This is a genomic window from Phaeovulum sp. (assembly GCF_047638075.1).
In the GTDB taxonomy this organism is placed as follows: Bacteria; Pseudomonadota; Alphaproteobacteria; order Rhodobacterales; family Rhodobacteraceae; genus UBA6197.
In genome coordinates this window covers 1-41,046 of the sequence record NZ_JBLJBV010000056.1, presented here as the reverse complement: position 1 = coordinate 41,046, position 41,046 = coordinate 1, and the positions used below count along the sequence as shown (strand labels likewise).

Genomic DNA, 41,046 nt, shown 5'->3' with positions numbered 1-41,046 from the left:
GCGGGCAGTGGCTCCTTCATACTGTAGGAGCCGGGTTCAGCATAAGACAAGCTATATCGGGGACGATAGCGACGGGTCATAAGCCGCAACATGAAATGCCCGAGCCCGGCGAAATCCGGGCTCGGGCTTTTCGGAACGATGCATTCGATCACCGCTGCGAAATTTCTTGCGACATAGGTGAACATAGCCGGGTTGGCGACTGTTCTGATTGCAAAGAGGGCTGGGACGATGCTCGACAAAGTGACCGAAATGGTCGCGCATATGATCGGTATCTTTCAAATCACGGTCGAAGAAGGCCGGATGCGCGATGAGTATCTGAAGTTTCTGGCGCTTAAACAGGCCGAGCCAGACATCACTCCGCTAGAAGGGGGCGCGCTGATGCTACGCGCCGCTTTTACGCCCGATGAATTCATTCCGGGGGTGCAGTATAGTGATCTAGCGGTAACATCGGTCGCACCGCCGCAAGGCTTTTTTGCGGGGTGGTTCGGGTTTCCGCAGCCCTATTGGCATCCGATCGAGGGTGCCGGGCCGGTCGGCGCACAGTATCTGCTTTATCATGACACCGCGCAGGGGCAGCCGCTTCTGGTGCTGGAGCCGCCGGGAAGCGTCGTCACGATCACCTATCAATATGGGATGATGGAGGATAACGACCTGTTGCTGACCGCAGACAGCAACATCGAGTTCACAGACCCCGGCCATTTTCGCGCCGAGTTGCAAGATTATTTCACCGTGGCAAAGGCGCTTGGCGCAGCCAGCGGCACCGATTTTCCCGTCTTGGGCGAAAGCGTCCATGACTATGGCGTCGCGCTTTATCAGGCCATGGGGGAGGTCAGCGATATTGGCCTGAGCGGATCAACCGTTGTCGTCCAGCACGGGGCCGCCGCCTTTGGGATATACGAGAACGGCGCAAGCGTTGAGACCGTGACAAGTCTTGATGATGTGATGCCCGCGTATCTTCAAAAGAAGAACGGCGACGACGAAGCCCAAGACACTGACAGCGATGATGCCGAAGCGCCCGCCGATGCTGCATATACGCGCGACCCCTATGAGGGGCTGGATGACCCTTCGGATGCGGGCGATCAGTTCAAACTGGCCCCCGGTCATGAGGTTGTGTCGGGCGCAAATACGCTTGTCAACGATGCCAGTATCTTTGTTTCCTGGCTGGACGCGCCGGTGATTTCGGTGATGGGCGACGTGATCAATCTGAATATGATCAGCCAGACCAATCTGTTGGTGGAACATACCAGTTTTTCGGGCGCCACAGGCGCCATCGGTTCAGCCAGCTACAACAGCGCGACCCTGTCGCGCACCTCGTCGGCGCCGCCGGTTGATGACAGTGCCGAACAGTCGGCCAGTGACCCCAGCCTGCCCGCAAACTGGGCAGTGACGCGGATTGACGGCGATGTGCTGGCCGTCAACTGGGTGCAGCAGTTCAGCTTCATGACGGATAACGACCGCGCCGATATCGCGTTTTCCAGCACCAATACCTATATCGGGCTGGGCGAAAATACGATCGCCAATGGCGTCAATCTGGCAGAGATCGGCTATGGTTACGATCTGATCCTGATCGGGGGCAACCTGATTTCGATCAACCAGGTCAGCCAGATCAACGTGCTGATCGACAATGACACGGTGTCTTATTCAGGTATGCAGCCAATCGCGTTCAGCTTTGGCGATAACCTGCTGTTCAACGGGGTCTCGATCAATTCCGTGGGGATCGACGCTTATGGCGCGATGCAGGACAATTTCGCGAAAGCCTCAGAGAAACTGGCAGACGGCGGCCTGACGCTTGACCAAAGCGTGGCCCATGACAGCGTCTTTGAGGGCGTCGACATTTTGCGCGTGCTCTACATCAGCGGCGATATGACGACGATCAACCGGATTGATCAGACCAATGTGCTGGGCGATTCCGATCAGGTGCATCTGGCGTTGGACAATTTTCAGATGGCAAGCGGCGGGCCCGTGACGGTCACGACCGGGTCCAATGCGACAATCAATATGGCGTCGATCGAACAATACGGCGTGGATTCCAAGGTGATGGTCGGCGGCGATGTCTATGACGACGCGCTGCTGTATCAGGCCGGGCTGATTGATACCGATGCCCATCCGCTGGGCGTCGGCCTGACGGCACTGACAAGCGAAGCGGTGGTGTTTCTGGCCGATGACATGCTGGGGCCAGACGTGTCTGACGGTGCCGTCATCACGCCGCCCATGACTGACTACGCACAGACACCAGACATAATGCAAACAATGCTCGCCTGACAGGGACAGAACTTATGACGTTGAATGAACGCTCCGCCTTTGGTGACGTGACGCAGCCTGTGACGTCCGAAAACCCCGGCAACGACCAGCCGCGCCGGCCTGCCGCCAAACGCCAAGAAACCCTGCGCCTGACGCCCGATCTACGGGCGGAGCCGATGTTCAAAAGCCGAAGGGACGCACAAGTGCTGGAAGGCATGCAGATCGAGGGCTCAACCGGCCCGATCCTGAAACCCGATACGGGCGGTGCCCCTCCTAAAACCACCGGAGGAAGTGGGGGTGATGGTGGCGGCGGTGCGCCCACACCGAAATTTCATCGCCGCTCCAACCCTGATCAGTTTGTCACAGCGCTGCGCAAGGGCAAGCAGGCGGTGGCGCGCAACATCGGGTTCGTGATGGTTCTGACCTGCGCCACCAATCTTCTGGTGCTGGCCATTCCGGTTTACCTGTTTCAGATTTCGGACCGGGTACTGACCAGCCGGTCGCTGGAAACGCTGATCATGCTGACGGTGGTTATCGCTGGTGCGGTGATCTTGCAGGCGATCTTTGATGCGGTGCGGCGGTTCATTCTGATGCGAACGGCCGTGGAAATTGCGGTTCGTCTTGGCGCCCCGGTTCTAAGCGCGGCGGCGCGTTCATCGCTACATGATAACGGGCGCGAATATCAGACGCTGGGCGATCTGCAACAACTGCGTGGTTTTCTGGTCTCTGGCACGCTGATCTCATTTCTGGACGTGCCGTTCGCACCGGTTTTTGTTGTCGTGATTTTTCTGGTGCACCCGCATCTGGGGCTGATCGTGGTTGGAACCGCGCTTTTGCTGATGGTAATTGCCCTGATCAACCAAAAGGCCACGTCAAAACCCTTTGCCGAGGCGAACATGGCCCAAAGCCGGGCGAACATGCATCTTGATTCAATGTCGCGCAACAGCCAGATCATCAACGCCCTTGCCATGGTGCCCGAGGCCGTGGCCCTTTGGGGCCGCGACACCGCGAATTCGTTGCGGTTTCAGGTTATCGCGCAGGATCGTAACATCATCTGGGCGGCTTTTTCGCGCGGGGTGCGGTTGCTGACGCAGATCGGCATGCTGGGTTGGGGCGCCTATCTGGCAATCGAGGGGCAGATCACCGGCGGCATGGTGATTGCGGCATCCATCATCGCGGGCCGGGCGCTAGCCCCGATTGAGGGCTCTATCGAGGGTTGGAACGGCTTTATCCTGTCGCGCGCCGCCTATGGCAGAGTGACCCGCCTGATGGAAAATTCGGTGCAGCGGTTTGAAAAGCTGCGCCTGCCGCGCCCCGAAGGGCGGTTGAATGTGGAGCGGCTGCTATATGTTCCGGCGGGGACGAAACAGGTTATCCTGAATGGTCTCAGCTTTAGCCTCAGCCCTGGCGAGTCGCTGGCGATCATCGGCAATTCGGGGGCGGGCAAGACGACGCTGGGCAAGATGCTGGTTGGGTCGATCCTGCCTACCTCGGGCAATGTGCGGATAGATCTGATGGATCTGCGCAACTGGGATGACCGTCAGCTGGGCGAATCCATCGGCTACCTGCCGCAGGATGTGCAGCTGTTTCCCGGCACGATCAAGGCCAACATCGCCCGGATGCGCGCCGACGCCCGCGACGAATACATTCACCGCGCCGCTGTATTGGCCGATGTGCATGAAATGATTGCGCTGCTGCCGCATGGATATGAAACCATGGTTTCTGCCGATGGCTCGCCGCTGTCGGGCGGGCAAAAGCAGCGCATCGCGCTTGCCCGTGCGTTCTTTGGCAATCCGCGGTTTGTGGTGCTGGATGAGCCCAATTCGAACCTGGATACCGCGGGTGACAGGGCGTTGGCCACGGCCATCAAACAGGCGGGCGAAAGCGGCATCACCGTGGCGGTAATCACGCAAAAGCCGTCATTGCTGAGCGTGGTCGACAAGATCATGTTGCTGGCTGACGGCAATATCGCGCTGTTCGGCAAACGGCAGGAGGTGCTTTTGCAACTTGCCAACCGTAGCAGGAAAGGCACCCAAACCGTTCAGGGCCAGACCGGAGGGCCGCCAAATGTCTGATGTCACCGTCTATACCGAGCCCCCCGAATGGTATGCCGAAGTTCCCAGATCGGTGTCGAAATTCGTGACTTTCGGGTTTGTGTTGCTGGCAGCCACGTTCGGGGGGTTCGGATTTTGGGCGTTTCGTGCGCCACTGGCCGCCGCTGTCATCTCACAAGGCAGCTTCGTGGCGACCGGCAGCAACAAGATCGTCCAGCATCTTGAAGGGGGGATCATCAAACAGATCCTTGTGGCAGAGGGCGATCATGTCGACGCTGGCCAGCCGATTTTGCTGCTGGATGAAACCGCAGCCGTCGCTACCGAACGCGAACTGTTCTTGCGCAAGGTCCGGCTGGAGGCCATGGAGGCGCGGATTCTGGCCGAATATGACCGGAAAAGCAATCTGACCTACCCGCCCGAACTTGACGCGCTGCGGGCGGATTATGATGTGGCCTCGATGCTGGATGCGCAGACCATCATCTTCAACGCGGCGTCGCAACAGCTTGACAATGACATCACGCTGCTGACCCAAAGCATCGAGGCGCTGAAGGTGCGGGCGGTCGGCTACGAACAGCAACTGGGCGCGATGCGTATTCAGTTGGACCTTCTGCGCGAGGATTATGACAGCAAACAGCAATTGCTCGATACCGGGCTGATCCGCCGATCCGAGGTCAACACGATCCGCCGCGCGATTGCTGACGCCGAAGGGCAGGTTGGCCGTCTGATGGCCGAGATCAACGAGATCACCGAGGTCAGTAAAAGGTATGACGCGCAGATTGCGCAGACCCTTAGCGAACATCAAAGTGCCGCGCTGGACAAGTTGCAGATCGTTCAGTCAGAACTGGAAGGCGTCCGCGAACAGGTCGTGAAAGCGCAAAGCGTGCTTAAGCGCGTGGCCGTGTTGGCCCCTGTCGCCGGAACGGTGGTGCGGCTGCATTACCATACTGCGGGCGGCGTGGTGGAAAGCGGCAAGGTCATTGCCGAAATCCTGCCGACGGGCGAGGCGTTGATCATTGAGGTCATGATCCCCAGAACCGAAATTGATGTGGTGCGCAAAGGGCAGGCCGCGACGGTGCGGTTGACCGCCCTGAACCGGCGCACGACGCCGATCCTGGAGGGGACGGTTTTTTATGTTTCGGCCGATGCCATTTTGGACAAGACCCAGCAGGTGCCGCGTGAAATCTATGTGGCGCGGGTGTCCGTGTCGCCCACGGAATTCAACCGGGTGCGCGGCTTTACCCCAACACCGGGGATGCCTGCGGAAATCATGATCCAGACGCAGTCACGCACATTCGTGCAATACCTGATGAAGCCCATCACCGACAGCATGATCCGCGCCTTTCGCGAACAGTAAACTTTTTGGGGTCAGTGCGGGGTCAGACCTCTTCGATGCGGATGGCTACTGGAACGTCCTGAACGACATTTGTGCTGGGCAGCCGGTTGATGGCATGGTTGATCGCGTCGCGTGTGGTTTTATGGGTGACGATCAGCACTGGCGCAGAGGTATTCTCGTGGCCGTATTGCCGCATCCGGTCGATCGAAATCCCCTCATCGCCCAGCACGGTCGCAACCTTGGCCAGCGCACCCGGCTTGTCCAATAATTCCAGCCGTAGATAATAGGGTGCGGGTGCTGTGGCTTTGGCCGGGATCGGGTCAACAAGCGTGCAGGCCGGTTGGCCAAAGGTGGGCAGGCGGGTGCCGCGCGCTATTTCCACCACATCAGACATGACAGCGCTGGCGGTGGGGCCTTCGCCCGCGCCGGGGCCGCGTAGCACGATCTGACCGACGCTATCGCCTTCCAGCACCACCATATTGGTGCCGCCCGTCAGCGTGCCAAAGGGGCTGGCCATGGGGACAAGGCAGGGGGTCATACGCTGTTCCAGCCCCCGCCCCGTCATCTGGGCAACACCAAGAAGCTTGATCTTGTAGCCCATGTCTCCGGCGCGGCGGATATCGTCAATGGAAATCCGGCCAATACCTTCCAACTCGACCTTGTCGAAGCAAACCTTTGTCCCAAAGGCGATTGCCGCCAGCAGGCTCAGTTTGTGGGCTGCGTCAATGCCGCCTACGTCAAGGTTGGGGTCCGCTTCCAGATAGCCCAGTTGGCGGGCCTCTTCAAAGACCTGGTCGTAGGGCAGGCCCGCGCTTTCCATCCGCGTCAGGATATAGTTGCAAGTGCCGTTCATCACCCCCATCACGCGGCGCATGCCGTTGCCGGCCAACCCTTCGGTCAGGGATTTCACGACCGGTATGCCGCCGGCCACTGCGGCCTCAAATCGGATCACTTGGCCCGCCGCCTCGGCCATCAGTGCCAGCGCGTGACCGTGATGGGCCAATAGCGCCTTATTGGCGGTGACAACGTCCTTGCCGCTGGCAATTGCTGCCCTGAGCGAGGCGTTTGCGGCGCCTTCATGCCCGCCCATCAGTTCGATGAAAATGTCGACATCCGGGCGCTGCGCCAGCGTTACCGCATCCTCGACCCACGCATAACCCGACAAGTCGGCATCGCGGTTTTTGGTGCGGTCACGCGCGGTTATGGCCGTGATCGTGATAGGGCGGCCCGTGCGGGCGGCCAACAGATCAGCGTGGCGCTGCACAATTTTCACAACGCCAATACCGACGGTGCCCAAACCGGCAATGCCAAGGCGCAGAGGGACGCCAGAACGCTGGGCAGGGCCGGAGGGCTGGGACATGGGATGCTCCTGAACTTTGTGTCGGGGCTGTGTTAGCGGTTTGGACGCAGGCTTGCAACGCGCAGGGGCGATGGCGCAAAGAAAGCTCAGGTGCCGGGCATGCTATCAGGGGGAATGACGGGCCCGCGCAGCCCCGTAGCCCGCGCGCGCAGGTCCGTGGCGCGCGCGTCAAGACTGTCGGTCGGGTCGATGGGCGGCTCTGCCTCAACCAAAATGCTATCAAGCGGCAACAGGCTGGGGTAGGGCGCATCGGCGGTCTGGGGCTGGGTCGTGCACGCGACCAGCAGGGCACAAACGACCAGGGCGGTTGAGGGGGCAAGGGCAGGGCGGAACATAGGGCCTCGGGGATGATCGGGGGTGACAATAGGGCGGGGCGCAACGCTTGGCTATAGCCAATGCCGGGTGGCGTGCGCTGGCTGCCGACAAGGGGCGTTTCCCGGCGTGGTGTGCTGGGCGGGTTTGATATTGAACGAGTGTTCATATAGTTTGCCGCCATGGCACGCAAAATCGGCTCTCAATCACAAATCACTGGCCCTCGCATTCGGGTTGAGGCCGAACGATTGTTTGCGCGGCACGGCTTTGCCGCGGTGTCGATGCGCCAGATTGCGGCGGCAGTGGGGGTGCAGGCGGGGGCGCTATACCTATACACCCCCGATAAAGAAACATTGCTGTTCGAACTGCTCAAAACACATATGGACAAGCTGTTGGCGGCGTTGGATGCCGAACCCATGCCCGCAGATCCGCACAAGAAACTGGAACAGTTTGTGCGGTTTCACATCCGTTTCAATCTGAACTGTGCGCAGGCTGTTTTTCTATCCTATATGGAGCTGCGCAACCTGTCGCCCCAGCATTTCACGACCATCGAAGCCTTGCGCCGCCGTTACGAAGATGCGTTGCAGGCTATTCTTGAACAGGGCCAAGCGGCGGGCGCATTTGTGCTGTCAGATGCAAAGCTGGCAACGCTGGCGATCATCGCCATGCTGACCGGTGTCACCGGCTGGTTTCGCGAAGATGGGCGGCTTGACCGTGGTGCGGTCGAAGACATCTACTGGGATATGGTGCGCAAGGCCGTGGGTGCCTGACTGCGCGCAGCCGTTTTCTTGTTGGTAAGGGTTTACCGATTGAGGCGCGACGGCCCTGTGATAGCCGTCCACCTTGACGCGTTATTGCCCCGGCGGGTATGAAGACGCCCGTTTGCCGCGCCGGTGGGCGGTTTGGCCCAACTGACACTGTCTCAGAAGCTGCTATCCCAGACGACGCGGGGGCCGCGGGGCCGGGTCACGACAAAGTTTGAAAATCTGATGGCATCAGTCAGCCCGATCTGGGTGAACAGTTTGTTGCCCCCTTCATCCGTGCCACCGATGTGCAGCGAATTTTGGGTGTTCGTAAAAATTGGCGTGTAACGCATTGAGGTTTCCACGATGATCGCTGTGTCGCCCACCGGCATGAGCGGAATGCGGTAGGCCTCTTTGTTCAGCGATACGTCGGTGTAAGAATCGATCCCCGGTTTGCTGGCATGGGAATATTCCACCCGATATTTATTAAGGTCATCATCCCATCGAATTGATGTGACACGGATCCAGCTTCGCCCGCGCGAGTTGGTCACAAAGTCAAAGACCTTTTGCATTCCCTGAATGTACTTTGGCCCGATCTGCCCTTTTTCGCGCGAAAGCAGGTCAGCGATCGTATAGGCGGCCTTTGCGTTCACCGCCTTCAAACGGAATGCGTCGTAAAACTGGAATGACACCATGAACCAGCCGATCAGCAGCAAAAAGCCCATGATCCCCTCGATGGGCATTGACCCGGTGGTGTCGTCGTTCCACCCACGCAGCCAACGGCCAAGGCGCTTTAGCGGGCCCATCAGTTTTTCCTCGGTTCGTTGACAAAAGCCGTTGTGACAATCAGGGCGATACTGCCGTCACCCGTTTTGGTCAGCGCACCACCCAAGCCGGTAGTCGGCATCATCGGATCGACCTTCAAACACGCGCGCAGCAGCATCAACTGATCCGATGCACCCCGTTCCAGTGTGGTTGGCGGTGGCGGCTCGGTGGCGGCCCGGTCAATGCAGGTGACAGAGGTTCCGGCCTGGCTGCTTGTCCAGGTTGCCTTGTCCACCGCATAAATTTCGACGCTCAGATCATTCATGCAATTCGGTATAAAGCCGATATTACTGCAAATTGAGCGCTTCAACTGTTCATGGGTGGGCATCGGCGCGCCAAGCCGCAGCAGGCGTACCGACATATCAACGCCCCTGTCCATTAACGTCTGACGCAGCATGAGCACGCCCAGTTCCACCCCCGAGAACATCAGGATGATGAAAAACGGCAAAAACATAACCGCAGGGATGGTCGACGCGCCGTCCTCTTTTCGCCAAAACTGACGGGCGCGCGTGCCAAGCCTGCAAATAAGCCGTTGCATCAGTTGGTCAGCCTCAATGCGTTGATCGCAGACGCGATGCTGGAGAACGCGGTTTTCATGTCGTTACTGGTAACGTTGAACGCATAGGCCGGCGCGGTCGCGCATTTGTTCAGCACGGTCTGGCCGGCCGCTGGTGCGTCCACCGCCACGGTAAAGATGATGATTTCGGTTCCAGGTGCCTTTGCCGCGGTGCAAAGTTTATTCAGATCGGTGTCCTTGTCGTCAAACTCCGACTGTTCCGCCATTTCGGCATAAATCGCGCTGTCGCTTCCTGAAAAAGGCTTGTTCAGATAGTTCTTGATCACATATTGCAGCGTCCAGCCCTTGGCCCAGATATTTTCGTAGGGAATGGTAACATGTGCTTTGACATCATTTGCCGATTTCCACTTCTTTTCGTCGAAGCTGTAATACGGTTTTGAACCCTTGGTTTCGTCAAAGTAGAAAAGATATTTGGTGCTTAGGTCGGAATTGCTCTTATTTCCGTTGGTCGTCACCAACGGCGAATCGCCGGTGCGGAAAGGCGTCTTGGTTGAATAGGTCCGGGTGTTCTGGCCGTCGGTCATCAACACCAGAACCTTCATTGACCTTTTGTCACCACTGGTTGCCAAGGCTTCACCATAGTGAAACGGGCGTTCAGCCAGTGTGCCGTCAATAACGCCGTCAGTGATCAGCGCGGTTACGGCTGGTTGCGCGGCCGGGTCCAGAAGCGCCACACCCCATTTCGCACCATAGTCGATCGCGGTATCGCCGTTGGCGTAAAGATTGCCGATCTTGGTTTTGATTGTGCTGGCTTTGTCAGCCAATGGCATGACGGTATTTCTGCTGTCATTGGGGCAGTTCAGAATGTTGTTATTTGTTTGAAGCCCAAACCCGTCGTTACCCCAATAGTCGAAACTGTCGCCATACATCGCACGGGCAAGGAATGTCACGGGGTTGATGCCGGTCGACGAGAATGTGTCGCGTGGAAGGTCGACGCAGCTATTTTGCATGTGCTCTGTGCTGATGTTGAATTTGCTGGCCAGTGTCGTGCCCAGTGTGACCTGTTGGTTATAGGGCACGACAGAGATGCTCAGCTTGCCCGGTATCGAATCCGGGGGCTGCACGGTCTTGAACATCGTGTCGACAAAGTCCTTCCCGGCCTCTTTCAAGAGTGCAATACGAGTGGTGCTTTTGCCCCCGGATAGGCTAACCTTGTCATTCATAGAGCCCGACACATCCAGAACCATCGAGATTTCGACGTTGCCGATGCTTTCCTCGGCGCGGCTTTGGGTTTTGATCGGCAGTGATTTCATTCCGACAAGGTCGCCAAACAGGGTTGGCATGTTATCCTTGATCGTGGCTTCGACCGAACGCCATTCCTTGTAGTCGCCCTCTTGGACGATCGGCGTCACGTCAAGGTGCTCAAGCCCGCTTTTGGCGAAATAGTCGGCTACCACGTCTTCGGGGCTTAGCGACTGGTTCAGGTCCGCAGCCGCCAGTACCGCACGGTCAAGCGTGCTTTGAATCAGCGCGCGGCGTTCCTCTTGGCGGATGAGGTCGATCGCTACCCCGGTCGAGATCAGCATGATGATGAAAATGAACAGGCTGAGGATCAGTAATGATCCGTCTTCTGCACGACGAAAGGCAGCGAGGCCGCGGCCGATACGCCAACTGGAAGGCAATGCCCCAAATAAACCCATGATCTTCGTCATTTTGCTTCTTTCTTCGGGCGATTTATCGTGCAGTCAATTGTCGCAGTAACAATGATGGCAGCGGATCTTGGCACAACTGTCGCGCAAGACCCATGTACCCCAAGTCTTAGGGCAAAAATGAGGCAAGTAAACGGCAGCTTTGCCGTGATTGGTGCTGACGTGGCGACGATTCCGCCGTTCTCTACGGCGTTGTTTCGCTGCGGTCTGAAAACCGAACAATCTGATTAATGTTTTGGCAGGACCTGTGGCGCAACTTGCCCAATGTTGATTGGGGTAGCGACTACAAACTGCCGTAAGTTGCGGGTGATTCGCCGTTTGCCCTTGGCGCGGATATTGAATTGGGCCTACGCTTGCAAGGGTGCGGCGCCGCGTCAAAGGCGCCGGTGCATGCATTCACGGGAGGGATCCATGAGTTCGTTAAAAGAGCCGAGTTTTCGCCAATCAGTTGATATGATGTTCAATCGCGCGGTTGCGGTGATGGACCTCGGGCCGGGCCTGGTCGAGAAGATCCGGGTCTGCAATTCAACGTATACGGTGCGCTTTGGGGTGCGTTTGCGCGGCAAGATCGAAACCTTTACCGGCTATCGGTCTGTCCACTCCGAGCATATGGAACCGGTAAAAGGCGGGATCCGCTTTTCGCTGGGCGTCAACCAGGACGAGGTTGAGGCGCTCGCGGCGCTGATGACCTATAAATGCGCGCTGGTGGAAACGCCTTTTGGTGGTGCGAAAGGGGGCCTTTGCGTTGATCCCAAGGCGTGGGAAGCCAACGAGATGGAGCAGATCACCCGTCGCTTTGCGTATGAGCTGATCAAGCGTGACCTGATCAATCCGGCCCAGAACGTGCCTGCACCCGATATGGGCACCGGTGAACGCGAAATGGCCTGGATCGTGGATCAATACGCGCGGATGAACACCACTGACATCAACGCGCGTGCCTGTGTAACCGGCAAGCCGTTGAATGCCGGTGGTATTCAGGGCCGGATCGAGGCGACGGGCCGCGGTGTGCAATACGGGCTACACGAATTTTTCCGGCACCCCGAAGATATGGCCTTGGCGGGGCTGTCAGGCACATTGGACGGCAAGCGCGTTATCGTGCAGGGCTTGGGCAATGTCGGCAGTCATGCGGCACGGTTCCTGGCCAATGAAGACGGCTGCAAGTTGGTCGGTGTCGTCGAACACGATGGCGGCCTATGGGACGACAAGGGGTTGGACATCGACGCTGTGCTGGAGCATTTGCGCGCCAAGGGCGGGGTCAAGGGATGCCCCGTGGGAACCTATGTCCCCGAGGGCGCAAGCTTGCTTGAGGCGGAATGTGATATCCTCATTCCCGCCGCAATGGAGGGGGTGATCAATCTGGGGAACGCCGCGCGTATTCAGGCTCCGCTGATCATCGAGGCTGCAAACGGGCCGATTACTGCGGGTGCCGATGAAATCTTGCGCGCAAAAGGCTGTATCATCATCCCCGATATGTTTGCCAACGCAGGCGGGGTGACGGTGTCCTATTTTGAATGGGTCAAGAACCTGTCGCATATCCGTTTTGGCCGGATGCAGCGCCGCGCAGAAGAGGCGCGGTCACGGTTGCTGGTCGAGGAACTGGAACGGTTAAGTGCCGATAAGGGCCTTGGCTGGACGCTGTCGCCCAATTTCAAGCGCCGTTTCCTGACCGGATCGGGAGAGCTGGAACTGGTCCGTTCTGGGTTGGATGACACGATGCGCATCGCCTATCAGTCCATGCGCGAAATTTGGCACGGGCGACCGGAAGTTACCGATTTGCGTATGGCCGCCTATATTGTAGCCATCGACCGGGTGGCACAAAGCTATCGCTCGAAAGGGCTGTAAATGCGAAAATCCCCGGCACGGATGCGCCAGCCTGGAAAAAGCTTGGTTGGCTTTTGTTCAGGTAAGGCATCCTTGCCGGGGGCGTCGCACATGCCCATGGACTCTTGCCCTAGACGGGCCAATATAGAGGGATGAGCTTACCCCCCGGTTTTCTGGATGAACTGCGAACCCGTGTCTCGATCTCTCAGGTGGTCGGGCGCAAAGTCATGTGGGATCAGCGTAAATCCAATCAGGCCAAGGGTGACATGTGGGCGCCGTGCCCGTTCCATCAGGAAAAATCCGCGTCTTTTCATGTGGATGACCGGAAGGGTTATTATTATTGCTTTGGCTGCCATGCCAAGGGTGACGCGGTCAGCTTTGTTCGAGAGACCGAAAATGTCGGCTTCATGGAGGCGATCGAGATTCTTGCCCGAGAGGCCGGGATGCAGATGCCGGCGCGTGACCCGCAGGCGGCGCAGCGCGCCGACCGGCGCACGGAACTGGCGCAGGTCATGGACGAGGCGGTGCGCCATTACCGGATGCAATTGCAGACCGCCGCCGGTGCGGACGCGCGCGATTATCTGGCGCGGCGCAAGCTGGGGCAGGGCGCGCAGGACCGGTTCGAGATTGGCTTTGCGCCCGATCAGCGGCAGGGATTGTTTCAGGCGCTGAAGGCTAAGGGTATTGCGCCCGATCTGATTGTCGATGCCGGACTGGCGGCACGGCCTGATGATGGTGGCGAGCCTTATGATCGCTTCCGCGGCCGGATCATCTATCCGATCCGCGACGCGCGGGGCCGCTGCATTGGTCTTGGCGGGCGGGCAATGGACCCGAATGCGTACGCAAAATACCTTAACAGCCCCGAGACCGAGCTTTTTGACAAAGGTCGGAGCCTTTACAACCACGGCCCCGCCCGCGAGGCCTGCGGCAAGGGTCAGCCGCTGATCGTGGCCGAGGGTTATATGGATGTGATCGCGCTGGTCGAGGCGGGATTTGGCGGCGCCGTGGCCCCACTGGGCACCGCCGTGACCGAGGATCAGCTGCGCATGTTGTGGCGCATCCACCCAGAGCCGGTGATTGCACTGGATGGCGATACGGCCGGCATGCGCGCGGCCCTGCGGGTCATTGACCTTGCGCTGCCGCTTTTGGAGGCGGGGCAGGGAGTGCGGTTTGCGGTGTTGCCGGGCGGGCAGGACCCCGATGATCTGATCCGCGCCGGCGGTGCCGGGGCGATGCAAAAGGTCATCGAGGATGCGCGCCCGATGGTGGACTTGCTCTGGCAGCGCGAAACCGAAGGCCGCAACTTTGACAGCCCTGAACGCAAGGCTGCACTGGACAAGACCCTGCGCGCGGCGATCAAGCGGATTACCGACCCCTCGATCCGGGCGCATTACGGCGATGAAATTCAACGCCTGCGGCAAGACCTGTTTGGCGCACGCCGCGCCCGACCGGGGGGCGCAGCGGTAGCCGCGGTGCGCGGCAGCCGCGACCGCAACGGCAAATGGCTGCCCCCCCCCGCGCCGCCGATGGCGTCAACGAAACTGTCGATGTTGGTGGCGGCGTCAGGGCCGGGCGTTGAGGAGCATTTGCGCGAGGCGATGATACTGGCTATATGCGCGGCGCATCCGGGCCTTGTGGCGCGGTTCGAAAGCCAGCTTGAAATGATTGCGCTGCACGATGCGGACCATGAGACGCTGCGCCATGTGCTGCTGCGCCATGCGCATGCGGAACCGACGTCGATCCGTGAACATATCCTTGCCGAAGCGGGCGCAGCGCTTGAAAAGCTGCTGCATCTGCCCCATGTGCGGATTGCGCCGCCCGTGCAACCAGACGCAGACCCTGACCTGGCCAAGATGTGCCTGGCCGAAGAAATGGCGAAACTGGAGGCCCGTCGGGCTGCGCATGCCGAGATTGAAGACGCGATGGAGGATTTGACCGGTCTTGCCGATGAAGGGGTGACATGGCGGCTGGCGCAATCGGCGCAGGCCCGGCATCAGGCCGAACGTAGCAACCTGGACGATACGAGTGATATGGGCGAAGACCGAAAGGCGCTGTCAGCGCATCTGCAAAGCCTGATCGACGGTCAGGTCTGGCGCAAGGATCGCCGCCAGAACTGACACCCGTCATCACGCTGACCTTCGGCCCCCCTGTGATTCGCCTGCGTGATTCGATAAAACCCGAGGACGTGATTCGATTCTGTCCGCCCTACCGCCGCTGACCCAGTGACCCTGTGTCCCCATTCGACCCGAGGAGCGCCCATGGCTGCCAAAGACATCGACGACAGCAAACCAGACGATCAGGATGGTGAAGAAACGCTTGATATGAGTCAGGCTGCCGTCAAAAAGATGATCGCAGACGCGCGTGAGCGGGGCTACATCACCTATGATCAGCTGAATGCCGCGCTGCCGCCGGAACATGCCTCATCCGAACAGATCGAAGACGTGATGTCGATGCTGTCGGAAATGGGCATCAATGTTATCGAAAACGATGAGGCCGAAGAAGGCGAGACGGGCGGCGAACTGGTTCAGGTATCAGCTTCGCGCGAGGTGGCCGTTTCGACCACCACGACCGAAACACTGGACCGCACCGATGACCCGGTGCGCATGTATCTGCGCGAAATGGGCTCGGTCGAACTGCTGTCGCGTGAAGGCGAAATTGCCATCGCCAAGCGCATAGAAGCCGGCCGCAACACAATGATCGCGGGCCTGTGCGAAAGCCCGTTGACCTTTCAGGCCATCACCATCTGGCGCGACGAACTGCTTAGCGAAGACATTTTGCTGCGTGATGTGATCGACCTTGAAACCACCTTCGGGCGGTCGATGGAGGATGACGAAGACCAAGACGAGCCGGTAGTGGGGGGCCTTGACAACAGCGCCGCCTCCAGCGCTCGCCAGTCGGGTGCCGAACCCGAGAAAGATGCGGATGGCAACCCGATCACCGCAGCCGACGATGACGACGATGAGGATGACGAAGGCGCCAACATGTCTTTGGCCGCCATGGAAGCCGCGCTAAAGCCCAAGGTTCTGGAAACGCTCGAACTTATTGCGCGTGATTATATCATGCTGGCTGAAATGCAGGATCTTCGCATGTCAGCCACATTGAACGAAGATGACAGTTTCTCGAAAGAGGCAGAGGCCGCCTATCAAAAGCTGCGCGCGGAAATTGTGGTGTTCGTGAATGAACTGCATCTGCACAACAACCGGATCGAAGCGCTGATCGACCAGCTTTACGGGATCAACCGCAAGATCATGTCGATCGACAGCGGCATGGTGAAACTGGCCGATGCAGCAAGGATCAACCGCCGCGAATTCATCGACGAATACCGCGGCTATGAACTGGACCCCGCGTGGCTGGACCGGATGGACGAAAAACCCGGTCGGGGTTGGCAGGCGCTGATCGAAAAATCACGCAGCAAGGTCGAGGATCTGCGCGCCGAAATGGCGCAGGTTGGCCAGTATGTGGGCGTCGACATTCAGGAATTCCGCCGGATCGTGAACCAGGTCCAGAAGGGTGAAAAAGAGGCCCGTCAGGCGAAAAAGGAAATGGTCGAAGCAAACCTTCGTCTGGTTATCTCGATCGCCAAGAAATATACGAACCGTGGCCTGCAATTTCTTGACCTGATTCAGGAAGGCAACATTGGCCTGATGAAGGCCGTGGACAAGTTTGAATACCGCCGCGGCTACAAATTCAGCACTTATGCAACGTGGTGGATCCGCCAGGCGATTACCCGCAGCATTGCGGATCAGGCCCGCACCATCCGTATTCCGGTACACATGATCGAGACGATCAACAAACTGGTCCGCACCGGGCGCCAGATGCTGCACGAGATCGGCCGCGAACCGACCCCGGAAGAGCTGGCCGAAAAGCTGCAAATGCCGCTTGAAAAGGTGCGCAAGGTGATGAAAATCGCCAAAGAGCCGATCAGCCTTGAAACGCCGATCGGTGACGAGGAAGACAGCCAGCTTGGCGATTTCATCGAAGACAAGAATGCTGTTTTGCCGCTGGATTCCGCAATTCAGGAAAACTTGAAGGAAACCACGACCCGCGTTCTGGCCTCCCTTACCCCGCGCGAAGAACGTGTGCTGCGGATGCGTTTCGGAATTGGCATGAACACGGACCACACGTTGGAAGAAGTGGGCCAGCAATTCAGCGTCACCCGCGAACGTATCCGCCAAATTGAGGCAAAAGCACTGCGGAAACTGAAACATCCAAGCAGGTCGCGCAAATTGCGCAGCTTTCTTGACCAGTAAACTCAAGGCGCCCGATCCGGGCGCCTTTTGTTTTTGCGGGGGCAGAGCTGAAAATCGAGTCAGGGGCCGCACCCTTTCAACGGGGCACTTTCCAACGGCCCGGCCCCGCAACTGAGTCTTCACCGCCACACCCGTCACCCCCGCATCTTGTGGCCGAAAATTCAATCTACCCAACGCATCGCGTTGCCCCTATAGTTTTGTGGGTAACGGGGGGAAACACCCGACATGAGGCGGTAACAACAGAAGAAAGAGGGGGACGCCATGCGCTGCCCATTTTGTGGCAATGTCGATACCCAGGTAAAAGATTCACGCCCCGCCGAGGATCATGTGGCGATCCGGCGGCGGCGTTTTTGTCCCGCCTGCGGGGGCCGCTTCACCACCTATGAGCGTGTGCAACTGCGCGATCTGGTGGTGATCAAGACCTCGGGCAAGCGCGAAGATTTCGACCGTGACAAGCTGGAACGCTCGATCCGCATCTCGATGCAAAAACGCCCGATTGACCCCGAACGTATTGATCAGATGATCTCGGGTATCGTGCGGCGGCTGGAAAGCCTTGGCGAAACCGATATCGCCTCAAAGGTGATCGGTGAAATCGTGATGGAGACACTGGCACGGATCGACACCGTGGCCTACGTTCGTTTTGCCAGCGTTTACAAGAACTTCCAGGCTGCGGACGATTTTGACAAATTCGTCTCGGAACTGCGTCCTGGCGGCGCCGACGCCGAGTGAGCGATACGGACCAACGCTATATGGCCCTGGCCCTGACGCTTGCGCGCCGGGGCCTTGGCACGGTTTGGCCCAATCCGGCAGTAGGCTGCGTGATTGTTGGTAAAGGGCGCATCCTCGGCCGCGGCTGGACCCAGCCCGGTGGCCGCCCTCATGCGGAACGTCATGCGCTGGATCAGGCGGGCAAGGCCGCGCGCGGCGCCACCGCCTATGTCACGCTAGAGCCTTGCGCCCATCACGGCCAGACCCCGCCTTGTGCGGCGGCGCTGGTCGATGCCGGTATAGCCCGCGTTGTCACCGCGCAGACGGACCCGGATACACGGGTCTCGGGGCGGGGTCACGCCATTCTGCGCGCCGCCGGCATAGCGGTCACTGAATCCGTGTCCGAGCCAGAGGCCCGCGCCCTTCAGCAAGGGTTCTTGACCCGCACAATCCTTGGCCGCCCGATGCTGACGTTAAAGCTTGCCAGCAGTTTTGATGGCCGCATCGCCACCGCGTCGGGCGAAAGCCGTTGGATCACCGGGCCGCAAGCCCGCGCCCGTGTCCATGCGCTGCGCGCTACGCATGATGCGGTGATGGTTGGCGGCGGCACGGCGCGGGCCGATGACCCGCTTTTGACCGTGCGTGGCCTTGGCCCGCGTCGCCAGCCGGTGCGCCTGATTGCATCGCGCCTTTTGGATCTGCCGCGTAACAGGCTTGCCGCGTCAGTGCCCGATGCGCCGCTCTGGCTGGCCCACGGCCCGGATGCCCCCGATGAGGCGCGGGTATTCTGGCAAGATCACGGTGCCGAACTTTTGGAAATACCGCAAACAACCCAACGGCTCAATCCCGCCTTCCTGCTGCAATTGCTTGGCAAAAAAGGCCTGACCCGTATTTTCTGCGAAGGCGGCGGCCAGTTTGCGGCCAGCCTGCTGCGCGCGGACCTGGTTGATGATCTGATCGGTTTCACGGCCGGCGTCATCCTGGGCGCGGATGCCCGTCCCGGCATCGGCGCGCTGGGGCTAGAGGCTTTGGCCGCCGCGCCCCGCTTCAGACTTGCGGCAACAGAAACACTCGGCGGCGACGTCCTTCATCACTGGACCCGCGCCCCGCTTTTCTTTGGCCCAAATACTCAGCCTTAACCCCGCTTGCGGCCCTCGGCGACATCAATCAGATGGCGCGCCCAGAGCCCCGCAGCCCAGGTTGCCGGCACCCCCAATACGATGGACAGAAACAATGTCTGCACCGGCGTCAGCGCGGGCCAGCCCAAACGCTGCCATGCCAGTGATAACATGAACACATTGATCGCCACAGCACCCGCCGCGAACGGATACAACAGCACCCCCAGCTTCCAGACGGGCCAGGGCGCCCTTTTGGCGGCGGGTGGTTTTTTCATCGGCGTTCTTGTTTCAGACATCATGTTTTCCTGAAGGTTTCCTATCTGCAATCCCCGAAATTCTTGTAATCCCATTTCCCTTGAACAATTCCGGCGCTGTCCATTTGTCATATAGCGTCCCACCCCCGACAGCCATACTTGATGGGGGAAACCCCGGCTACTGTTCCTTGCCATGACGAGAAACTATCCGTGGGCTTCGGCAACGGGCCATTTTGCATGCAATCAGCCGTCTGCGTCCGTGCGAAGGCAATCATCGTCGCTGGCCGCAGCCGTCACGGCAAGCTCGGCTTCAAGAAAACGTTCGAACGCATCGAGGTCAACAGGATCGAACTGGCCGAACCCCTGCATCCACACGCAAGCGGCGCGCATCGCATCGGGGTCGAGCTTGCACCATTTGACGCGGCCGCGTTTGTCTTGGGTGATCAGTCGGGCCTCGGCAAGAATGGTGAGGTGTTTTGAGATCCCGGCAAGGGACATGGTAAAAGGGGCGGCGACATCGGTCACGGCCATATCATCCTCAAGCAGCATCGTCAGGATGGCGCGGCGGGTCGGATCGGACAGGGCCGCGAAGATCGCGTCGAGACTGGGCTGGTGCGTGTTCATGGGGAAGTGATGCGGCAGGATGGTGCGATCGTCAACCAGATGGTTGAATGTGCCGGGCAGGGCGGTTTTGACGAAACGGGCCGTTGAAGGGCGGAGTTGTCGCAGGGGCGGTGATCTGGCGCATCAATTATTTCAATGGGTTATGACATATTCTGGGGGCGGCCAACACGCTTGACTCACGCGGGTGTGACGCTTAGGAAACCCCAGACGAATGCGGGGGCCTATCCATGCCTGTTGATCCCTCAGACGGACCCGATCCCAAGCGCCTTGAACGGCTTGAGAAACGGATCACCGAGGTGAAAAAGACGCTGGAGCCGGGTCCGCGCGCGGATGAGCATTTTTCACAGGCCAATATCGCCTGGCGGATGGTCATCGAGATGGTATCGGGGCTGGGGATCGGCTTCGGCATCGGATATGGGCTGGATCGGCTGTTTGGCACGATACCGCTGTTTCTGGTGCTGTTCACCTTCCTGGGCCTGGCGGCGGGGGTGCGGGTCATGCTGCGAACCGCACGCGAAGTAGAAGCGGATCGACTGGCCGAGCAATCGGCGCGGGAAGAGGGAAAATAGACGTGGCGACGGAAGCTGAAGGCACTGGTCTCGTATTCCATCCGATGGATCAATTCATCGTCAAACCACTGTTTGGCGATGGGCCGGTTCATTGGTACACGCCCACCAACGTGACCCTGTGGATGGGGCTTGCGGTGTTGGCAATCATTCTGGTGTTGGTGGTCGGCACACGCGGGCGGGCCATCGTGCCGACGCGTATCCAGTCGATCGCCGAGCTGGCATACGGCTTTATCCACAAAATGGTGGAAGATGTCGCGGGCAAGGAAGGGTTGAAATACTTTCCTCTGATTTTCACTCTGTTTCTGTTCATCGTTTTCGCAAACTTCCTGGGGCTGCTGCCGCGCTCGTTTACCGCCACCTCGCATGTTGCCGTAACGGGGGTTCTGGCCCTGATGGTTTTTGTCGGGGTCACGGTTCTGGGCTTTGTCAGGAACGGGGCCGGCTTTCTGGGTCTGTTCTGGGTGTCCTCGGCGCCCCTGGCGTTGCGTCCGGTGCTGGCGCTGATCGAGGTGATTTCCTACTTCGTGCGCCCGGTCAGCCATTCCATTCGTTTGGCCGGCAACATGATGGCAGGCCACGCCGTTATCAAAGTGTTTGCGGGTTTTGCGGCGATCGCCGTGATCTCGCCACTGTCCATCGTCGCTATTTCAGCGATGTATGGGCTGGAACTCCTGGTGTCCTTTATCCAGGCCTATGTGTTTACCATTCTGACCTGCGTGTATCTCAAGGATGCGCTGCATCCGCACCACTAAGGTCAGCACTACAAATTCAGCCAATTCCAACATCAAGGAGTGACGTTCATGGAAGGCAATATCGTTCAAATGGGTGCGTACATCGGCGCTGGTCTGGCCTGCATGGGCATGGGCGGGGCAGCTGTTGGTGTGGGCAACGTTGCCGGCAACTTCCTGTCGGGCGCGCTGCGTAACCCGTCGGCAGCCGCTGGCCAGACCGCCACGCTGTTCATCGGCATCGCGTTCGCCGAAGCGCTGGGGATCTTCTCGTTCCTCGTTGCGCTGCTGCTGATGTTCGCCGTCTGATCCTTTCACGCATCCGTGCGGTCGGATGGGCCAGTGATGGCCCGTCCGGTATCTTGAAGGGTCCAGGGGGACGACATGGCAACTGAAACGCAAGACGTAGCGGCGGGTGCGGCGCATGGCGCTGCCGATGCGGCGGGTCATGCCGCGCAATCTGCGGGCATGCCGCAGCTGGACTTTGCAAGCTTTCCCAACCAGATCTTCTGGTTGCTGGTCACGCTTGCGGTCATCTGGTGGGTTCTGACGCGCCTCGCCCTGCCGCGCATTAGTGCGGTGCTGGCGGATCGTCAGGGCACAATCGCCAGCGACCTGACCGCTGCCGAAGACTACAAGCTGAAGGCGAAGGACGCCGAGGCCGCGTATGAACGCGCCCTTGCCGAAGCCCGCGCCCAGGCACAAAAGATTGTGGCAGAGGCCAAGGCCGAGATCCAAAAGGATCTGAACGCCGCGACTGCCCATGCGGACGCCGAAATCGGGGCTCGTACGGCGGAATCGGAACGCCGGATCAACGAGATCCGCGAAGGCGCGTTGGAGGCGGTGGAAGTCGTCGCCAAGGACACCGCCGCAGAGATCGTGGCCGCGTTGGGCGGCAAAGCTGACGCCAAGGCGCTGACTGCGGCTGTCTCGGCACGGCTGAAAGGGTGAGATGATGAAAAAGCTTTCCTTCATCTTGGTGTTGGTGGGATCGCCTGCGATGGCGGCTTCCGGGGCGTTCTTTTCGCTTCACAACACCGATTTCATCGTGACGCTGGCATTTCTGCTGTTTGTGGGCGTGCTGTTTTATTACAAGGTTCCGGCCCTTTTGGGTGGCTTGCTGGACAAACGGGCAGCAGGTATTCGGGCGGATCTGGAAGAGGCCCGCGCCCTGCGTGAAGAAGCGCAGAGCATCCTTTCGGGGTACGAGCGCAAGCACCGCGAAGTGCAGGAGCAGGCCGACCAGATCGTTGCCGCTGCAAAGCGGGACGGGCTTGCCGCGGCTGAGCAGGCCAAGGCCGATCTCAAGGGCTCGATCGCGCGGCGACTGAAGGCTGCGGAGGATCAGATCGCGTCGGCAGAGGCGGCGGCGTTGCGCGAGGTCAAGGACCGTGCGGTTAGCGTCGCTGTAGCGGCTGCGCGCGAACTGCTGAGCAAGCAGATGACCGCAAAGGATCAGGCTGGCCTGATCGACGCCGGCATCGACGAGGTCGAGAAGCGTCTGCACTGATTGCTGTAATTGCAGTGTGATAGACCCGGCCCTGCGAGGGGTCGGGTTTTTTCGTTTGGGGGATCGGTTGGCCGTCATTGCGGGCCGCTACCGGGCAAGGCTGCATCTCAATCTGGCCATCGCGGGCCTGATGGCACGGCGCTACCGCGATATCTCTGGCCGGATCATGCGCAACCTTAGTGCAGGAACGAACAAGGCCGGACCTCGCGGTCCGGCCTTTGCAAACTTTTTCCGCCAATCAGCGGTTGGGGCGAATGATGAATTCCACCCGGCGGTTGGCCGAACGCCCCTCGGACGTGAGATTCGAGGCCACCGGCTGATCTTCGCCGCGGCCATAGGATACAACGCGCGACGAGGGCACACCCGCACCGACCAGCACATTGGCGACAGCATTGGCGCGGCGCTGCGACAACTGTTGGTTATACGCGGCGCTGCCGGTATTGTCGGTGTGGCCGATCACCTCGACGCGGGTGTCGGGATAACGGTTGAGGCTGCCCGCAAGGGTATAGATGTCGCGCTGAAGGTCAGGGCGCAGCGTCGCGCTATCGGTCGCGAACAGCACGTCTTGCGGCATCGTCACGATCAGCTCGGAGCCGGTGTTGACGATTGATACGCCGTTACCGCCGATGTCGCGCTGAAGCTCGGCCGCCTGTTTGTCAAGCTGCGAGCCGATGGCCCCACCGATCAACCCGCCGACGATTGCGCCCGCTGCGGCCTTGGCCAGCTTGTCATCGCCTTTACGGGTGGCGCCGTATGCGCCGCCGATCAGTGCGCCCGCTACCGCGCCGCTTTTCGCGTTGGAGGGCGCGCCCGGCTCGGCGTTGTAAGGCGACGCACCATAGGGGTCGGTGCAGGCTGACAGGCCAAACAGGCCAGTAACCGCAAGGATCAAGGGGAGTTTCGGATTCATCTGCAATGCCTCGTTTGATACCATCCGTCGCCGGATATTTAGCGGATCATAGCAAAGCCACGGTGGAATGTGCCATGGGTTGCGGCTGCCGGGCGGATTATTGCCTATCACAACATGGCGATTACACGGTCATGGGCTGGCCCGCTTCGTAGCGGGCGGTTTCCCATGCCAGCATCGCGCGCTTGACCGGCAGGCCCCAGTGATAACCGCCAAGCCCCCCCGATTTGCGCAACGCCCGGTGGCAAGGAATAAGAAAGGCAACCGGGTTGCGCCCGACGGCTGTGCCTACGGCGCGCACCGCCCGCGGGTGGCCGATGGCGCCGGCGATGTCGGAATAGGTGGTGACATGGCCCGACGGAATTTGCAGCAACGCCTCCCACACCTTTATCTGGAACGGTGCACCAATCAGATGCAACGCGGTGTGACCGCGCTGGCCCAGGGCGGCCTCGACCCACGGGGCAATCGCGGCGGGGTCTTCGGTGAATTGGGCGGCGGGCCAACGGGCACGCAGGTCCGCCATGGTAGCGTCAGGCCCGCAATCGGCGGCAAAGGCCATGCCGCAAAGCCCGCGGTCGGTGCCCATTGCCAGCACCTCGCCAAACGGCGAAGGAAACCAGCCGGTGCGGATGGTCAACCCCGCGCCACCCTTGGCGTAGTCGCCCGGGCTCATCGCCTCCCACCGCAAAAAGAGGTCGTGCAGACGGCTTGACCCCGAGAGGCCGGAATGGTCTGCAACCGCCTCAAGCGGCAGCCGTTTGGCCAGCAGATCGCGGGCAAGATCCAGCGACAGGTATTGCTGATAGCGTTTGGGCGAAACCCCGACCCAGGCCGAGAACACCTTTTGAAAATGCGCCGCGCTCATCCCCAGTTTCGCGGCAAGGTCAGGTAGCGGCAGGGGTTTGGTGCCGGCTGCATCAATCTGGTCCAGTGCGCGGGCGATCACCTGGTAGTGGTAGCTGTTTTCAAGCGTGGTCATGGCTGCCTCTTTTCGTCATGCTCTCAAGATAGGCGGTGGCGGGGCAGGGTGCGACCCGAAAGCTGTGCAATCGGGGCGCAAACCGCTAAATTCAGGTTGCCGTAGTTGCGTAGCCCCCTTGCCGGTGCCTCGGGCTGCGGGCATACCAGAGGCATGGTCAAGCAGCTGAATTATCGTTCCATGCAAGAGGTTTTCCGTCGGTTTCAGGCGGCGAATGCCCACCCCACGGGTGAGCTGGATCACGTCAACGCCTATACGCTACTGGTTGCGGTGGCCCTTTCGGCGCAAGCGACCGATGTCGGGGTGAACCGTGCCACGCGGGCGCTGTTTACGCTGGCCGATACGCCGGAAAAGATGCTGGCGCTGGGTGAGACGAGGTTGACCGAACACATCAAGACAATCGGCCTGTTTCGCCAAAAGGCGAAAAACGTGATCCGGCTAAGCCAGATCCTGGTCGATGATTATGATGGTCAGGTGCCTTCGTCACGGGCGGCGCTGCAAAGCCTGCCGGGGGTAGGGCGCAAAACCGCGAATGTGGTTTTGAACATGTGGTTCGGGCATCCGGCGCAGCCGGTTGACACCCATATTTTCCGCCTCGGCAACCGGTCGGGCATTTGCCCCGGCAAGGATGTCGTTGCTGTCGAACGCGCGATTGAGGACAATGTTCCCGTGGAATATCAACTCCATGCGCATCACTGGCTGATCTTGCACGGCCGCTATATCTGCACCGCCCGAAAACCCAGATGTGGGGATTGTCTGATCCGCGACATTTGCCAATACGAGGAGAAGACCCAGTGAAGAAGTATCAGGTGGCCGGGATCGGCAATGCGATTGTCGATGTCTTGGCGCAGACCGATGACACGTTTCTGGACCATATGGGGATCTCAAAGGGGGTCATGCAGCTGATCGGGCGTGACCGTGCTGAAACGCTTTATGCCGCGATGGATGACCGCACCGAGGCGCCCGGCGGCTCGGTCGCCAATACGCTGGCGGGGCTGGGAAATATGGGGCTGACGACGGCGTTTATCGGGCGGGTGCGCGATGATGCCTTGGGCCGGTTCTACGCCCGGTCGATGGAGGCCGAGGGCACCGATTTCGTCAACCCGCCGGTGGCAGAGGGTGATCTTCCCACCTCGCGCAGCATGATTTTCGTGACACCGGATGGTGAGCGTTCGATGAACACCTACCTTGGGATTTCAGCTGATCTGAGCACCGAAGATGTGCCGCTTGCGGTGGCCGAAAACGCCGAGCTTTTGTTTCTGGAGGGGTATCTGTTCGACAAGGACCACGGCAAAGCCGCCTTCCTGAAAGCCGCGCAGGCCTGCCACCGGGGCGGTGGGCGCGCGGGTGTCGCACTGTCGGACCCGTTTTGCGTGGATCGCCACCGCGACAGCTTTCGCCGGCTGGTCAGGGATGAGATGGACTATGTCATCGGCAATGAGCACGAATGGGAAGCGCTTTACCAGACAGATCTGGAAAATGCGCTGGCACAGGCCGCGTCCGAATGTGCGATGGTGATCTGCACCCGCTCGGGCGCCGATGTGGTGCTGATCAATCGGGGAGAGCGCGTCGAAGTGCCGGTGCACCGTGTGGTCCCGGTGGATGCGACCGGCGCCGGTGATCAGTTCGCGGCGGGTTTTCTTTATGGCTACGCGACGGGGCAATCACTGAGTGTCGCGGGCAAGATGGGTTGCCTTGCCGCTGGCGAGGTTATCAGCCATTTCGGTGCCCGACCCGAGGTGGATCTGAAGGCGATGTTTCGGGGGCATGGCCTGATTTGACCAAAACGCGGGGTTGCCACACCAGATCCTCTGCCCCCTGCCCCCGGTTCAGCTGCCTAGTTTGGCGTGGACTTCGTCCAGATCGACCGCGCCCAAAGGCATCTTGTTGTCGGGGTTGTCGAAATCGTAGCGGAACAGCTGAAAGTCTTTCTTGTAGATTTCCCATATCAGGTGGCGCGACAGGTCATCAAAATAGTCTGATACCGGGTGTGCCCGCTTGGGCCCGTGGCCCTCGCTTTCGTTGAATTTCGGGATATTTTTCAGATCCACCTTCTTCGGTGTCTTGATTGCGTCCAGAACGCTTTGCATGCCTTCATCGAACTTTTCGGTGAAAAAGATATTGTCGTAACGCCCACCGTTGACGATGAACGTTGAAATATGCCCCGACATTGCTGACCAGTGGATGTCCGGCTCCATCGGGCGGCGCCAGCGGATGGTATCGCGTGCGAACAACAAAAAGCGACGGAAGGATTTGATCTGGTCAAACTCAAAGTTGTCTTCGGGCGAGCCGACATCGATTCCGTATTTCTGCGCCAATTGTGGCACAAGGTTGCCGCGGTAGCGTTTGCCGTTGCGCTGTATCCCGGCGATCTTATCGAAAAATGACGATAGGATACGGTTGTAGGGGTTACGAACACAGGTGAAAGCGTAGGATTTGTGATGTTTCACGTTGTCTTCAATAATCGTCTGGCTGGCCTCATGCGACCATTTGTGCAGGCCGCTGGTAGCATCGTGAATGTCGCCGTCAAAGAACGTGCCGTGATCGGAATAAAACATGATCTGCCCGATGGACGAACAGGCGCATTTGGGAACCACACGGTAAAGCACGCTTTCGCTTTCCGTCATCCAGGTGCCGGGAAACCCCATAAAACTGACCTCCAACTGCCCAAGGTGTGGTGTTGCACCATCCGAGCGAGATAATTAGACCCTAAGAAGCAAAGAAACTATGTCTTTTCAACGATTGATGACGCTATCTAGCGGATAATAAATGGCAGGTCCCGGTAAACGTTTCCCAAATGGCAAAAATCGCCTTCATCTTGTTGTCACATAAGGACCCTGAAGGGGTCATTCTTCAGGCTGAACGGTTGACGGCCACGGGCGATTTTGTGGCGATCCATTTCGATGCACGGGCGAAACCGGCGGATTATGACAAGATCAGGGCGGCGCTGGCGGCGAATCCTTCGGTCACGTTCGCGCGCAAACGGCTGAAATGCGGCTGGGGCGAATGGAGCCTTGTGGCCGCGACATTGGAGGCGGTGAAGGCGGCGGTTGCGGCGTTTCCGGGTGCGACGCATTTTTACATGCTCTCAGGCGACTGCATGCCGATCAAGACGGCCGAGTTTGCACATCAGTTTCTGGATGCAGATGACGCAGACTATATCGAAAGTCATGACTACTTCAATTCGGACTGGATCAAGACAGGTTTCAAGGAAGAGCGGCTGATCTATCGCCACTGGTTCAATGAGCGTACGCACAAAGCCCTTTTTTATACCAGTTTCGAATGGCAACGGCGGCTAGGGCTGACGCGTGCCGTGCCTGCTGATGTGCAGATGATGATCGGGTCGCAGTGGTGGTGTCTGCGCCGCCGCACGGTTGAGTGGGTGTTGAAATTTTGCAAGGACCGCCCCGATGTGATGCGGTTTTTCCGCACCACCTGGATACCCGATGAGACGTTCTTTCAGACCGTCGTGCGCCATGTGGTGCCCGATAAAGAAATCCGCTCGCGGACGCTGACCTTTTTGATGTTCACCGACTATGGCATGCCGGTCACATTCTATAACGACCACCATGATTTGCTGCTGTCGCAAGATTATCTGTTTGCCCGCAAGATCAGCCCGGATGCCCAAGATCTGAAGACCCGTCTGGGTGCCCTCTGGGCCGAACAAGGTATCCGTTTTTCGATCTCGAACGAGGGGCGCAATCTTTTTGCGTTCCTAACCGGGCGTGGCCGGGTCGGGCGGCGCTTTGCCGCGCGATTCTGGGAAAGCGAGGCCAGCCTTGGCCGCGAGCGCACACTGATGATCGCAGTGTGCAAGAAATGGCACGTCGCGAAACGGCTGGTCGATCGGGTGCGATCGTTAACCGACATTCCCGCTGTCGAATATATGTTCCATGAGGCTGAAACACCCTTGCCCGATCTGGGCGGTATTCAGTCGACACTGGGCAAACGCAACCGACACCGGCGTGCACTGATGCGGATGCTGTTCGACTATCATCAAACCGACCGTCTGTTAATCTGCCTTGACCCCGCTGCGATCGACTTGATGCAGGATTTCACTGCCGACAAAGCGATGATCAAACTTCTTGAGATAGAGTGCGAATTCTCTGACCGGTATCTGTTGGGCCATGCACGCCGCGTGGGGCTGGCCGGTGAAAGCACACCACAAGACGTGATCAGCCGGTTGCTGCCAACAATTCGTCATGATCTGCGCTTTGAAAGTGATCGTATCAGGGATGCGGATTTCCCCCACACCTACCGGATGCGGCAGGTTGCAGAACCTGGCGAAAATGCCGCAATTCTGGCGCAATTTCTGGACATCAGCCCCGAGGTCGCGCAAGAAATAGCTTTAACCGATTATCTGTTTGTTGACTGAGGAGAGAATCCGATGGCCTATGTCTATGATCCCACCAATATCTTCGCCCGGATTCTGCGTGGTGAAATTCCCAACAACACGGTTTTGGAAACCGATCATACACTTGCGTTCCGCGATATCCAGCCCCAGGCTCCCGACCATATTCTGGTAATTCCAAAGGGGCCTTATGTTTGCCTTGATCATTTTGCGTTCGAAGCTTCGGATGCGGAACTTCTTGATTTCATTCGCACCTCTGGCGAAGTCTGCCGGATGCTGGGTATCCGCCCCGGCGAGGCTGGCGGAGGATATCGTGCCATAAGCAATGCGGGTGAAAATGGTGCGCAGGAGGTGCCGCATTATCATCTGCATATTCTTGCAGGTCGACCCCTGGGACGGATGCTAAACCCAGCCTGAAACGCCACGGCACAGCCCGCCCCGCGCGACTTTGCCGACCGGGGCCTCCGGCGGGAGTATTTTGGCCAAACAAAAACGCGGGCTTTTTTTTGGTAGAAATACTCCCCGCGCGGAGCGCATTCAGGAATGCGAGGTCAGCGCCACGAAAACCTCTTCCAGCCCCGGCTGCTCAGAGGCAACGTCACGGATACGCAGGCCGCTGGCGCGGATGGCGTCCAGCACCGCCTCGGCCCCGGTCTCAGAGCGTCGATAGTTGAAGGCCAGCCGCCCGTCTGGGCGGGCCTCCATGCTGACGCCATCCGGCAGCGGGATGGATACGGGCACCGGGCCTTCGGGTTCGACGACCAGCGCCTTGCCATCCATCCGCGCCAGCAGGCGGCGGGTGGTATCGCGCACAATCAGCGTGCCTTTGTCGATGATGGCGATTTCGTCGCACATCGCCTCGGCCTCTTCTAGGTAGTGGGTGGTCAGGATGATGGTCATACCCTGTTGGTTCAGCTTGCGCACATTGGCCCAAAGCATGGTGCGCAGTTCAATATCGACCCCGGCGGTGGGCTCATCCAACACCAGAATTTGCGGTCGGTGCACCAATGCCTTGGCCAGCAGCAACCGACGTTTCATCCCGCCCGACAGCGCGCGGGCATAGGCCTCGGACTGCGATGAAAGGCCGACAAGATCCAAAATCTCGTCCGTCCAGCGTTCGGATTTTGGCACACCATAAAGCCCGGCCTGCATTTCAAGCGCGGCGCGCGGGGTAAAGAACGGGTCCATGTTCAGCTCTTGTGGCATGACCCCGATGGCCGCGCGGCTTTGGCGGGGGTTCACGTCCTGATCGAAGCCCCAGATCGTCACCCGCCCTGCCGTTTTACGCACCAGCCCGGCCATGATGTTGATCAGCGTGGATTTGCCCGCGCCATTTGGTCCCAAAAGCCCAAAGATCGACCCGGCGGGTATGGCCAGATCGACACCTTTCAGCGCCTCTTTGGGTGCTTGCCGCCCACTCGCCGCATAGGTCTTGCGCAGACCTTCAATGTTGATCGCTTGCCGTTCCACCTTGCCCACCCGCGTCCAATCGCTATCATGCGCCTGACTTAAAGCGCGGATTGCGCGCCACCACAAGCAAGCCCGGAGATTGCCATGACCATAACCGCCCCAGAAACCCAGATCGTCACCAGCTGGAAGGTGGCCTGCGATGGCGGCGAAGGGGCGCTGGGGCATCCGCGCGTCTGGCTTACAATCCCTCGGGATACCGGCTTTATAGAATGTGGCTATTGCGACAAGCGCTTTGAGATCGACCGCGAGCATGCGCACGGCGATCACTGATCAATCTGCCGGTTTGGCACCGCAATACCCCCGCGCCCGGCAGGGATAACGCCTGAGGGAGGGCGAGACATGAGCTTTGGCAAAGGGTGCCATCTGCACCTGATCGACGGTTCGGCCTTCATCTTTCGGGCCTATCACGCGCTGCCGCCGCTGACGCGCAAATCCGATGGTTTGCCGATTGGCGCCGTGGCGGGTTTTGCCAATATGATCTTCAAATATATCGGGGATGCAAAGGGAGACGATGCGCCCACCCATGCGGCGGTGATTTTTGATCACAGCTCCAAAACCTTTCGCAACGATATCTACCCCGCCTACAAGGCCAACCGCCCCGACCTGCCCGAGGATCTGCGGCCTCAATTCCCGCTGACCCGCGATGCCACCCGCGCCTTCAATATCGCCAGTGTCGAGGTTGAGGATTACGAGGCGGATGACATCATCGCCACGCTGTCGCGCCAGGCGCGCGAGGCGGGGGGGCGGGTCACGATCATCTCGTCCGACAAGGATTTGATGCAGTTGGTTGGCGGCGGCGTCGAGATGCTGGACGCGATGAAGAATCTGCGGATTGGCCCGGACCAAGTGGTGGAAAAATTTGGTGTCGGCCCGGATCGGGTGGTGGATGTGCAGGCGCTGGCGGGCGATTCGGTTGACAATGTGCCGGGCGCGCCGGGGATCGGGATCAAGACCGCCGCTTTGCTGATCAACGAATATGGCGACCTTGATACGCTTTTGGCGCGCGCGGAAGAGATCAAGCAGCCCAAACGCCGCGCGGCCCTGATTGACAACGAGGAACAAATTCGCGTTTCGCGCCGGTTGGTGCAGTTGGACGCCGAAACGCCGCTGGATTTCACGCTGAGCGATCTGGAGGTGAAAGAGCCCGACCCCGCTGTGCTGATGGAATTTCTGAACCTGATGGAATTTCGCACCCTGACCAAACGGGTGGCCGATAAATTCGGCGCCGAAATTCCTCTTGATGCGCCAAAGCCGGTTGTCGAAGGGGCCGCCGCTCAGCCCGTGGCCGTGCCTTTTGATGCCGCCGCCTATGTCTGCATCCGCGATGCGGCCACGCTGACTGAATGGCTTGATTGCGCGCGCGCGCGTGGCTGGGTTGCGGTCGACACCGAAACCACCAGCCTGGATGAGATGAAGGCCGAACTGGTCGGTGTGTCGCTGTGCGTTGAGGCCGGGCGCGCCGCCTATTTGCCGCTGGGCCACACTTTGGGTGGCGACGATCTGTTTGGCGCATCGGAAAAGGCGCCGGGGCAGATGCCCCTGGAGGAGGCGCTGGCGCTGCTCAAACCCGTGCTAGAGGACGACAGCATCCTTAAAATCGGGCAAAACATGAAGTATGACTTCAAGATATTCGCCCGCCACGGTATTCGCGTGGGGCCGTTCGATGACACGATGCTGATGTCATACGCGATGCATGCGGGTCTGCATGGTCACGGAATGGACGCGCTGAGCGACAAATATCTGGCGCACCCGACGATTCCGATCAAATCCCTGCTGGGAGGCGGAAAATCCGCAATCACCTTTGACAAGGTGCCGGTTGATGAGGCGGTGAAATACGCCGCCGAGGATGCGGACGTAACCTTGCGGCTGTGGCAACGGTTCAAGCCGCAATTGCACCGCGCGCAGGTCACAACGGTTTATGAAACGCTTGAGCGGCCCCTGGTGCCGGTTCTGGCCGATATGGAAATGGCGGGTGTGCGGGTGGATGCGGCCACGCTGTCGCGTATGTCCAACGTTTTTGCGCAGCGTATGGCAGCGCTGGAGGCCGAGATCCATGACTTGGCCGGACAGACCTTCAACGTCGGCAGCCCCAAGCAGTTGGGCGAGATCCTGTTTGACAAGATGTCCTTGCCCGGTGGCGAAAAGGGCAAGACCGGCGCTTATGCAACCGGCGCCGATGTGTTGGAGGATCTGGCGGCCGAGGGGCACGATCTGCCCGCCCGTGTGCTGGATTGGCGCCAGCTTTCCAAGTTGAAATCAACCTATACCGATGCGCTGCAAACCCATGTGAACGCGCAAACCGGGCGGGTTCATACCTCGTATTCGATCGCGGGGGCCAACACCGGGCGGCTGGCCTCGACCGACCCGAACCTGCAAAACATCCCTGTGCGATCAGACGAAGGGCGCCGGATCCGCGAGGCGTTTGTAGCGGGGCCGGGGATGAAGATTGTCAGCCTTGACTATAGTCAGATTGAGCTGCGGATATTGGCCCATGTCGCGGATATTCCGGCGTTGAAACAGGCGTTCCGCGACGGGGTGGACATTCACGCGATGACGGCATCCGAGATGTTCAACGTGCCGCTGGATGAGATGACGCCCGAGGTTCGCCGTCAGGCGAAGGCGATCAACTTTGGCGTGATCTATGGGATTTCGGGCTTTGGCCTGGCGCGCAACCTGCGCATCCCGCGCGCCGAAGCGCAGGGATTTATCGACCGTTACTTTGAACGTTTCCCCGGTATCCGCGGCTATATGGACAACACCATCGCGTTTGCCAAAGACCACGGCTATGTGCAAACCCTGTTTGGCCGCAAGATCAACACCCCTGAGATCAACGCCAAAGGCCCCGGTGCGGGCTTTGCCAAACGCGCCGCGATCAATGCCCCGATCCAGGGGGCGGCGGCTGATATCATCCGCCGCGCCATGGTGCGGATGCCTGCCGCCATTATTGATCTGCCCGCACGAATGCTGCTTCAGGTGCATGACGAGTTGATCTTTGAGGTGGAAGAGGGCGCCGTGGCCGATCTGACCGCCGCCGCCCGCGAGGTGATGGAAAACGCGGCCACCCCGGCAGTGCATCTGACGGTGCCGTTGGTGGTTGATGCGGGGGCAGGTGACAATTGGGCAGAGGCGCACTAGGGTGCCAGGGCAGGAGCCTCCGGCGGGAGTATTTGGGCCAAACAAAAGCTGCTTTCGGATAGGCTGATGAAACGCTGGAGGGCGGAGTGCACGATCTGGCAAAGGTAATTCATGCCACATGACCATCATCACCCTGGCCACACGTCGGCGCATCGCCATACGCATGGGCTGAGTGCGGCATCGGGGGACCGGCGGGTCGCCTTTGCGGTGGCGGTCAATATCGCGCTGACGGTGGCGCAGATCATTGGCGGGCTGATTGCCGGGTCAATGGCGTTGATTGCGGATGGGGTTCATAACTTTTCCGACGCGATGTCGCTGGTGCTGGCCTTTGGCGCGCGCAAATTGGCGCGGCGCGGGGCCGATGCGCGGATGAGTTATGGGTGGGCGCGGGCCGAGATTGTGGCGGCGTTGATCAATTATGTGACGCTGGTGATCATTTCCCTTTGGCTTGCCGTGGAGGCGATTGGCCGCCTGGCCAGCCCGCCTGAGGTTGCGGGCTGGATCGTGGTCTGGCTGGCGGGGTTGGCGTTGGCGATTGATCTGGCGACCGCCGCGCTGACTTGGCGGCTGTCAAAGGACAGCATGAATATACGGGCGGCGTTTTTGCATAATCTGGCCGATGCCGGGGCCTCGGTGGCGGTGATTGTCGGCGGCGCGTTGATCCTGCTTTACGATTGGCGTTTGGTTGATCCGCTGCTGACGCTGGGGATTTCGGCGTTCATCCTGTGGCATGTGGCCGCCGAGTTGATGCCGGTATTGCGGATTTTGATGCTGGGGGCGCCGGACGGCCTGACCGCGGCGTCGGTTGAGGCGTGTATTCTTGGCGTTCGGGGTGTAGAGGGGGTTCACCACCTGCACCTGTGGCAGATTGATGAGGCGCGAAATGCGGTTTCCGCGCATCTGGTGCTGGCTGAGGGGGCTGACTTTGCCGAGGCAATCCGCGCGGCCAAAACCGTGCTGGCCGAGGAGTTGGGCCTGACCCACGCGACCTTTGAGGTGGAGACCCGCGCCGGCGGTTGCGCCGATCAGACGGCAATCGGTTAGGGCTATTCGCGCCAGTGATCTTCTACCCATGACGTGGGCCTTATGAAATGGCGCAGGTAGCGCCAGGCCGAGCCTTGGGCGTGATTGCGCTGCCGCACGCCTTTGATGTGCTGCCACAGGCTGATGCCTTCGCGGCCGTGCCAGCCGCCACGGATCGCGTGTTCAGGGTGTAGTCCACCCGGAAAGATGACGATCTTGCAGCCTTTGGGCAGGCGCGGCGTCAAGAACCAGTTCAGCGGAAAGCCGTGCATGCATTGATAGCGAAAATGACGCACCCAGGCCTTGGGGAACAGGTCAATGCCACCGGGGGCGTTGCGGGTTACGAAACGCTGCTCAAAACGGTATTCATCAGCCACTGCCTGCGGGTCGGCGCGGAATTTTTCCTGAAGCGGCAGAAGTTTACCCACCGGAAACCGAAAGACCGAGGTTTGCCCAAGGCGTTCAAACGGTTTGGCGGGGTTGCGCGCCAAAACCACCTGATCGGGGTCGCCAAAAGTGAAGAAATCGTCAAGGTTGCCGGTAATGACCAGATCCAGATCCAGGAACAGGACTGGCCCGGTCAGGGTGCCAAGGGTTGGCCCCCAAAGACGGGCCTTGGGCCAGATGCCCTTGGTGTTGACTGGCATTGTCACGTCAAGCGGCGGAAGGGGTTGGCAGTCAATCTCGGGGCGCAGGCCATCGGCGTTATCGGTAAAACAGGTAAAGCTGAACGGTGGGGTGATATTGCGCGCAACCATCGCATAGAGCCGATTGATGAAGCGGGGGCCGTATTTCGTGCCCCAGTTGATGCAGATGATCTGCTTTTTCACCCAAGCTACCCCTTTTATGCCTTCGCCTCTGTTAGCCAGCCCAGGCCCTCTTTGGTGGTGCGGGCGGGGTTGTATTCTGCGCTGACAAAACCTGTGTAGCCGCCCGCGTCAAGACATTTGAAAAAGGCGGGGTAGTCAATATCGCCGCCACTGGGTTCGTGCCGCCCCGGCGCGCCTGCGATCTGGACATGGGTGGCGCGCGCCCGGTGTTTTTGCCAGGCTTCGGCGGCGCTGCCGGTCAGCATCTGCGCGTGATAGGCGTCAAATTGCAGGCCGAGGTTGGGGGCCGCGACCTCATCCAGTATCTCGGCGGCAAGGTCGAAATCCGACAGGAAGTAGCCGGGCATGTCGACCGGGTTCAGCGGCTCGATCGTCAGGTTGCGCGTTGGGGCGCGTTGTGCCGCCCAACGCAGGTTTTTTACATAGGTGGCACGGGCCACCGCCCCGCTGGCGCGCCCGGACATGATGTGGATGTGGTGGGGGTTCAGCACATCGGCAAAGCGCAACGCGCGTTCAAAATCGTGGCGAAAGCGGGTTTCTGCGCCCGGAACGGCGGCAAAACCCCGGTCACCCGCGGCCCAGTTGGGGGGCGGCACGTTCAGCAGCACAAAGGTCAGGCCATTCTCAACCAGTCTGGCGCGCATTTCCTGTGCGGAGAACTCGTAGGGAAACAGCACCTCGACCGCATCGAACCCGGCCTCTTTCGCAGCCTTGAAACGCGCCATGAAGGGGTGTTCGGTGAACAGGAAGGTCAGGTTTGCGGCGAACCTTGGCATCAAGGCAGCTCGGTCATGGGGATGATCGGAAAGAAGGTGCCGGCGGACCAAAGGCCCAGCCAATCCTCGCCCTGATGGGGGGCGTGGCTGGCGATGTCGATCAGGCGGTAAAAAGTCTTGCGGTCAATCCGGGCTTCCAGCCCGCGGCGAATATGGACATAGGGGCTGGGTTCGCCGGTAGCGTCGCGGGTGACGCGCAGCGGATTATCGGCGCTGGCGGTGACGGTGTCGCCCACATTGGTGGTGAAGGTCAGGGTCTGCGTCGGGCCTGCGCCCGTAGCCTCGGCATCGACGGCGATGAAGGGCACATCGGCCACGCGGATGCCGACCTTTTCCACCGGGGTGACCAGAAAGTAGCTATCCCCCTCGCGTTTGAGGATCGAGGCGAAGAGCCGCACCAATGGTTGCCGCCCGATGGGTGTGCCAAGATAGAACCATGTCCCGTCACGACGAATTTCCATATCGAGGTCGCCGCAAAACGCTGGATTCCACAAATGCACGGGGGGCGGGCCCTTCTTGGTTGCGGCCGTCGCGGCGGCTGCCAGCCCCTCGGCCGAGGGCTTCACGTTCTTTTGTGGGGGGGGTGTTTGTGCCATTGGGTCTTTGCCATTGGTGATCGTGGGGTTATCTGCTTTGACTGTAGTATAGCGAAGATGGAGCCGTTGTCATGACCGAGCCTGCCGAATTGATTGCTGAGATTGAACGCCTTGGTGAAAAGCTGGCGGCGGCGCGGGCGTCCATTGACCGGCGCTTTATCGGGCAAGAGCGGGTGGTAGAGCTGGTTTTGGCCGCGCTTTTGTCAGGTGGGCATGGGCTTTTGGTGGGGCTGCCCGGTCTGGGCAAGACGATGCTGGTGGATACGCTGGCCACGGTGATGGGCCTCAAATCCAGCCGGATCCAGTTTACGCCCGACCTGATGCCCGCCGATATTCTGGGGTCCGAGGTGCTGGAAACGTCGGCTGACGGCAGCCGCGCCTTTCGATTCATCGAAGGGCCGGTGTTTTGCCAGCTGCTGATGGCCGATGAGATCAACCGCGCCAGCCCGCGCACCCAGTCGGCGCTGCTGCAAGCGATGCAGGAACGCGAGGTGACGGTGGCGGGCGTGCACAGGCCGCTTGGTCAGCCCTTTCATGTGCTGGCGACCCAGAACCCGATCGAGCAGGAAGGCACCTACCCGCTGCCCGAAGCGCAGTTGGACCGGTTCCTTGTTCAGATCGACGTCGATTATCCGACCCGCGCGACCGAGCGTGACATTTTGCTGGCCACCACGGGCGCCGAAATCAGCACCGCGCATCAGGTGTTCACTGCAGATGAGCTGATTGCGGCGCAGGCGCTGGTGCGGCGAATGCCGGTGGGCGATGCGGTGGTTGAGCTGATTTTGGATCTGGTGCGCGCCTGCCGCCCCGGCGAACCCGAGACGCTGGCAACCGTGCAAGACGCCGTTGCCTGGGGGCCGGGGCCGCGGGCGGCGCAGGCCTTGATGCTGATGGCCCGGGCGCGGGCGCTGCTTCAGGGGCGGTTTGCACCCTCGGCCGAGGATGTGCTGGCGCTGGCCCGCCCGGTGCTGACCCATCGGATGGCGCTGTCGTTCGCGGCACGGGCGCGGGGCGAAACGCTGGCCGGGGTCATTGCCCATGTCGCCGCCGAGGTCACCCAAGGCGAGGCTGCGGCGTGACCCAGCGGCCCGCCATCGACACGGCCCTAGCCCTTCGCCGCGAAGGCGAGGCGGCGGCCAGTAGCCTGCCGCCACTGCTGGTTGCGGCCGAGCATCTGGCATCGACCGTGCAGATGGGGGGGCATGGCCGTCGCCGTGCGGGCGCGGGGGCCGAGTTTTGGCAGTTCCGCCCCGCCCATGAGGGCGATGAGGCGCGTCTGATCGACTGGCGCCGCTCGGCGCGGTCGGATTTGCAGATCATCCGTGACCGGGAATGGCAGGCGGCGCAATCGGTGCATCTGTGGGTTGATGATGCGGCGTCGATGCAGTTTTCGGGGGCGAAGGCCCGGCCCGAAAAATCGGCCCGCGCGCGGCTGCTGGCGCTGGCGCTGGCGGTGCTGATGATCCGCGCTGGTGAACGGGTGGGGCTTGCGGGGCCATTGGCGCCCCCCCGCCCGGGCAAGGCGCAATTGATGCAACTGGCGGCGCTGCTTTCGGCGGAAGGCGCGGGCGCGGATTATGGTGTGCCCGAGGCATCGGCAATCATAGCGCGGTCGCGCGCGGTGTTCATGTCGGACTTCATGGGCGATCCGGGGCCGGTGCAATCGGCGTTGGGGGCGCTGGCTGACCGGGGTGTCAATGGCGTGATGCTGCAGGTTCTGGATCCGGTCGAGGAAGAGTTTCCCTTTGACGGGCGCACGATCTTTGAAAGCATCGGTGGCACGTTGCGCTATGAGACGCGACAGGCGGGCGATTTGCGAAGCCGTTACCGCGACCGTCTGGCGGAAAGGCGGGCGCTGCTGGCGTCGCTTGCCCGGTCGGCGGGGTGGCAATTTTCGACCCATCACACGGGTGAATCCGCCCAAGCGGCGCTGCTATGGCTTTATGCCGCGCTGGAAAGGCGGCGCTGATGTGGGCGATTGGCCCCATTGGGTTTGCCTCGCCCCTGCTGTTGCTGGGGCTGATCGCGCTGCCGATCCTGTGGATATTGCTGCGTGCGGTGCCACCTGCGCCAATCCGGCGGCGGTTTCCGGGTGTGGCGCTGCTGCTGGGCCTGACCGATGAGGCGGTGCAGGCTGACCGCACGCCATGGTGGCTTTTGGCGCTACGGATCGCGGCGTTGGCGGCGGCGATTATCGGATTTGCCGGGCCAGTGCTGAACCCGGTGGTGCAGGTCAGCGGCATGGGGCCCCTGGTGATCTTGGAAGACGGCAGTTGGGCCTCGGCCCGCGACTGGCCGCGCCGGGTGGAAAGGATACGTCAGGCCCTGACCGAGGCGGCGCAGGCGGGCCGCCCCGTGGCCGTTCTGGCGCTGACCGATCTGCCCGCCGATCCCCCGGTTTTTGGCCCCGCCGACGCGGCCGAAGCCGCCTTGCCCGGCCTTGCCCCCAAACCGTGGGAGCCGATGGCGGCTGACCCCGGTCAGGTGCTGCCTGAGGGGCGGTTTGAAACGCTCTGGCTGTCGGATGGGGTGGCGCGGCCTTCGCGCGCACCGCTTTTGGCGGCGCTTGAGGCACGCGGGGCGGTGCGGATCTGGCAGCCCGGCAGCCCAGTGCTGGCCCTGGGTCCGGCGCGTTTTGCTGAGGGTGCGCTAAGGGTGCCGGTGCTGCGTGCAGGCCCCGCCGAAGCGGTTGAGGTGGTGGCGATGGGGCTTGATCCGAACGGCGTGGACCGCGACCTTGCCCGCGTCACCGTGCCCTTCGAGGGTGCCGATCAGGCCGAGGCGGTGTTTGACCTGCCGCCCGAACTGCGCAACCGCATCGCCCGGTTCGAACTGGCCGGAACCCGCACCGCCGGGGCCGTTTCGCTGACCGACGACGCCGTAAAACGCCGCAAGGTGGCGCTGATCGCGGGCAGTTCCGCGCGCGAGGGGTTGGAACTGCTGGCGCCCACGCATTACCTGCATCAGGCGCTGGCCCCCACCGCCGATATACTGGACGGCACGTTGGAAGATGTGCTGCTGGCCAAGCCCGATGTGGTCATTCTGGCCGATGTCGCAGAGGTGGCCGAGGCCGACCAACTGGCCGAATGGGTCGAGGAAGGCGGCGTGCTGATCCGCTTTGCCGGGCCCCGTCTGGCGGCGGCTGGCGCGGGCAACGATGCGCTCTTGCCGGTGCGGATCCGGGCCGGAGGCCGGTCTGTTGGCGGCCGGATGAGTTGGGGCGAGCCGCGCGGCCTCGCGCCCTTCCCCGATGGCTCGCCCTTCGCGGGGCTGGCTGTGCCCGAGGATGTGACGGTGCGCGCCCAGGTCTTGGCCGAACCCGCCCCGGAACTGGCCGACCGCACGATTGCCGCCCTGGCCGATGGCACGCCATTGGTCACGCGCGCCCGGCTGGGGCAGGGCTGGGTGGTGCTGTTTCATGTGACCGCCAATGCGGAATGGTCGTCGCTGCCCCTGTCGGGGCTGTTCGTGCAGATGCTGGAGCGGCTTTCCGTTGCCACGCGGCCCGCCGAAACGGGGGGCAAGGATCTGGCGGGGGTTACCTGGGTGCCCGAACGGCTGCTGACCGCGCAAGGCGCGCTGACCGACGCGGGTGAGGCGGCGGGCGTGGCTGGTGACGATCTGGCCAAGGCGCAACTGGGCCCGAAACTGCTGCCGGGGATTTACGGCGCGGGCGAAAGGCGCGTGGCGCTGAACGTGATCGCGCCCGACCGGGTTTTGGCCCCTGCGGTCTGGCCCGCGACCGTCGAGGTCGAAGGGGTCGAGGTGCCACGCGAAACCCCGCTGAAGGGCGCGCTGTTGGCGGCGGCGCTGCTGGCGCTGCTGGTTGATATTCTGGCCTCGCTTGCCGTATCGGGGCGGCTTCGGGGCGCGCGCGCTGGTGTGGTGGTTCTGGCGCTGCTGGCGCTGACCCCGAGGGCGCAGGCCGAAATGCCCGAGGCACGCGCGATCGAGGCGGCGTCAAACGTGGTGCTGGCCCATGTCATCACCGGCAACGCCGAGGTGGACCGGATCGCTGAGGCGGGGCTGCGCGGCCTGTCGGATGTGTTGTTCCGGCGCACGACGGTTGAACCATCAGTGCCCATGGCGGTGGATCTGGAAAGCGATGATCTGGCGCTTTTCACCTTTCTCTATTGGCCGGTGACGCCGGATCAACCCGCACCATCGCCCACCGCCTATGCGCGGCTCAACCGGTATCTGCGGTCGGGCGGTATGATCCTGTTTGACACGCGCGACGCCGATATCGCAGGCTTTGGCGCGGCCACGGAAACCGGGCGCCGGTTGCAGGCGCTGGCCGCACCGC

Annotated in this window: 39 protein-coding genes; 24 read left to right on the top strand and 15 right to left on the bottom strand. The window is 60.6% G+C overall.

Annotated elements, in window-relative coordinates; translation table 11 throughout:
• Positions 1-185, bottom strand: a 185-nt coding sequence (locus ACM62R_RS08565) for a hypothetical protein (RefSeq protein ID WP_415183634.1), incomplete at its 3' end; no start/stop codon positions are given.
• A 43-nt stretch (positions 186-228) separates the two neighbouring features.
• Between ACM62R_RS08565 and ACM62R_RS08560 the strand changes: the two genes are divergently transcribed.
• The 3 genes from ACM62R_RS08560 (at position 229) to ACM62R_RS08550 (ending at position 5,649) form a co-directional block, all read left to right on the top strand.
• Positions 229-2,262 (top strand): type I secretion protein ATPase, encoded by a 2,034-nt coding sequence (locus ACM62R_RS08560; protein ID WP_415183633.1) that lies wholly within the window; start codon positions 229-231, stop codon positions 2,260-2,262.
• A gap of 155 nt (positions 2,263-2,417) precedes the next feature.
• Positions 2,418-4,316 carry a type I secretion system permease/ATPase gene (locus ACM62R_RS08555; RefSeq protein ID WP_415183637.1) on the top strand — a complete coding sequence of 633 codons (1,899 nt, stop codon included), beginning with the start codon at positions 2,418-2,420 and terminating at the stop codon, positions 4,314-4,316.
• Positions 4,309-5,649 (top strand): HlyD family type I secretion periplasmic adaptor subunit, encoded by a 1,341-nt coding sequence (locus tag ACM62R_RS08550; RefSeq protein WP_415183632.1) that lies wholly within the window; start codon positions 4,309-4,311, stop codon positions 5,647-5,649. The genes ACM62R_RS08555 and ACM62R_RS08550 overlap by 8 nt, the downstream gene beginning before the upstream one ends.
• A 22-nt stretch (positions 5,650-5,671) precedes the next feature.
• Here ACM62R_RS08550 and ACM62R_RS08545 read toward each other — a convergent pair whose 3' ends face one another.
• Positions 5,672-6,988 (bottom strand): homoserine dehydrogenase, encoded by a 1,317-nt coding sequence (locus ACM62R_RS08545; protein ID WP_415183631.1) that lies wholly within the window; start codon positions 6,986-6,988, stop codon positions 5,672-5,674.
• A gap of 86 nt (positions 6,989-7,074) precedes the next feature.
• Positions 7,075-7,323, bottom strand: a complete 249-nt coding sequence (locus tag ACM62R_RS08540; protein WP_415183630.1) for a hypothetical protein — start codon at positions 7,321-7,323, stop codon at positions 7,075-7,077.
• Positions 7,324-7,482: 159 nt separating this feature from the next.
• Between ACM62R_RS08540 and ACM62R_RS08535 the strand changes: the two genes are divergently transcribed.
• Positions 7,483-8,070, top strand: coding sequence for a TetR family transcriptional regulator (locus ACM62R_RS08535; RefSeq protein ID WP_415183629.1), 588 nt, complete (start codon positions 7,483-7,485; stop codon positions 8,068-8,070).
• Positions 8,071-8,222: 152 nt separating this feature from the next.
• Here the strand turns inward: ACM62R_RS08535 and ACM62R_RS08530 are convergent, their stop codons facing one another.
• From ACM62R_RS08530 to ACM62R_RS08520, 3 genes are read right to left on the bottom strand one after another with little or no spacing between them, the layout of a single operon-like run.
• Positions 8,223-8,849, bottom strand: a complete 627-nt coding sequence (locus tag ACM62R_RS08530; protein WP_415183628.1) for a hypothetical protein — start codon at positions 8,847-8,849, stop codon at positions 8,223-8,225.
• On the bottom strand, positions 8,849-9,406 hold the full coding sequence (locus ACM62R_RS08525) for a TadE/TadG family type IV pilus assembly protein (RefSeq protein ID WP_415183627.1): 558 nt from the start codon (positions 9,404-9,406) through the stop codon (positions 8,849-8,851). Before ACM62R_RS08525 ends, ACM62R_RS08530 begins: the two co-directional genes overlap by 1 nt.
• The gene (locus ACM62R_RS08520) at positions 9,406-11,097 is read right to left on the bottom strand and encodes a pilus assembly protein TadG-related protein (protein WP_415183626.1); all 1,692 of its coding nucleotides are present in this window, start codon (positions 11,095-11,097) and stop codon (positions 9,406-9,408) included. Before ACM62R_RS08520 ends, ACM62R_RS08525 begins: the two co-directional genes overlap by 1 nt.
• A 408-nt stretch (positions 11,098-11,505) precedes the next feature.
• Here ACM62R_RS08520 and ACM62R_RS08515 point away from each other — a divergent pair, with 408 nt between their 5' ends.
• From ACM62R_RS08515 to ribD, 5 genes are all read left to right on the top strand, one after another.
• Positions 11,506-12,936 carry a Glu/Leu/Phe/Val family dehydrogenase gene (locus ACM62R_RS08515; RefSeq protein WP_415183625.1) on the top strand — a complete coding sequence of 477 codons (1,431 nt, stop codon included), beginning with the start codon at positions 11,506-11,508 and terminating at the stop codon, positions 12,934-12,936.
• Positions 12,937-13,067: 131 nt separating this feature from the next.
• A complete protein-coding gene (dnaG, locus tag ACM62R_RS08510) occupies positions 13,068-15,032 on the top strand; it encodes a DNA primase (RefSeq protein ID WP_415183624.1) in 1,965 nt (654 codons plus the stop codon).
• A gap of 141 nt (positions 15,033-15,173) precedes the next feature.
• Positions 15,174-17,165 carry an RNA polymerase sigma factor RpoD gene (rpoD, locus tag ACM62R_RS08505; protein ID WP_415183623.1) on the top strand — a complete coding sequence of 664 codons (1,992 nt, stop codon included), beginning with the start codon at positions 15,174-15,176 and terminating at the stop codon, positions 17,163-17,165.
• A gap of 261 nt (positions 17,166-17,426) precedes the next feature.
• On the top strand, positions 17,427-17,894 hold the full coding sequence (gene nrdR / locus ACM62R_RS08500; protein ID WP_415183622.1) for a transcriptional regulator NrdR: 468 nt from the start codon (positions 17,427-17,429) through the stop codon (positions 17,892-17,894).
• Positions 17,891-19,012: a bifunctional diaminohydroxyphosphoribosylaminopyrimidine deaminase/5-amino-6-(5-phosphoribosylamino)uracil reductase RibD gene (gene ribD, locus ACM62R_RS08495; RefSeq protein WP_415183621.1), complete on the top strand. Its 1,122-nt coding sequence runs from the start codon at positions 17,891-17,893 to the stop codon at positions 19,010-19,012. Before nrdR ends, ribD begins: the two co-directional genes overlap by 4 nt.
• Here the strand turns inward: ribD and ACM62R_RS08490 are convergent.
• Complete coding sequence (locus ACM62R_RS08490) at positions 19,009-19,287, bottom strand: hypothetical protein (RefSeq protein ID WP_415183620.1); 279 nt, start codon at positions 19,285-19,287, stop codon at positions 19,009-19,011. The two genes, ribD and ACM62R_RS08490, sit on opposite strands and share 4 nt — an antisense overlap.
• Before the next feature lie 201 nt (positions 19,288-19,488).
• A complete protein-coding gene (locus ACM62R_RS08485) occupies positions 19,489-19,869 on the bottom strand; it encodes an ArsR/SmtB family transcription factor (RefSeq protein ID WP_415183619.1) in 381 nt (126 codons plus the stop codon).
• A gap of 227 nt (positions 19,870-20,096) precedes the next feature.
• Here ACM62R_RS08485 and ACM62R_RS08480 point away from each other — a divergent pair, with 227 nt between their 5' ends.
• The 5 genes from ACM62R_RS08480 (at position 20,097) to ACM62R_RS08460 (ending at position 22,676) form a co-directional block, all read left to right on the top strand.
• Positions 20,097-20,438, top strand: coding sequence for an AtpZ/AtpI family protein (locus ACM62R_RS08480; protein WP_415183618.1), 342 nt, complete (start codon positions 20,097-20,099; stop codon positions 20,436-20,438).
• 44 nt (positions 20,439-20,482) lie between these two features.
• Positions 20,483-21,190, top strand: a complete 708-nt coding sequence (locus ACM62R_RS08475; RefSeq protein WP_415183617.1) for a F0F1 ATP synthase subunit A — start codon at positions 20,483-20,485, stop codon at positions 21,188-21,190.
• Positions 21,191-21,238: 48 nt separating this feature from the next.
• A complete protein-coding gene (locus ACM62R_RS08470; RefSeq protein ID WP_372841718.1) occupies positions 21,239-21,475 on the top strand; it encodes a F0F1 ATP synthase subunit C in 237 nt (78 codons plus the stop codon).
• Between the two features lie 75 nt (positions 21,476-21,550).
• On the top strand, positions 21,551-22,117 hold the full coding sequence (locus ACM62R_RS08465) for a F0F1 ATP synthase subunit B' (protein ID WP_415183616.1): 567 nt from the start codon (positions 21,551-21,553) through the stop codon (positions 22,115-22,117).
• Between the two features lie 4 nt (positions 22,118-22,121).
• Positions 22,122-22,676: a F0F1 ATP synthase subunit B gene (locus ACM62R_RS08460; protein ID WP_415183615.1), complete on the top strand. Its 555-nt coding sequence runs from the start codon at positions 22,122-22,124 to the stop codon at positions 22,674-22,676.
• Positions 22,677-22,914: 238 nt separating this feature from the next.
• Here ACM62R_RS08460 and ACM62R_RS08455 read toward each other — a convergent pair whose 3' ends face one another.
• Positions 22,915-23,586, bottom strand: a complete 672-nt coding sequence (locus tag ACM62R_RS08455) for an OmpA family protein (protein ID WP_415183614.1) — start codon at positions 23,584-23,586, stop codon at positions 22,915-22,917.
• A gap of 121 nt (positions 23,587-23,707) precedes the next feature.
• Positions 23,708-24,562 (bottom strand): methylated-DNA--[protein]-cysteine S-methyltransferase, encoded by an 855-nt coding sequence (locus tag ACM62R_RS08450; RefSeq protein WP_415183613.1) that lies wholly within the window; start codon positions 24,560-24,562, stop codon positions 23,708-23,710.
• Positions 24,563-24,715: 153 nt separating this feature from the next.
• Between ACM62R_RS08450 and nth the strand changes: the two genes are divergently transcribed.
• The gene (nth, locus tag ACM62R_RS08445; RefSeq protein ID WP_415183612.1) at positions 24,716-25,360 is read left to right on the top strand and encodes an endonuclease III; all 645 of its coding nucleotides are present in this window, start codon (positions 24,716-24,718) and stop codon (positions 25,358-25,360) included.
• Positions 25,357-26,343 carry an adenosine kinase gene (locus ACM62R_RS08440; protein WP_415183611.1) on the top strand — a complete coding sequence of 329 codons (987 nt, stop codon included), beginning with the start codon at positions 25,357-25,359 and terminating at the stop codon, positions 26,341-26,343. Before nth ends, ACM62R_RS08440 begins: the two co-directional genes overlap by 4 nt.
• A 48-nt stretch (positions 26,344-26,391) precedes the next feature.
• On the opposite strand, the gene ACM62R_RS08435 is transcribed toward ACM62R_RS08440, so the two are convergent.
• Complete coding sequence (locus ACM62R_RS08435) at positions 26,392-27,210, bottom strand: sulfotransferase family protein (RefSeq protein ID WP_415183636.1); 819 nt, start codon at positions 27,208-27,210, stop codon at positions 26,392-26,394.
• A 149-nt stretch (positions 27,211-27,359) separates the two neighbouring features.
• On the opposite strand from ACM62R_RS08435, the gene ACM62R_RS08430 reads away from it, so the two are divergent.
• Together ACM62R_RS08430 and ACM62R_RS08425 are read left to right on the top strand one after the other, a co-directional pair.
• On the top strand, positions 27,360-28,937 hold the full coding sequence (locus tag ACM62R_RS08430) for a DUF5928 domain-containing protein (protein ID WP_415183610.1): 1,578 nt from the start codon (positions 27,360-27,362) through the stop codon (positions 28,935-28,937).
• A gap of 12 nt (positions 28,938-28,949) precedes the next feature.
• Positions 28,950-29,330 carry an HIT domain-containing protein gene (locus ACM62R_RS08425; protein WP_415183609.1) on the top strand — a complete coding sequence of 127 codons (381 nt, stop codon included), beginning with the start codon at positions 28,950-28,952 and terminating at the stop codon, positions 29,328-29,330.
• A gap of 120 nt (positions 29,331-29,450) precedes the next feature.
• Here the strand turns inward: ACM62R_RS08425 and ACM62R_RS08420 are convergent, their stop codons facing one another.
• Positions 29,451-30,383 (bottom strand): ABC transporter ATP-binding protein, encoded by a 933-nt coding sequence (locus ACM62R_RS08420; protein ID WP_415183635.1) that lies wholly within the window; start codon positions 30,381-30,383, stop codon positions 29,451-29,453.
• A gap of 84 nt (positions 30,384-30,467) precedes the next feature.
• On the opposite strand from ACM62R_RS08420, the gene ACM62R_RS08415 reads away from it, so the two are divergent.
• The 3 genes from ACM62R_RS08415 (at position 30,468) to ACM62R_RS08405 (ending at position 34,562) form a co-directional block, all read left to right on the top strand.
• A complete protein-coding gene (locus ACM62R_RS08415; RefSeq protein ID WP_415183608.1) occupies positions 30,468-30,653 on the top strand; it encodes a zinc-finger domain-containing protein in 186 nt (61 codons plus the stop codon).
• 69 nt (positions 30,654-30,722) lie between these two features.
• Positions 30,723-33,518, top strand: a complete 2,796-nt coding sequence (gene polA / locus ACM62R_RS08410; RefSeq protein WP_415183607.1) for a DNA polymerase I — start codon at positions 30,723-30,725, stop codon at positions 33,516-33,518.
• A gap of 111 nt (positions 33,519-33,629) precedes the next feature.
• Positions 33,630-34,562, top strand: coding sequence for a cation diffusion facilitator family transporter (locus tag ACM62R_RS08405; RefSeq protein WP_415183606.1), 933 nt, complete (start codon positions 33,630-33,632; stop codon positions 34,560-34,562).
• A 2-nt stretch (positions 34,563-34,564) separates the two neighbouring features.
• Here the strand turns inward: ACM62R_RS08405 and ACM62R_RS08400 are convergent, their stop codons facing one another.
• Genes ACM62R_RS08400 through ACM62R_RS08390 form a run of 3 tightly spaced genes read right to left on the bottom strand, consistent with a single transcriptional unit; the run spans position 34,565 to position 36,743 of the window.
• On the bottom strand, positions 34,565-35,371 hold the full coding sequence (locus ACM62R_RS08400) for a glycosyl transferase (RefSeq protein ID WP_415183605.1): 807 nt from the start codon (positions 35,369-35,371) through the stop codon (positions 34,565-34,567).
• Positions 35,372-35,385: 14 nt separating this feature from the next.
• Entirely contained in the window at positions 35,386-36,147 is a 762-nt protein-coding gene (locus ACM62R_RS08395) for a hydroxypyruvate isomerase family protein (RefSeq protein ID WP_415183604.1), read from the bottom strand.
• A complete protein-coding gene (locus ACM62R_RS08390; RefSeq protein ID WP_415183603.1) occupies positions 36,147-36,743 on the bottom strand; it encodes a DUF1285 domain-containing protein in 597 nt (198 codons plus the stop codon). Before ACM62R_RS08390 ends, ACM62R_RS08395 begins: the two co-directional genes overlap by 1 nt.
• 71 nt (positions 36,744-36,814) lie before the next feature.
• Between ACM62R_RS08390 and ACM62R_RS08385 the strand changes: the two genes are divergently transcribed.
• The 3 genes from ACM62R_RS08385 to ACM62R_RS08375 all read left to right on the top strand — a co-directional run.
• Positions 36,815-37,822: an AAA family ATPase gene (locus ACM62R_RS08385; RefSeq protein ID WP_415183602.1), complete on the top strand. Its 1,008-nt coding sequence runs from the start codon at positions 36,815-36,817 to the stop codon at positions 37,820-37,822.
• Positions 37,819-38,712, top strand: coding sequence for a DUF58 domain-containing protein (locus ACM62R_RS08380; protein ID WP_415183601.1), 894 nt, complete (start codon positions 37,819-37,821; stop codon positions 38,710-38,712). Before ACM62R_RS08385 ends, ACM62R_RS08380 begins: the two co-directional genes overlap by 4 nt.
• A partial coding sequence (locus tag ACM62R_RS08375; protein ID WP_415183600.1) for a DUF4159 domain-containing protein occupies positions 38,712-41,046 on the top strand: 2,335 nt, incomplete at its 3' end. The genes ACM62R_RS08380 and ACM62R_RS08375, both read left to right, overlap by 1 nt.

Coding starts and splice junctions, on each gene's coding strand:
- ACM62R_RS08560 (WP_415183633.1), top strand. CDS start 229: ATGCTCGACAAAGTGACCGAAATGGTCGCGCATATGATCGGTATCTTT.
- ACM62R_RS08555 (WP_415183637.1), top strand. CDS start 2,418: ATGTTCAAAAGCCGAAGGGACGCACAAGTGCTGGAAGGCATGCAGATC.
- ACM62R_RS08550 (WP_415183632.1), top strand. CDS start 4,309: ATGTCTGATGTCACCGTCTATACCGAGCCCCCCGAATGGTATGCCGAA.
- ACM62R_RS08545 (WP_415183631.1), bottom strand. CDS start 6,988: ATGTCCCAGCCCTCCGGCCCTGCCCAGCGTTCTGGCGTCCCTCTGCGC.
- ACM62R_RS08540 (WP_415183630.1), bottom strand. CDS start 7,323: ATGTTCCGCCCTGCCCTTGCCCCCTCAACCGCCCTGGTCGTTTGTGCC.
- ACM62R_RS08535 (WP_415183629.1), top strand. CDS start 7,483: ATGGCACGCAAAATCGGCTCTCAATCACAAATCACTGGCCCTCGCATT.
- ACM62R_RS08530 (WP_415183628.1), bottom strand. CDS start 8,849: ATGGGCCCGCTAAAGCGCCTTGGCCGTTGGCTGCGTGGGTGGAACGAC.
- ACM62R_RS08525 (WP_415183627.1), bottom strand. CDS start 9,406: ATGCAACGGCTTATTTGCAGGCTTGGCACGCGCGCCCGTCAGTTTTGG.
- ACM62R_RS08520 (WP_415183626.1), bottom strand. CDS start 11,097: ATGACGAAGATCATGGGTTTATTTGGGGCATTGCCTTCCAGTTGGCGT.
- ACM62R_RS08515 (WP_415183625.1), top strand. CDS start 11,506: ATGAGTTCGTTAAAAGAGCCGAGTTTTCGCCAATCAGTTGATATGATG.
- dnaG (WP_415183624.1), top strand. CDS start 13,068: ATGAGCTTACCCCCCGGTTTTCTGGATGAACTGCGAACCCGTGTCTCG.
- rpoD (WP_415183623.1), top strand. CDS start 15,174: ATGGCTGCCAAAGACATCGACGACAGCAAACCAGACGATCAGGATGGT.
- nrdR (WP_415183622.1), top strand. CDS start 17,427: ATGCGCTGCCCATTTTGTGGCAATGTCGATACCCAGGTAAAAGATTCA.
- ACM62R_RS08490 (WP_415183620.1), bottom strand. CDS start 19,287: ATGTCTGAAACAAGAACGCCGATGAAAAAACCACCCGCCGCCAAAAGG.
- ACM62R_RS08485 (WP_415183619.1), bottom strand. CDS start 19,869: ATGAACACGCACCAGCCCAGTCTCGACGCGATCTTCGCGGCCCTGTCC.
- ACM62R_RS08480 (WP_415183618.1), top strand. CDS start 20,097: ATGCCTGTTGATCCCTCAGACGGACCCGATCCCAAGCGCCTTGAACGG.
- ACM62R_RS08475 (WP_415183617.1), top strand. CDS start 20,483: ATGGATCAATTCATCGTCAAACCACTGTTTGGCGATGGGCCGGTTCAT.
- ACM62R_RS08470 (WP_372841718.1), top strand. CDS start 21,239: ATGGAAGGCAATATCGTTCAAATGGGTGCGTACATCGGCGCTGGTCTG.
- ACM62R_RS08465 (WP_415183616.1), top strand. CDS start 21,551: ATGGCAACTGAAACGCAAGACGTAGCGGCGGGTGCGGCGCATGGCGCT.
- ACM62R_RS08460 (WP_415183615.1), top strand. CDS start 22,122: ATGAAAAAGCTTTCCTTCATCTTGGTGTTGGTGGGATCGCCTGCGATG.
- ACM62R_RS08455 (WP_415183614.1), bottom strand. CDS start 23,586: ATGAATCCGAAACTCCCCTTGATCCTTGCGGTTACTGGCCTGTTTGGC.
- ACM62R_RS08450 (WP_415183613.1), bottom strand. CDS start 24,562: ATGACCACGCTTGAAAACAGCTACCACTACCAGGTGATCGCCCGCGCA.
- nth (WP_415183612.1), top strand. CDS start 24,716: ATGGTCAAGCAGCTGAATTATCGTTCCATGCAAGAGGTTTTCCGTCGG.
- ACM62R_RS08435 (WP_415183636.1), bottom strand. CDS start 27,210: ATGGGGTTTCCCGGCACCTGGATGACGGAAAGCGAAAGCGTGCTTTAC.
- ACM62R_RS08430 (WP_415183610.1), top strand. CDS start 27,360: ATGGCAAAAATCGCCTTCATCTTGTTGTCACATAAGGACCCTGAAGGG.
- ACM62R_RS08425 (WP_415183609.1), top strand. CDS start 28,950: ATGGCCTATGTCTATGATCCCACCAATATCTTCGCCCGGATTCTGCGT.
- ACM62R_RS08415 (WP_415183608.1), top strand. CDS start 30,468: ATGACCATAACCGCCCCAGAAACCCAGATCGTCACCAGCTGGAAGGTG.
- polA (WP_415183607.1), top strand. CDS start 30,723: ATGAGCTTTGGCAAAGGGTGCCATCTGCACCTGATCGACGGTTCGGCC.
- ACM62R_RS08405 (WP_415183606.1), top strand. CDS start 33,630: ATGCCACATGACCATCATCACCCTGGCCACACGTCGGCGCATCGCCAT.
- ACM62R_RS08395 (WP_415183604.1), bottom strand. CDS start 36,147: ATGCCAAGGTTCGCCGCAAACCTGACCTTCCTGTTCACCGAACACCCC.
- ACM62R_RS08390 (WP_415183603.1), bottom strand. CDS start 36,743: ATGGCACAAACACCCCCCCCACAAAAGAACGTGAAGCCCTCGGCCGAG.
- ACM62R_RS08385 (WP_415183602.1), top strand. CDS start 36,815: ATGACCGAGCCTGCCGAATTGATTGCTGAGATTGAACGCCTTGGTGAA.